The sequence below is a fragment of the Streptomyces longwoodensis genome, assembly GCF_001514125.1.
GTDB classification, from domain to species: Bacteria; Actinomycetota; Actinomycetes; order Streptomycetales; family Streptomycetaceae; genus Streptomyces; species Streptomyces longwoodensis.
This window is the reverse complement of record NZ_KQ948565.1, coordinates 137,785-193,877: the sequence shown is the minus strand read 5'-3', so window position 1 is coordinate 193,877 and position 56,093 is coordinate 137,785. Positions and strand designations below refer to the sequence as shown.

General features: G+C 72.9%; 51 protein-coding genes and 1 pseudogene (1 of these 52 running past the window's edge). 31 read left to right on the top strand and 21 right to left on the bottom strand.

Going from position 1 to position 56,093, the window contains the following annotated elements:
* Both AQJ30_RS33905 and AQJ30_RS33900 read left to right on the top strand, forming a co-directional pair.
* Window positions 1–1,482 carry the 3' portion of a molybdopterin oxidoreductase family protein gene (locus AQJ30_RS33905; protein WP_067241504.1) on the top strand. It extends 1,077 nt beyond the left edge of the window, so 1,482 of the gene's 2,559 nt are visible here — the last part of the coding sequence; its start codon lies off the left edge, out of view; the stop codon is at window positions 1,480–1,482.
* A 5-nt stretch (window positions 1,483–1,487) separates the two neighbouring features.
* On the top strand, window positions 1,488–1,949 hold the full coding sequence (locus tag AQJ30_RS33900) for a hypothetical protein (protein WP_067241502.1): 462 nt from the start codon (window positions 1,488–1,490) through the stop codon (window positions 1,947–1,949).
* A 100-nt stretch (window positions 1,950–2,049) separates the two neighbouring features.
* Here the strand turns inward: AQJ30_RS33900 and AQJ30_RS33895 are convergent, their stop codons facing one another.
* Window positions 2,050–2,508 (bottom strand): SPW repeat protein, encoded by a 459-nt coding sequence (locus AQJ30_RS33895; RefSeq protein ID WP_067241501.1) that lies wholly within the window; start codon window positions 2,506–2,508, stop codon window positions 2,050–2,052.
* A gap of 208 nt (window positions 2,509–2,716) precedes the next feature.
* Window positions 2,717–3,007, bottom strand: a complete 291-nt coding sequence (locus tag AQJ30_RS33890; protein ID WP_067241500.1) for a hypothetical protein — start codon at window positions 3,005–3,007, stop codon at window positions 2,717–2,719.
* A gap of 284 nt (window positions 3,008–3,291) precedes the next feature.
* Between AQJ30_RS33890 and AQJ30_RS33885 the strand changes: the two genes are divergently transcribed.
* From AQJ30_RS33885 to AQJ30_RS33845, 9 genes are all read left to right on the top strand, one after another.
* Window positions 3,292–4,047 (top strand): GntR family transcriptional regulator, encoded by a 756-nt coding sequence (locus tag AQJ30_RS33885; RefSeq protein ID WP_067241499.1) that lies wholly within the window; start codon window positions 3,292–3,294, stop codon window positions 4,045–4,047.
* Between the two features lie 140 nt (window positions 4,048–4,187).
* On the top strand, window positions 4,188–5,312 hold the full coding sequence (locus AQJ30_RS33880; RefSeq protein WP_067241557.1) for a TIGR03364 family FAD-dependent oxidoreductase: 1,125 nt from the start codon (window positions 4,188–4,190) through the stop codon (window positions 5,310–5,312).
* Window positions 5,313–5,317: 5 nt separating this feature from the next.
* A complete protein-coding gene (locus tag AQJ30_RS33875) occupies window positions 5,318–6,040 on the top strand; it encodes a phosphonatase-like hydrolase (RefSeq protein WP_067241555.1) in 723 nt (240 codons plus the stop codon).
* On the top strand, window positions 6,040–7,086 hold the full coding sequence (locus AQJ30_RS33870; RefSeq protein ID WP_067241498.1) for an ABC transporter ATP-binding protein: 1,047 nt from the start codon (window positions 6,040–6,042) through the stop codon (window positions 7,084–7,086). The genes AQJ30_RS33875 and AQJ30_RS33870 overlap by 1 nt, the downstream gene beginning before the upstream one ends.
* Complete coding sequence (locus AQJ30_RS33865) at window positions 7,079–7,957, top strand: 2-aminoethylphosphonate ABC transporter permease subunit (RefSeq protein ID WP_067241497.1); 879 nt, start codon at window positions 7,079–7,081, stop codon at window positions 7,955–7,957. Before AQJ30_RS33870 ends, AQJ30_RS33865 begins: the two co-directional genes overlap by 8 nt.
* Window positions 7,944–8,741, top strand: coding sequence for an ABC transporter permease (locus AQJ30_RS33860; RefSeq protein WP_211279154.1), 798 nt, complete (start codon window positions 7,944–7,946; stop codon window positions 8,739–8,741). Before AQJ30_RS33865 ends, AQJ30_RS33860 begins: the two co-directional genes overlap by 14 nt.
* A 56-nt stretch (window positions 8,742–8,797) precedes the next feature.
* Window positions 8,798–9,850 (top strand): 2-aminoethylphosphonate ABC transporter substrate-binding protein, encoded by a 1,053-nt coding sequence (locus AQJ30_RS33855; RefSeq protein ID WP_067241493.1) that lies wholly within the window; start codon window positions 8,798–8,800, stop codon window positions 9,848–9,850.
* Window positions 9,851–9,902: 52 nt separating this feature from the next.
* Window positions 9,903–11,435: an alkaline phosphatase family protein gene (locus tag AQJ30_RS37540; protein ID WP_245727251.1), complete on the top strand. Its 1,533-nt coding sequence runs from the start codon at window positions 9,903–9,905 to the stop codon at window positions 11,433–11,435.
* A 190-nt stretch (window positions 11,436–11,625) separates the two neighbouring features.
* A complete protein-coding gene (locus AQJ30_RS33845) occupies window positions 11,626–12,162 on the top strand; it encodes a DUF3291 domain-containing protein (RefSeq protein WP_067241490.1) in 537 nt (178 codons plus the stop codon).
* Between the two features lie 63 nt (window positions 12,163–12,225).
* On the opposite strand, the gene AQJ30_RS33840 is transcribed toward AQJ30_RS33845, so the two are convergent.
* Window positions 12,226–13,071 (bottom strand): RNA polymerase sigma factor SigF, encoded by an 846-nt coding sequence (locus AQJ30_RS33840; RefSeq protein WP_067241489.1) that lies wholly within the window; start codon window positions 13,069–13,071, stop codon window positions 12,226–12,228.
* A gap of 104 nt (window positions 13,072–13,175) precedes the next feature.
* Window positions 13,176–14,081: a LysR family transcriptional regulator gene (locus AQJ30_RS33835; RefSeq protein ID WP_067241487.1), complete on the bottom strand. Its 906-nt coding sequence runs from the start codon at window positions 14,079–14,081 to the stop codon at window positions 13,176–13,178.
* Between the two features lie 137 nt (window positions 14,082–14,218).
* On the opposite strand from AQJ30_RS33835, the gene AQJ30_RS33830 reads away from it, so the two are divergent.
* The 5 genes from AQJ30_RS33830 to AQJ30_RS33810 all read left to right on the top strand — a co-directional run bounded on the left by AQJ30_RS33830 (window position 14,219) and on the right by AQJ30_RS33810 (window position 20,166).
* Window positions 14,219–15,037 (top strand): inositol monophosphatase family protein, encoded by an 819-nt coding sequence (locus AQJ30_RS33830; RefSeq protein ID WP_067241485.1) that lies wholly within the window; start codon window positions 14,219–14,221, stop codon window positions 15,035–15,037.
* A 40-nt stretch (window positions 15,038–15,077) separates the two neighbouring features.
* Window positions 15,078–15,674, top strand: a complete 597-nt coding sequence (locus tag AQJ30_RS33825) for an NADPH-dependent F420 reductase (protein ID WP_067241484.1) — start codon at window positions 15,078–15,080, stop codon at window positions 15,672–15,674.
* A 153-nt stretch (window positions 15,675–15,827) separates the two neighbouring features.
* A complete protein-coding gene (locus tag AQJ30_RS33820) occupies window positions 15,828–17,474 on the top strand; it encodes a glycoside hydrolase family 27 protein (RefSeq protein ID WP_067241483.1) in 1,647 nt (548 codons plus the stop codon).
* Entirely contained in the window at window positions 17,471–18,856 is a 1,386-nt protein-coding gene (locus AQJ30_RS33815) for a glycoside hydrolase family 43 protein (protein ID WP_067241550.1), read from the top strand. The genes AQJ30_RS33820 and AQJ30_RS33815 overlap by 4 nt, the downstream gene beginning before the upstream one ends.
* Window positions 18,857–18,882: 26 nt before the next feature.
* A complete protein-coding gene (locus AQJ30_RS33810; RefSeq protein ID WP_067241481.1) occupies window positions 18,883–20,166 on the top strand; it encodes a CE1 family esterase in 1,284 nt (427 codons plus the stop codon).
* 73 nt (window positions 20,167–20,239) lie between these two features.
* Here AQJ30_RS33810 and AQJ30_RS33805 read toward each other — a convergent pair whose 3' ends face one another.
* Window positions 20,240–20,722: a nuclear transport factor 2 family protein gene (locus AQJ30_RS33805; protein ID WP_067241479.1), complete on the bottom strand. Its 483-nt coding sequence runs from the start codon at window positions 20,720–20,722 to the stop codon at window positions 20,240–20,242.
* A 243-nt stretch (window positions 20,723–20,965) separates the two neighbouring features.
* On the opposite strand from AQJ30_RS33805, the gene AQJ30_RS33800 reads away from it, so the two are divergent.
* A complete protein-coding gene (locus AQJ30_RS33800) occupies window positions 20,966–21,475 on the top strand; it encodes a hypothetical protein (protein ID WP_067241474.1) in 510 nt (169 codons plus the stop codon).
* A 205-nt stretch (window positions 21,476–21,680) separates the two neighbouring features.
* On the top strand, window positions 21,681–22,757 hold the full coding sequence (locus AQJ30_RS33795) for a carboxylate-amine ligase (RefSeq protein WP_067241549.1): 1,077 nt from the start codon (window positions 21,681–21,683) through the stop codon (window positions 22,755–22,757).
* Window positions 22,758–22,808: 51 nt separating this feature from the next.
* Here AQJ30_RS33795 and AQJ30_RS33790 read toward each other — a convergent pair whose 3' ends face one another.
* Entirely contained in the window at window positions 22,809–23,714 is a 906-nt protein-coding gene (locus AQJ30_RS33790) for a helix-turn-helix transcriptional regulator (RefSeq protein ID WP_067241473.1), read from the bottom strand.
* A 158-nt stretch (window positions 23,715–23,872) separates the two neighbouring features.
* Between AQJ30_RS33790 and AQJ30_RS33785 the strand changes: the two genes are divergently transcribed.
* The 4 genes from AQJ30_RS33785 to AQJ30_RS33770 all read left to right on the top strand — a co-directional run bounded on the left by AQJ30_RS33785 (window position 23,873) and on the right by AQJ30_RS33770 (window position 26,963).
* Window positions 23,873–24,655 carry an SDR family oxidoreductase gene (locus AQJ30_RS33785; RefSeq protein WP_067241471.1) on the top strand — a complete coding sequence of 261 codons (783 nt, stop codon included), beginning with the start codon at window positions 23,873–23,875 and terminating at the stop codon, window positions 24,653–24,655.
* Between the two features lie 89 nt (window positions 24,656–24,744).
* The gene (locus AQJ30_RS33780; RefSeq protein WP_067241470.1) at window positions 24,745–24,990 is read left to right on the top strand and encodes a tautomerase family protein; all 246 of its coding nucleotides are present in this window, start codon (window positions 24,745–24,747) and stop codon (window positions 24,988–24,990) included.
* Window positions 24,991–25,158: 168 nt separating this feature from the next.
* Window positions 25,159–25,368: a hypothetical protein gene (locus AQJ30_RS33775; protein WP_067241469.1), complete on the top strand. Its 210-nt coding sequence runs from the start codon at window positions 25,159–25,161 to the stop codon at window positions 25,366–25,368.
* 407 nt (window positions 25,369–25,775) lie between these two features.
* A complete protein-coding gene (locus AQJ30_RS33770) occupies window positions 25,776–26,963 on the top strand; it encodes a beta-ketoacyl-[acyl-carrier-protein] synthase family protein (protein ID WP_067241468.1) in 1,188 nt (395 codons plus the stop codon).
* Window positions 26,964–26,979: 16 nt separating this feature from the next.
* On the opposite strand, the gene AQJ30_RS33765 is transcribed toward AQJ30_RS33770, so the two are convergent.
* Together AQJ30_RS33765 and AQJ30_RS33760 are read right to left on the bottom strand one after the other, a co-directional pair.
* Window positions 26,980–29,151: an ATP-binding SpoIIE family protein phosphatase gene (locus AQJ30_RS33765; RefSeq protein ID WP_067241466.1), complete on the bottom strand. Its 2,172-nt coding sequence runs from the start codon at window positions 29,149–29,151 to the stop codon at window positions 26,980–26,982.
* A 265-nt stretch (window positions 29,152–29,416) separates the two neighbouring features.
* Window positions 29,417–32,260, bottom strand: coding sequence for a lectin (locus AQJ30_RS33760; RefSeq protein ID WP_079084480.1), 2,844 nt, complete (start codon window positions 32,258–32,260; stop codon window positions 29,417–29,419).
* Window positions 32,261–32,600: 340 nt separating this feature from the next.
* Here AQJ30_RS33760 and aac(3) point away from each other — a divergent pair, with 340 nt between their 5' ends.
* Entirely contained in the window at window positions 32,601–33,449 is an 849-nt protein-coding gene (gene aac(3), locus AQJ30_RS33755) for an aminoglycoside 3-N-acetyltransferase (protein ID WP_067241544.1), read from the top strand.
* The gene (locus AQJ30_RS33750) at window positions 33,422–34,165 is read left to right on the top strand and encodes an MBL fold metallo-hydrolase (RefSeq protein WP_067241546.1); all 744 of its coding nucleotides are present in this window, start codon (window positions 33,422–33,424) and stop codon (window positions 34,163–34,165) included. The genes aac(3) and AQJ30_RS33750 overlap by 28 nt, the downstream gene beginning before the upstream one ends.
* A gap of 8 nt (window positions 34,166–34,173) precedes the next feature.
* Here the strand turns inward: AQJ30_RS33750 and AQJ30_RS33745 are convergent, their stop codons facing one another.
* Window positions 34,174–36,711, bottom strand: a complete 2,538-nt coding sequence (locus tag AQJ30_RS33745; protein ID WP_067241464.1) for a YncE family protein — start codon at window positions 36,709–36,711, stop codon at window positions 34,174–34,176.
* Between the two features lie 98 nt (window positions 36,712–36,809).
* The gene (locus tag AQJ30_RS33740; RefSeq protein WP_067241461.1) at window positions 36,810–38,456 is read right to left on the bottom strand and encodes a glycoside hydrolase family 43 protein; all 1,647 of its coding nucleotides are present in this window, start codon (window positions 38,454–38,456) and stop codon (window positions 36,810–36,812) included.
* A 206-nt stretch (window positions 38,457–38,662) separates the two neighbouring features.
* Between AQJ30_RS33740 and AQJ30_RS33735 the strand changes: the two genes are divergently transcribed.
* Entirely contained in the window at window positions 38,663–39,709 is a 1,047-nt protein-coding gene (locus AQJ30_RS33735; RefSeq protein WP_079084479.1) for a YihY/virulence factor BrkB family protein, read from the top strand.
* 63 nt (window positions 39,710–39,772) lie between these two features.
* On the opposite strand, the gene AQJ30_RS33730 is transcribed toward AQJ30_RS33735, so the two are convergent.
* On the bottom strand, window positions 39,773–40,783 hold the full coding sequence (locus AQJ30_RS33730) for a LacI family DNA-binding transcriptional regulator (protein ID WP_067241542.1): 1,011 nt from the start codon (window positions 40,781–40,783) through the stop codon (window positions 39,773–39,775).
* Between the two features lie 180 nt (window positions 40,784–40,963).
* Between AQJ30_RS33730 and AQJ30_RS33725 the strand changes: the two genes are divergently transcribed.
* Together AQJ30_RS33725 and AQJ30_RS33720 are read left to right on the top strand one after the other, a co-directional pair.
* On the top strand, window positions 40,964–41,761 hold the full coding sequence (locus AQJ30_RS33725) for a phytanoyl-CoA dioxygenase family protein (RefSeq protein WP_067241540.1): 798 nt from the start codon (window positions 40,964–40,966) through the stop codon (window positions 41,759–41,761).
* 208 nt (window positions 41,762–41,969) lie between these two features.
* Window positions 41,970–42,173, top strand: coding sequence for a cold-shock protein (locus AQJ30_RS33720; RefSeq protein WP_067241459.1), 204 nt, complete (start codon window positions 41,970–41,972; stop codon window positions 42,171–42,173).
* A 289-nt stretch (window positions 42,174–42,462) separates the two neighbouring features.
* Here AQJ30_RS33720 and AQJ30_RS33715 read toward each other — a convergent pair.
* Window positions 42,463–43,104, bottom strand: a pseudogene (locus AQJ30_RS33715) (TetR/AcrR family transcriptional regulator); the annotation flags it as partial.
* Between the two features lie 84 nt (window positions 43,105–43,188).
* Between AQJ30_RS33715 and AQJ30_RS33710 the strand changes: the two are divergent.
* On the top strand, window positions 43,189–44,115 hold the full coding sequence (locus AQJ30_RS33710; RefSeq protein ID WP_067241458.1) for an aldo/keto reductase: 927 nt from the start codon (window positions 43,189–43,191) through the stop codon (window positions 44,113–44,115).
* A gap of 85 nt (window positions 44,116–44,200) precedes the next feature.
* Here AQJ30_RS33710 and AQJ30_RS33705 read toward each other — a convergent pair whose 3' ends face one another.
* Window positions 44,201–45,238 (bottom strand): CU044_5270 family protein, encoded by a 1,038-nt coding sequence (locus AQJ30_RS33705; RefSeq protein ID WP_067241457.1) that lies wholly within the window; start codon window positions 45,236–45,238, stop codon window positions 44,201–44,203.
* Entirely contained in the window at window positions 45,235–45,840 is a 606-nt protein-coding gene (locus tag AQJ30_RS33700; RefSeq protein ID WP_067241455.1) for an RNA polymerase sigma factor, read from the bottom strand. Before AQJ30_RS33700 ends, AQJ30_RS33705 begins: the two co-directional genes overlap by 4 nt.
* A gap of 169 nt (window positions 45,841–46,009) precedes the next feature.
* Here AQJ30_RS33700 and AQJ30_RS33695 point away from each other — a divergent pair, with 169 nt between their 5' ends.
* Window positions 46,010–46,486, top strand: coding sequence for a hypothetical protein (locus AQJ30_RS33695; protein WP_245727246.1), 477 nt, complete (start codon window positions 46,010–46,012; stop codon window positions 46,484–46,486).
* A gap of 13 nt (window positions 46,487–46,499) precedes the next feature.
* On the opposite strand, the gene AQJ30_RS33690 is transcribed toward AQJ30_RS33695, so the two are convergent.
* The 4 genes from AQJ30_RS33690 to AQJ30_RS33675 form a co-directional block, all read right to left on the bottom strand.
* Window positions 46,500–46,886, bottom strand: a complete 387-nt coding sequence (locus AQJ30_RS33690) for an SRPBCC family protein (protein WP_067241451.1) — start codon at window positions 46,884–46,886, stop codon at window positions 46,500–46,502.
* 46 nt (window positions 46,887–46,932) lie between these two features.
* Window positions 46,933–47,196, bottom strand: a complete 264-nt coding sequence (locus AQJ30_RS33685; protein WP_067241538.1) for an HU family DNA-binding protein — start codon at window positions 47,194–47,196, stop codon at window positions 46,933–46,935.
* Between the two features lie 97 nt (window positions 47,197–47,293).
* A complete protein-coding gene (locus AQJ30_RS33680; RefSeq protein ID WP_079084477.1) occupies window positions 47,294–48,118 on the bottom strand; it encodes an SDR family oxidoreductase in 825 nt (274 codons plus the stop codon).
* Between the two features lie 214 nt (window positions 48,119–48,332).
* Window positions 48,333–49,538: a cysteine desulfurase-like protein gene (locus tag AQJ30_RS33675; protein ID WP_067241449.1), complete on the bottom strand. Its 1,206-nt coding sequence runs from the start codon at window positions 49,536–49,538 to the stop codon at window positions 48,333–48,335.
* A gap of 285 nt (window positions 49,539–49,823) precedes the next feature.
* Here AQJ30_RS33675 and wrbA point away from each other — a divergent pair, with 285 nt between their 5' ends.
* Window positions 49,824–50,429, top strand: coding sequence for an NAD(P)H:quinone oxidoreductase (gene wrbA / locus AQJ30_RS33670; RefSeq protein WP_067241447.1), 606 nt, complete (start codon window positions 49,824–49,826; stop codon window positions 50,427–50,429).
* Between the two features lie 60 nt (window positions 50,430–50,489).
* On the opposite strand, the gene AQJ30_RS33665 is transcribed toward wrbA, so the two are convergent.
* On the bottom strand, window positions 50,490–51,374 hold the full coding sequence (locus tag AQJ30_RS33665) for a YihY/virulence factor BrkB family protein (RefSeq protein WP_079084476.1): 885 nt from the start codon (window positions 51,372–51,374) through the stop codon (window positions 50,490–50,492).
* Window positions 51,375–51,469: 95 nt separating this feature from the next.
* On the opposite strand from AQJ30_RS33665, the gene AQJ30_RS40160 reads away from it, so the two are divergent.
* Window positions 51,470–52,267: a DUF427 domain-containing protein gene (locus AQJ30_RS40160; RefSeq protein WP_159052417.1), complete on the top strand. Its 798-nt coding sequence runs from the start codon at window positions 51,470–51,472 to the stop codon at window positions 52,265–52,267.
* Window positions 52,268–52,315: 48 nt separating this feature from the next.
* On the opposite strand, the gene AQJ30_RS33655 is transcribed toward AQJ30_RS40160, so the two are convergent.
* Both AQJ30_RS33655 and AQJ30_RS33650 read right to left on the bottom strand, forming a co-directional pair.
* Window positions 52,316–53,110: a YqjF family protein gene (locus AQJ30_RS33655; protein WP_079084475.1), complete on the bottom strand. Its 795-nt coding sequence runs from the start codon at window positions 53,108–53,110 to the stop codon at window positions 52,316–52,318.
* A 213-nt stretch (window positions 53,111–53,323) separates the two neighbouring features.
* The coding region (locus AQJ30_RS33650; RefSeq protein WP_159052416.1) for a hypothetical protein at window positions 53,324–56,093 on the bottom strand (2,770 nt) is incomplete at its 5' end.

Genomic DNA, 56,093 nt, shown 5'->3' with positions numbered 1-56,093 from the left:
GGGCTGCTGGGCCGCCCCGGCTGCGGCATCCTCCAGATGAACGGCCAGCCCACCGCCCAGAACAACCGCGAGTGCGGCGCCGACGGAGACCTCCCGGCCTTCCGCAACTGGGACAACCCCGACCACGTACGGGAACTGGCCGAGCTGTGGAACGTCGACCCGCTGACCATCCCGCACTGGTCCCCGCCCACCCACGCCCTGCAGATCTGGCGCTACTGCGAACAGGGATCGATCGGACTGCTGTGGATCGCCGGCACCAACCCCGCGGTGTCCATGCCGGACCTGCCCCGCATCCGCAGGATCCTCCAGCAGGACTCCCTCTTCACCGTCGTCCAGGACGGCTTCCTCACCGAGACCGCCCGCTACGCCGACGTCGTCCTGCCGGCCGCCCTGTGGGGCGAGAAGCAGGGCACGTTCACCAACGTCGACCGCACCGTGCACCTCTCGGACCAGGCGATCGAACCGCCCGGCGAGGCCCGCAGCGACCTGGACATCTGGCTGGACTACGCCCGCCGCATGGACTTCCGCGACCGGGACGGCGCCCCGCTGGTCAAGTGGTCCGACCCGGAGGGGGCGTTCGAGGCGTGGAAGGAGTGCACCCGCGGCCGTCTTGTGGACTACACCGGCCTGTCGTACGACAAGCTCCGCGGCGGCACCGGCATCCCCTGGCCCGTGAACGAGGAGGCCCCCGAGGGCACCGAACGCCTCTACTCCGACGCGCAGTTCGCCACCCACCCGGACGTGTGCGAGACCTACGGCCACGACCTGCTCACCGGCGGCGCGCTCAGCGAGCAGGAGTACCGCGCCCTGCGCCCCGACGGGCGGGCGTTCCTCAAGGCGGCCGCCTACGTCCCGCCGCCGGAAGGACCGGGGGAGGAGTACCCGTTCGTCCTCTCCACCGGCCGTACCGTCTACCACTTCCACACCCGCACCAAGACCGGCCGCTCCCGCTCGCTGCGCCGCGCGGCCCCCGGCGTGTGGGTGGAGCTGTCGGCCGGCGACGCGGCACGGCTGGCCGTGGGGGAGGGTGACGTCGTACGGGTGGAGTCGCGGCGGGGCGCCATGCAGGGGCCCGTGCGGATCGGCCGCGGCCGGGACGGCGTGGTGTTCGTGCCGTTCCACTACGGCTACTGGGACCAGCCCGGCACCGACGGGGCGGCACCCGGCGACGCCCCCCGCGCCGCCAACGAACTGACGCTCACCGAATGGGACCCGGTCTCCAAGCAGCCGATGTTCAAGACCGCCGCGGTCAAGGTCACCAAGATCGCCGACGCCACCGGTCCCTCACCCGCGCCCACCACCGCGGCGTCCGCCCCCGCCGACCCGACGGGCGTCCCGCCCACCGTCGGCGGCCCGGAGGCCGACGTACGGGAACAGCCGTACGCCGCCGAACCCCCGCAACCCGCGCGGCAGCCGGAGGACTCGGGCGAGCAGCCCGGCTCCGGAGGGGCCACGACGTCCGCCACCGGCCCGAAGGACTGACCCCCATGCACCTCGCCACCTACGTCGGTCTGCAGCACACCGCGTCCCGCACGCTCGCCGGCTCCTTCCGCCAGGTCGCCGACGGCCACGCCGACGAACCGGACGTGCACAGCCTCTGCCACACCCTGGCCCGGATGTGCGACGCCCACGTCGAACGGCTCGCGCCCGTGGCCGAGCGGTACGGCGAACAGCACGAGGAGGAGCCCGAGCGCCTGCACGCCGACGGGCTGTCCGACACCCGCTCCGGCGGCGTCGGCCTGCTGCGCGACCTGCAGGACCTGTACACGCTGGCCTCCTTCGTCGACATCACCTGGACCGTCCTCGGCCAGGCCGCGCAGGGAACGCGTGACCACGGGCTGCTGGACGTCGTGGAGAGCTGCAAGACCGACACCCAGCGCCAGCTGAAGTGGCTCGACACCCGGATCAAGCAGGCCGCCCCCCAGGCGCTGATCGCGTCGGCGCGCTGACAGCGGCCCCGGAGGCGGGCGGGCCTCGGAGCCGGGCCACAGGGCACACGTGTGAGGGCCGGCCGGACAGTGTCCGGCCGGCCCTCACACGTGATGACGGTCAGTGCTGCGGGAAGCCCGCCCCCATGCCGGCGGGTGCCTTGCCGGACTCCGCTGCGCGGGTCGCGGCACTGGCGGCCATGGCCAGCAGGGCGGCGATCGCCCCGGTGATGACGTTGTTGACGACGGTCCTGGTGGTGCTGACGTCGCCCGCCACCACCCACGGCGCGACGATCGTCCACAGGCCCAGGGCGCAGGCGCCCCACGCCATGCTGTGGGTGCGCTCGTAGGCCCGGCCGAACCCTCCGCTCATGAGCAGCGCGTAGGCCAGCCCCACGAGCAGGTTGGTGACGGCGAGCCGTGACAGACCGTTGAACCCGGCGATCCACGGAGAAGCCGCCAGGTAGATGCCGGTGAGGAAGGCCAGTGTCCCGACGGCCTGTCCCTGCGGCGTGCTGGTCGCGCGCTCGGCCACCTCGTGGCGCTGACGCATGTCGATGATGTCCGGATGGGTCTCCATGGAAGGCCGTGAAGCGGAAGTGGACATGGCTGTTGCTTCTTTCTCTCCGGCCCGCGGTGGCGGTGAGCTGCTCACCCCTCGCCGCGGCCCCAAGCCGTTTGGTGTCCTCGCTGGCCCGGGTAACTCCTTATGCGGCCTTTACACATCGATGCGTGGACTGCAACGGGTTTTTTACCGGGGGCGGGAAGGCGTCCGGCGCCGGGGCGGATCAACCGCGGTCCGCCGACCCGCCGTCGTCCTCGCCGTCCGGCGCCTCGGCGGCTGCGCCGGCGGTGCCCTCCGGCACCTCGACGCCCTCGAGCGGGCGGCCCGCCGTCGTGCCGTGGTCCGGCTGGTACCCCTCCTTGCTGCTCGCCGTGCCCGGTACGGTCCGGTCCTGGGCCTGGCTCTCCGCGCCCGAGTGCGCGCCGGGCTCCTCGGGGTCCCGGGCCCGGGCGTAGTCCGCTCCGTGGTCGTCGCGCTGCTCTTCCTGGTCGGCCGTGTCGGTGCCCTCGGACATGAAGACCGCCCTGGTGTCGTGGGGCTGATGCGCTCACGGTCGCCGCGAGGGGTGCCGCGCGCACGCCGCCGCCTCGGACGTCACCCCGAGTCCCGCGCCGGGGGCCGCCCAAACGGGCCGACGGCGCCCGCCCGCCTCCTGCTCCGACCCTCCGCGGACCGCTCAAACCGTCCGCGGACCGCTCCGACTTCCACAGACCGCCCCGAGCCGCCCCCGAGCCGCCCGCGACCCGCGCACGGGACGCGGTACCGAGGGCGCCCGCCGGGTCTGCGACCATCCCGGGTGTGGACTACCCGAACGACCAGGCCCCCGGAGCGCCCGTCCGCTCCGGCATCCCGGAGCACGGCCGCGTGCCCAAGTACTACGCGGTGAAGGCGCGCATCGACCGACTCGTGGACGAGCTGGGCGAAGGAACACCGATCCCGACCGAGCGCGACCTGTCCGAGCGCTACGAGGTGGCCCGCGAGACCGTGCGCCAGGCCCTGCGCGAGCTGGTCCTCGAGGGCAAGCTGCGCCGACGGGGCCGGGGCACGGTGGTCGCCGGCCCCAAGCTGGAGCAGCCGCTGTCCCTGGCCAGCTACACCGAGGGGGTGCGCCGCCAGGGCCGTACCCCCGGCCGTACCCTCGTCACCCTCGACCGCTTCCCCTGCCCCGAGGCGCTGGCCGCCGAGACGGGCCTCGGGCGCGGCGAGCCCGTCTGGCACCTGGAGCGCGTGCTGCTCGCCGACGACGAGCGGGTCGGCCTGGAGAGCACGTACGTCGCGGTGGACCGAGTGCCGCGCCTGGACGCGGAGTTCGACCCGGACTCGTCGTTCTACGCCTACCTGGCCCGGCAGGGGATCGGCTTCGGCTCCGCCGACGAACGCATCGAGACCGTGCTCGCCACCCCGCGCGAGGCCCTGCTCGTCGGGACCCCGCCGGCCCTGCCGATGCTGCTCATCCACCGCGTCTCGCGGGACACGGGGGGCCGCCCGCTGGAGCGGGTGCGGACGCTGTACCGGGGTGACCGCTTCTCGTTCACCGTGCGCCTCGACGGCTGATAAGTACCGATTCGGCACCTTCCGCGAGACCCGTATGATCACGAAAAGATAACGGGTCTAGCCCAAAAGTGATGGCCAGTTCACGCTCTCGTTGAAGACCGGATTCCTCCGGTTCCCCGAGGACGAAGAGTGTGACGGACGTGAGAGTGATAGTCGTCGGAGCCGGCGTGGTGGGCACCATGCACGCCTGGCACGCAATGAACCGCGGCCACGAGGTCGTACAGATCGAGCGCGAGACGGAGGCTCGCGGCGCCTCGCTGCGCAACTTCGGCCAGATCTGGGTGAGCGGCCGCGCGGGCGGCGAGGAACTGGACACCGCGCTGCGCGCGCGGGAGCTGTGGGAGGAGATCGGCGCCCGGCTCCCCGCCCTGGGCTTCCGCCCCAACGGCTCGCTGACCCCTGTCCGCGGCGACCTGGAAGTGGCCGTCGCCGAGGCCGCGGTCGCCCGCCCGGACGCCGCCGCCCGGGGGTACAAGCTGCTCACCCCCGCCGAGGCCCGGGCCGTGAACCCGGCGCTGCGGGGGGAGTTCGACGCCGCCCTGTACTGCGAGCGGGACGCGGCCGTCGAGCCGCGCACCGCGCAACTCGCCCTGCGGGCCGAGCTGTCGAAGTCCCCGCGCTACACCTTCCTGCCCGGCCGCGAGGTGCGGGACGTGGTCGGTGAGCACGCCGTGCGCGACGACCACGGCGACACGCACACCGGCGACGCCGTGGTCCTGTGCACCGGCGCCTGGCTCGGCGGCCTGGTCCGCGAACTCGCCGGCCCCGACCTGCCGGTGCGCAGGGTGCGCCTGCAGATGATGCAGACCGCCCCGCTCGGCGAGGCGCTGACCACCTCGGTGGCCGACGCCGACAGCTTCCGCTACTACCCGGCGTACGCTTCGGCCGCCCTGGACGAGCTGAACGCCCGCCGGCCGCAGCCCGCCACGGCCGCGGACCACCGCATGCAGCTGCTGATGGTGCAGCGCGCCGACGGCGGCCTGACCATCGGCGACACCCACGAGTACGAGCACCCCTTCGCCTTCGACACCGTCGAGGAGCCCTACGAGCACCTCACCGGCGTCGTCGAGTCCCTCCTGGGCCGCCCGCTGCCCGCGATCCGCCGCCGCTGGGCGGGCGTGTACGCGCAGTGCACCGACACCACCCGCGTGGTGCACCGGCAGCGGGTGCGCGAGGGCGTCTGGCTCGTCACCGGGCCCGGCGGGCGCGGCATGACCTGCTCACCCGCCATAGCCGAGACCACCGCGAACGAACTGGGTTGGTGACCACCATGACGACCCCCGCCCCCGGCATCCGCCCCGCCCCCGCCCCCGACATCCGCCTCGTCGTGCTCGACATGGCCGGTACCACCGTCGCCGACGGCGGCCTGGTCGAGCGCGCCTTCGACAGCGCCGCCCGCGCACTGGGTGTCGAGCCCGGCAGCCCCGACCACGCCGAGAAGCTCGCCCACGTCCGCGCCACCATGGGCGAGTCCAAGATCTCCGTCTTCCGGCACCTGTTCGGCGACGAGGAGCGCGCCCACCGCGCCAACACCGCCTTCGAGGAGGCGTACGGCGCCCTCGTCGCCGACGGCCTGGTCGCCCCCGTCCCGGGCGCCCGCGAGGCCGTCGAGGAACTCGTTGCCGACGGCCGGACCGTCGTCCTGACCACCGGCTTCGCCCGCGTGACGCAGGACGCCCTCCTGGACGCCCTCGGCTGGCGCGACCTGGTGCCCGTCACCCTGTGCCCCGCGGACGCGGGCGGACGCGGGAGGCCGTACCCGGACATGGTGCTGGAGGCGTTCCTGCGCACCAAGGCCGCGGACGCCACGGCCCAGGTGGCCGTCGTCGGCGACACCTCCTACGACGTGCTCAGCGGCCTGCGGGCCGGCGCCGGCCTGGTGGCCGGCGTCCGCACCGGGGCGCACGACGCGCGGACGCTGCGCGCGGCCGGCGCCGATCACGTCCTGGACTCGGTCGCCGACCTGCCGGCCCTGCTGCGGGGAGCGGACTGATGGGCATCCGCTTCGACGGCGTCACCGTCGCCTACGACGGGACCGTCGTCCTGGACGCCCTCGACCTCACCGTCGCCCCGGGCGAGGTCATGGCGCTGCTCGGGCCGTCCGGATCCGGCAAGACCACCGCGCTGCGGGCGGTCGCCGGGTTCGTGCGGCCCGCCTCCGGGCGGGTCTTCCTCGGCGACCGCGACGTCACCGACCTGCCCCCGCACCGGCGCGGGATCGGCATGGTCGTGCAGAGCTACGCCCTCTTCCCGCACCTGCGGGTCGAGGACAACGTCGCCTTCGGCCTGAAGGCCCGCAGGGTCCCCCGGGCGGAGATCCGCACCCGGGTCGCCGAGGCCCTGGACCTGACCGGCATGGCCGCCCACGCCCGCCGCCACCCGCGCGAGCTGTCCGGCGGCCAGCAGCAGCGCGTCGCCATCGCCCGCGCACTGGCCGTCCGCCCGGACGTCCTCCTCCTCGACGAACCGCTCTCCGCGCTGGACGCCCGGCTGCGCTCCGGGATGCTCACCGAACTCGCCCGGCTGCACCGCGAACTGCCCGACGTCACCATGCTGTACGTCACCCACGACCAGGTGGAGGCCCTCACCCTCGCCGACCGCATCGCGGTGATGGACCGGGCCCGCCTCCAGGCGTGCGGGACACCGCGGGAGCTGTACCGGGCGCCGGCCGACGCGTTCACCGCGTCGTTCGTGGGCGGGGCCAACCTGCTGCCGGTCACGGTCGACGGCAAGGGCGCCCGGTTCGCCGGGACCCACGTCGAGCTGGACACCACCGCCGCGGCCGCCGGCGCGCGGGCCACCCTGTGCGTCCGGCCGCACCTGGTCGGCGTCGGCGACGGCCCCAACCGGCTCACCGGCACCCTCGCGGAGATCCAGTGGCGCGGCGCCACCCACCGGCTGTACGTCGACGTGGGCGGCCACCAGGTGATGGCCGACGTGCGCGAACTGCGCGAACCACCGGGTCTCGGGGACGCCGTGACCCTGCACTTCGCGCCGGAGGACGCCGTACTGCTGCCCGCGGGGGTGGGGGATGAGTGAGGCGGTCGCCGCGGTACGGCCCCGCCGCGGGAGACCGCGCGGCCTCCCGCGCCCCAGCACAGCACTGCTCTGGGCGCTGCCGCCCACGGCCCTGCTCGCGGTCGTCTTCCTCTACCCCCTCGCCCTCGTCGTCCGGCAGTCGGTCCATCCCGACACCGGGGGCACCTCCCTCCAGCCGTACGCCGACGTCCTCGCGTCGGGAGCGTTCCGCGAGGCGCTGTGGACGACGGTGTGGCTGGCGCTGGCGTCGACCGCCGGGTGTCTGGTCCTCGGGTTCGCGCTCGCGCTGGTGATCGCGTTCGTGCCGTTCCCCGGCGCCCGCGCCGTCTCCCGGTTCGTCGACGTCTTCCTCTCCTTCCCGTCCTTCCTGATCACGCTGGCCCTGGTGTTCGTCTACGGCACGGCCGGCCTGGCCAACGGACTGTGGACGGACCTGACGGGCGCCGCCGAGGGGCCCTTCCGGTTCCTCACCACGCCCTGGGGCGTCCTGCTCGCGGAGATCACCTACTTCACGCCGTTCGTGATGCGCCCGCTGCTCGCCGCCTTCTCGCAACTCGACACCGCCCAGGTCGAGGTGGCCGGTTCGCTGGGCGCCCGCGCCCCGATGATCGTGCGGCGGGTCATCCTGCCCGAGGCGCTGCCCGCCCTCGCGGCCGGCGGCAGCCTGGTCCTGGTCCTCTGCCTGAACGAGTTCGGCATCGTCCTGTTCACCGGTGCCAAGGACGTCACCACGCTGCCGATGCTCGTCTACGGCAAGGCCATCCTGGAGTCCGACTACCCCGGAGCCTGCGTGGTCGCCGTCGTCAACGTCCTGATCAGCGTGGGCCTGTACGGCCTGTACCGGGTGGTGAGCCGCCGTGCTGGTGCATAGCCGCCGGGCCAGACGGGCCGTGTGGGCCGTCTTCCTCGTCCTCTTCCTGCCCCTGTTCGCCCTGCCCCTCCTCGTCGTCCTCGCCGCCTCCTTCGCCACCCACTGGTCCGGCGTCCTGCCGTCCGGCCCCACCGGCGCCCACTACCGTGCCGCGACCCACGGCGAGGCCCTCCAGGCCCTCACCACCAGCCTAGTCACGGCGTCGACCGCCAGCGTGCTCGCGCTGGCCGCCGGCACCTGGGCCGCGCTCGCGGCCGCGGCCCTGAAGCGCCGGTACCGCAGGGTGCTGGACGCGCTGTTCGTCCTGCCCGTCGCGGTGCCCTCGGTGGTCGTCGGCCTCGCCACCCTGGTCGCCTTCTCCCAGCCGCCGTTCCTCCTCAACGGCACCCGCTGGATCGTCATCGCCGCCCACACCGTCCTGGTCACCGCCTTCGCCCACCAGTCCGTCGCCGCCGCGGCCGCCCGCCTGGACCCGGCGTACGCACAGGCCGCCGCCTCCCTCGGCGCGCGTCCCGCCCGCGTGCTGTGGACGGTGCAACTCCCGCTGCTGCTGCCGTCCCTGACCGCCGCCGCCGGCCTCTGCTTCGCCCTGTCCATGGGCGAGTTGAGCGCCACGATGATGCTCTACCCGCCCGACTGGACCCCGCTGCCGGTCCTCGTGTACGCCGCCACCGACCGGGGCGCCCTGTTCACCGGCTCGGCGGTCGCCGTGGTCCTGATGACGGCCACCCTGCTCGTCCTGCTCGCCGTGTCGCGCATCCGCACCAAGGCCTCGTATCGCTGAGCACACCTGCCCGGCCCACCCCACCACCCCGTTCCCCGCAAGGAGTTCACCTCGCCATGCCCAGAAAGCCCCTCCTCCCGGTCACCGCCCTCTGCCTGCTCGCCCTGCCGCTCACCGCCTGCGGCGGCAACTCCGCCGCCGCCGACGAGAAGGTCGTCACCGTCTACAGCGCCGACGGCCTCAAGGGCGAGAACGGCGACGGCTGGTACGACCAGGTCTTCGCGGACTTCCGCAAGGAGACCGGGATCAAGGTCGAGTACGTCGAGGGAGGTTCCGGCGAGATGGTGCAGCGCGCGGTCCGCGAGAAGAACAACCCGCAGGCCGACGTCCTCGTCACCCTCCCGCCGTTCATCCAGCAGGCCGACGCCAAGGGCCTGCTGCAGAAGTACACCCCCGAGGGCTCCGACCAGGTCGGCGCCGCCGACAAGGCGGCGGACGGCACCTGGACCGCCGTCGTGAACAACTACTTCGGGTTCGTCTACAACAAGAAGGAGCTGAAGCAGGCGCCCACCACCTGGCAGGAACTCCTCGACGACCGGTACGACGACAAGCTCCAGTACTCCACCCCGGGCGTCGCCGGCGACGGCACCGCCGTCGTCGTCAAGGCCGTGCACGACTTCGGCGGCGAGCAGCCCGCCATGGAGTACCTGAAGAAGCTCCAGTCCAACAACGTGGGCCCGTCCGCCTCCACCGGCAAGCTCGCCCCCAAGGTGGACAAGGGCGAACTCCTCGTCGCCAACGGCGACGTCCAGATGAACTTCGCCCAGTCCAAGACGATGCCGAACCTCGGCATCTGGTTCCCGGCACCCGAGGGCGGCAGGCCCACCACCTTCGCCCTGCCGTACGCCGCCGGTCTGGTCACCAGGGCCCCGCACAGCGCGAACGGCCGCAGACTCCTCGACTTCCTGCTGGACCGCAGGGCCCAGGAACAGGTCAGCGCGATCGGCGGCGGCTTCACGGCCCGCCAGGACGTCCGGGCCACCGACGACAACGCCCGCGCCCTGGCCCGCCTGATGGACGGCGTCGAGGTCTTCACACCCGACTGGACCGACGTCGAGAAGAACCTGACCTCGTACGTCGACGCCTGGAAGGAAGCCACCGGCAGCTGACCGCGCTTCACCCCCCCCGCACCGCCCCCCAGCACCATCAGGGAGCGGTGCCATGCCCGCACGCCCTCACCCGTCCCTCCCGGAGGACCACGTGTCGCACCGCATGTCCCGCCGCTCCCTCCTGTTGTCCGCCGCCGCCCTCACGGCCACCGCCGGCCCCCTCGCCGGCCTCGCCCGGGCCGCCGCCAGGACCCCGAAGGTCCTGGTCATCGGCCTCGACGGCGCCCTGCTCACCCGCATCAAGGACGCCGACGCGCCCCACCTCGACGCGCTGATGGCAGCCGGCCTCACCGCACCGAGCAGCATCTACGCCGACCCGCTCGCGCCGACCATGTCCGGCCCCGGCTGGTCCACCCTCATCACCGGCGTCTGGCCCGACAAGCACAACGTGAAGGACAACGCCTTCACCGGCCACCGGTTCGCCCGGTACCCCGACTTCCTCACCCGCGTCGGGAGCGCGAAGCCGGCCCTCACCACCTGCGCGATCTCCTCCTGGGCCCCCCTCACCGACACCGTCTTCTCCCCGAAGGTCGACACCCGGATCTCCACCCCGAGCGCCGAGTACGACACCGGCACCACCTCCCGGGCCGTCGCCCGGCTCACCGACGGCGACCCGGCCGCGGTCTTCGTCCAGCTCGACAACATCGACCACGCCGGGCACACCTACGGCGCCGCCAGTACCCAGTACACCGACGCCATCCACACCGCCGACGCCCAGGTCGGCCGCATGGTCGCCGCGGTGCAGGCCCGTCCCACCTACGCCGCCGAGGACTGGCTGATCATGGTCACCGCCGACCACGGCCACACCGACGCCGGCGGCCACGGCGGCTCCACCCTCGCCGAACGCTCCACCTTCCTCATCGCCACCGGCCCCACGCTCACCCCCGGTTCCGTCCGGTACGACGTGAAGATGCCGGACGTCGCCGCCTCCGCCCTCGCCCACCTCGGCATCCCCCTCGACCCGGCCTGGGACCTGGACGGCCGCCCCGTCCAGCAGCCCTCACCCGACGACTTCGACGCCCTGCGCCCGAAGCTCACCGCCCGCACCGACGAGACCGGCATCCCGGCCGCCGTCCTCGGCTACACCCACACCCCGCCCACCGGGTGGACCGTCGACAACTCCGCGATGGGCACCGGCGGCGTCACCGAGTGGCGCGGCTGGACCTTCACCACCGACGAGTTCTGGACCCAGGCCCAGCGCGACCAGTCCCGCGAGTCCAACGTCCGCGCCCGGGGCGTCTTCGCCGTGGCCGACGGCGACGAGTGGCAGGACAAGGCCTTCACCGGCACCTTCGACTCCACCCTCGTCAGCCCCGCCTGGACGGTCACCGGCGGCAGCGCCGCCACCCTCACCTACACCACCTACTACCGCCACGAGGCCCCGCAGAAGGGCGAGGTCCTGGTCGCCTACGACGACGGCACGCCCCTGACCGTGCGGACCTACACCGCCGACGTCCCCTCCCGCACCGAGACCCTCACCCTCCAGGTCCCGGCCGGCGCCCGCACCGCCCGGATCCGCTTCCGCTACACCGGCGGCAACAACTGGTACTGGGTGGTCGACCAGGTCCGCCTCACCCAGACCTGACCGGCCGCGCCCCCCCAGCCAGCTCCCGCTGGCTTCCCGGAAGCCACATGAGCAGGGAAAACGCAACGTCGACAGGGTCGGCGCGGACGGCTATCGTCCCCTGACGTCCGGCGGCGCCCCACCCTGTGGGGGGCGTCCGCCGGGCCGAGCCGGGAGCGCCGGCTCCCCGCCGCCCCGACCCGGGAGACGCATGGCCCACCTCGCCCTGTACACCTTCGGTGTCCTGAAGGCCCCCCTCACCGACCCCGCTCCGCTGGTGCGCGCGTTCCACGCCAGCGGGGCGGACGTCTACCCGCAGATCGCCCGGCACCCGGGGTACCTCGCCCGCGCCGAACCGGCGGACCCCGGGCGGGCCGGCACCACCCTCTTCGACCTCGACTGGGGCCCGTGGGGGGAGTTCGTGGTACCGGCCTGGTACGACCGGGGCCGCACCCCGGAGACCGCCGCGCTGGCCGCGACCCTGTCGCTCTGGACCGACCCGGGGTCCGCCGTCGACGGGGTCTACACCGGCCACCACCGCGTGGCGCTCGCCCGGCGCCGCGACTGGTTCGAGCGGACCGGACACCCGACGCACGCGTGCTGGTGGGTCACCGACGGCACGGTACCCACCTGGGAGGACGGGGTCCGCCGGCTGGAGCACCTGCACACCCACGGCACCGCGCCCCACGCCTTCACCCTCCAGCGGCCCTTCACCCCCGAGGGGGCACCGAGCAGCGCGGCGACATGAGAAACGGGCGCCTGCCGGAGCGGGCGCCCGTCGTGCTCGTGGGCCAGGGGGACGACGCGGCCGTCAGTCGTTGGTGAGCAGACCGGCCCGCAGACGGGTCAGGGTGCGGGACAGCAGGCGGGAGACGTGCATCTGCGAGACGCCGAGGCGCTCGCCGATCTGGGCCTGGGTCAGCTCCTCCACGAACCGCATGTGGATGATCTGGCGGTCGCGCTCGTCCAGGTCGGCGATCAGCGGGGCCAGCGAGTGGAAGTCCTCCACGAGCTGCAGCGCCGCGTCCTCGGTGCCGATGAAGTCCTGGAGCGCGGCCTCGCCGTCCTCGCTGTTGTTGATCGTGGCGTCCAGGGACGAGGAGTTGTAGCCGTTGGCGGCCAGGCGCGCCTCGCGCACTTCGTCCTCGGGCAGGCTCATCAGCTCCGACAGTTCCTTGACCGTCGGGGTGCGGCCGAGGCGGCTGCGGAGTTCCTCGGTGGCGCGGGCCAGCTGGACGCGGGCCTCCTGGAGGCGCCGGGGCACGTGCACGGCCCAGGTGGTGTCACGGAAGAACCGCTTGATCTCACCGACGATGTAGGGGATGGCGAAGGAGGTGAACTCGACCTCGCGGGTCAGCTCGAACCGGTCGATCGCCTTGATCAGGCCGATCATGCCGACCTGGACGATGTCCTCCATCTCCTCCGGGCCACGGCTGCGGAAGCGGCCGGCCGCGTAGCGGACGAGGGACATGTTCATCTCGATCAGCGTGTTGCGGGCGTACGCAAACTCGGGCGTACCCTCCTCCAGCACCGCGAGCTGGTCGAAGAACAGGCGCGACAGCTCCCGCGCGTCCTTCGGCGCGAGACGGGACGGGTCCGTGACCTCCGGCAGTGCGGATATCTCCGTGTCGGTCTTGGCTGCCGTCAGTGCCACCATGATGCGTCCCTCCCTGTGTCGCGGTGCCGACCCTCACGGGCCGACGAAGCGCGCTTACCCCGTCCTACGCATCCCATTCCCCTGAACTCGAATTCCGATTCCGGCTAGGAGCTCCCGCCCAGGGCCAGCGCCTTCCGCGCCAGTCCCCGCAGCCACCGGTGCGCCTGGTCGGTGTCGTAGCGCTGGTGCCACGACAAGTACACCGGGGCCAGGGGGAGGTCCAGCGGCAGGGGGAGCACCGCCAGCCCCAGGTCCGCGGCCGCGGAGCGCGCCGTCGCCTCGGGGACGCTGATCAGGAGGTCGGAGCCGCGCACGAAGTCCAGCGCGGCGGCCTGCGTGGGCACGGTCGCCACCACGCGCCGGGTCAGGCCGAGGCGGGCCAGGGCCTCGTCGAGGGCGTTGCCGACGCTGCCCCGTCGCGAGACGGTGACGTGCTCCGCGGCGGCGTACTCCTCCGCGGTGACGGTCGAGCCACGGGTGAGGGGGTGCCCCTGCCGCACGACGACGACCAGGGGGGACGCCCCGATCTTCTCGGCGCGCACGTCCCGGGCCCCCGGCTGGTTGGCGTTCGCCTCCAGGTCCACCTCGCCGCGCCGCAACTCCGGGGAGTCGACGCTCGACTCCGCGACGAAGCGCAGGCGTACGCCCGGCGCCCGTTCCCGGACCGCCGCGAGCAGGGCGGGGCCGCTCAGGGCGACCAGGGAGTCGTGCCAGCGCAGCGTGAAGGTGCGCTCCAGCGTCGCCAGGTCCAGCTCGCGGCTCGGCGCCAGCACGCCCTGGACCTGTTGCAGCAGCTCGTGCACCTGCTCGCGGACGGCGAGCGCGTACGGCGTCGGCGTCATCGTGCGGCCGGTGCGCACCAGGATCTGGTCCCCGGTGGTGCGCCGGATGCGGCCCAGGCTGCGGCTCATGGCCGGCGCGGTGACGTGCAGCCGTGCGGCCGCTCCCGCCACGCTGCCCTCCTCCAGGAGTGCGTCGAGCGCGGCCAGCAGGTTCAGGTCCAGTTGCACGGGAGTCATCCTAGGCGTGCCTGACATGCATTTGAAGTCAATCACCGGGCTCGGTAGCGTCGTTCACGAGGCGCCGGACGGAGCGCCCGGAACGGCCGGAACGGCCACACCACCCCCTACACGAGCGGGAGTTCACCATGCCCGGAACACTGCAGACCCCTGATGTCGCCGCCGGGGACACCGCCCTGCTCGACGGGACGGTGACCGCCGTACAGGAGGCCGGCACGGCACTGCGCGAGCGCTTCGGCGAGGTCGTCCGCTACGGGACCCGCGAGGAGCTGATGCGCGCGCTCGCCGTCAACGACGACACGGCCCTGGACATCCTGCGCCCCCGCCTCACCCGGCTGCGCCCGGACGCCCGCTGGGTGGAGGACGAGCTGGACGGCGGGGCGCTCCCGCCCGGCGAGTGGTGGGTCGTGGACCCGGCCGAGGGCAACGTCAACCACCTGCACGGCCTGCCGGAATGGGCGGTGACCGCCACCCTCGTGCGGGACAACCAGCCGGTCCTCACCGCGGTCCACCTGCCGCTGACCGGCGAGACCTACACGGCGGTGAGCGGCGCCGGCGCCCACCTCGACGGCCGCCCACTGCGCGTCGCCCCGACCGCGGACCTGGGCCTGGCCATCGTGGCCACCAGCCAGGCCCGCCCGGACGAGGACGAGGACGTCGTACGGCGCGTCGGCTCCTCGATCACCGCGATGCTCCACGACGCACTCGTCGTCCGCACCGCCGTGCCCGCGACCCTGCACCTGGTGAACGTCGCCGCCGGACGGATCGACGCCTTCTGGCAGTTCGCCGGCGCCCGCGCCGACCTGCTGCCCGGGGCGCTGCTCGTCACGGAGGCCGGCGGACGGGTCTCCGACGCCGAGGGCCGCCCCTGGACCCCGCAGAGCGAGGGCTTCCTGGCCGCCGCGCCCCGCGTCCACACCCAGGCCGTCGCCACCCTCTCCCGCTGACCCCGCACCACGACCCGCACCCTCGGAAGGACCCATCACCATGACCGACATCGCCGTACTCGGAAACGGCCGCGTCGGCGGCACCCTCGCCGCCGCCCTCACCCGGGCGGGCCACGAGGTGCGGGTGGCCGACCGCACCCCGGGCGCCGCCGCGGAGGCGGCCCGCACCGCGCGGATCGTCATCAACGCCACCCCGGGCGCCGACTCGCTGGACCGGCTCACCACGCTGCGCGAGGAGCTGCGCGGCAAGATCCTCGTCGACGTCTCCAACGCGACCGTGGACGGACCGGACGGCCTGCCCGCCGACCTCGTCTACCCGGGCTCGAGCCTGGCGGAGCACCTGCAGGAGGCGCTGCCCGACACGGCCGTGGTGAAGACGCTCAACACCATGCTGTTCCCGGTGATGACCGCGCCGGCCACGCTCACCGACGCGCCCGACGCCTTCCTGTCCGGCGACGACCCGCAGGCCAAGGAGACCGTCCGTGGCCTGCTCGTCGACCTGGGCTGGCGGACCGAGTGGATCACCGACCTGGGCGGCATCCGGACCGCGCGCGCCACGGAGGCCGCGATCCTGTTCGTGCCGCACGTGATCCGGGCGAGCGGCTTCACGCCGTTCGCTATCTCGATCGCCCGCTGAGCGGCAGAGGCGAGTCCCCGCCACGCGTTCTCGAACGTGCCCGGATCTCAGTGTTGACATGTTCATCCTCCTCCCCAATCATCCGTGGGGCCCGGCAACGCGAACAGTGTTCGGTATCACGAACGAAACTTTCGAGCAGCCCTAGGAGCCCCGGTGCACCGACGAACAGGCAGACGACTCCTCCACCTCCTGGCGACCGCCGCGCTGACGGTCACCGCGTCCCTCACGGCCGCCGTCCACTCCACCGCCTCCGCTGCCCCCGGCAGCCCGGCCCTCACCCCGCCGCTCGGCTGGAACAGCTGGAACAGCTTCGGCTGCGGGGTCACCGAGGCGCAGGTGCGGGCGGCCGCCGACGCGATGGTGTCCTCGGGGATGCGGGACGCCGGCTACCGGTACGTGGTGGTCGACGACTGCTGGTTCGACCCGCAGCGCGACGCGTCCGGCGCCCTGCGGGCCAACACGACCAAGTTCCCGAGCGGCATGAAGGCGCTCGGCGACTACATCCACGGCAAGGGCCTGAAGTTCGGCATCTACCAGGTGCCCGGCGACCGCACCTGCGCGCAGACCAGCGGCGCCTACCCCGGCTCGACGGGCAGCAGGGGCCACGAGGCGCAGGACGCGGCCACGTTCGCCTCCTGGGGCGTCGACTACCTGAAGTACGACTGGTGTTCCTCCAGCGGCACCCGTGACGAACAGGTCGCGCGGTTCACGCTGATGCGCGACGCCCTGCGCGCCACCGGCCGGCCCATCGTCTACAGCATCAACCCCAACAGCTTCCACGCCATCACCGGCGCCGACTACAACTGGGGCGAGGTCGCCGACCTGTGGCGGACGACCGAGGACCTGCTCGACATCTGGCAGAACGGCAACACCAACAGCTACCCCATGGGCGTCGGCAACGTCCTGGACGTCACCGCCCCCCTGGCCGCCCAGTCGGGCCCCGGACACTGGAACGACCCGGACATGCTGGTCGTCGGCCGCCCCGGCCTGTCGCTCACCGAGTCCCGCTCCCACTTCGCCCTGTGGGCGCTGCTGGGCGCCCCGCTCATGGCCGGCAACGACATCCGCACCATGTCCGCCGACGTCAGCGCGGTCCTGCGCAACCCGCGCCTGCTGGCGGTGGACCAGGACTCCCTCGGGGCGGGCGGGCGCAGGGTGCGCGACGACGGCAACACCGAGGTGTTCGCCAAGCCGCTGTCCGACGGCTCGGTAGCGGTCGGCCTGTTCAACCGCGGGGGGAGTGCCGCCACGGTCACCGCCACGGCCGCCCAGGTCGGCCTGTCCGGCGGGCCCTTCACCCTCACCGACCTGTGGTCCGGCGCCACGTCGAGCACGTCCGGGCAGGTCTCGGCGAGCGTGCCCGCCCACGGCGTGGCCGCGTTCCGGATGAGCGGCGGCAGTCCGCTGGCCGCCACCACGGCACGGCTGCGCGGCACCGCGTCCGGCCGCTGCGCGGACGTGGACAAGGCCTCCACCGCGGCCGGGGCCACCGTCCTGCTCTGGGACTGCCACACGGCCGCCAACCAGCTGTGGACCACCTGGGCCGGTGGCGAGATCCGCGTCTTCGGCGACAAGTGCCTGGACGCCTACGACCAGGGGACCACCAACGGCACCCGCGTCATCACCTGGCCCTGCAACGGCCAGGACAACCAGAAGTGGACCCTCGGCTCCGACGGATCGGTGCGCAACGTCCACGCCGGCCTGTGCCTCGACGCCGACGGCGCCGGCACCGCGAACGGCACCCGGCTGGTCCTGTGGTCCTGCACCGGCCAGGCGAGCCAGAAGTGGACCCGGCCGTGAGGCGCGCGCGCCGCGCGGTCGCCTCGGCCGCCGGCCTGCTGCTGGCGTTCGCCGTCGTGCCCGCCGCACTGCATCCCACCGCCGCGCGGGCGGACAACCCGGTCGTGCAGCACGTCTACACCGCCGACCCCGCCCCGCTGGTCCACGACGGACGGGTCTACCTCTACACAGGGCACGACGAGGACGGCTCCACCTACTTCACCATGAAGGACTGGCGGGTGTGGTCGTCCGCCGACATGGTCAACTGGACCGACCACGGCTCCCCGTTGAGCCTGGCCACCTTCAGCTGGGCGTCCGCCGACGCCTGGGCCGGACAGGCCGTGCAGCGCGGCGGCCGGTTCTACTGGTACGTGCCGGTGAAGAACCGCGCCACCGGCCGGATGGCCATCGGCGTGGCCGTCTCGGACAGCCCCACCGGCCCGTTCCGTGACGCCCTCGGCCACCCGCTCGTGGAGAACGGCGAGATCGACCCGACGGTCTTCGTCGACGACGACGGGCAGGCCTACCTGTACTGGGGCAACCCGAACCTGTCGTACGTCCGCCTGAACACCGACATGACCTCCTACTCCGGCGGCGTCAACCGGATCCCGCTCACCACCGCGGGGTTCGGCACCCGCACCGGCGACACCGCCCGCCCCACGCTGTACGAGGAAGGCCCCTGGGTCTACAAGCGCAACGGCCTCTACTACCTGGTGTTCGCGGCCAAGTGCTGCTCGGAGTTCATCGCCTACTCCACGGCACCCGGACCGACCGGCCCCTGGACCTACCGCGGCACCGTCATGCCCACCCAGGGCAGCAGCTTCACCAACCACCCCGGAGTCGTCGACTTCAAGGGCGGTTCGTACTTCTTCTACCACAACGGCGCCCTGCCGGGCGGCGGCGGCTTCACCCGCTCGGTGGCGGTGGAGAGGTTCTCCTACAACGCCGACGGCACGCTCCCGCTCATCACCATGACGAACAGCGGCGCCCCCCAGGTCGGCACGCTCGACCCGTACGTCCGCCAGGAGGCCGAGACGATCGCCTGGGAGTCCGGGATCGAGACCGAACCGGCGAGCGAGGGCGGCCGGGACGTCGGCTGGATCGACAACGGTGACCACCTCAAGGTCAAGGGCGTCGCCTTCGGCGCGGGCGCCTCCTCCTTCACCGCGCGCGTGGCCTCGGGCAGCGCCGGCGGCACCGTGGAACTGCGCCTGGGCTCCCCGACCGGGACGCTCGTGGGCCGCTGCACCGTGCCGGGCACCGGCGGCTGGCAGAACTGGACGACCGTGACCTGCCCGGTCAGCGGGGCGACCGGGACCCAGGACCTGTACCTGCGGTTCACCGGCGGCAGCGGCTACCTGCTCAACATCGACTGGTGGCGGTTCACCCGCGCCGTCACCTGACCCCCCACCCCCCGAAGGGAAGCGCGATGAGAAGGCCCCAACGCCTCTTGTGGCCCGCCCTGGTCGCGGTGCTGGTCGTCCTGGGCATGGGCGGCACGGCACTCGGCCAAGGCCGGCCCGACGCCCCGCCCACGGCCGCCGCCCGCACCGCGGCGGCGCCCGCCTCCGCAGCGGCCGCCAGTTCCGGGTGCGGCAAGGCCCCCACGCTCACGAGCGGCACGCAGACCATCCAGAGCGGCGGCAAGAACCGCACCTTCATCCTGCGGATCCCGGACGGTTACGACCGCGACCACGCCCACCGGCTGGTCCTCGGGTTCCACTGGTGGGGCGGCACCTCCACCGACGTCGCCACCGGCCGCACCGTGGAGACCGGCACCTGGGCCTACTACGGCCTCCAGCGGCTGGCCGGCAACAGCACGATCTTCGTGGCCCCCCAGGGCCTCGACAACGGCTGGGCCAACACCGGCGGCGAGGACGTCACCTTCGTCGACGACCTGCTCCGGCGCATCGAGGCCGACCTGTGCGTCGACACCACCCAGCGCTTCGCCCTGGGCTTCAGCTACGGCGCCGCCATGTCGTACGCGCTCGCCTGTTCCCGGGCGACCGTGTTCCGCGCGGTCGCCGTCCAGAGCGGCGGCGAGCTCAGCGGCTGCAGCGGCGGCACCCAGCCCATCGCCTACCTCGGGGTGCACGGCCTGCGGGACAACGTCCTCGCGATCTCCGGCGGACGGGCGATGCGCGACAGGTTCGTCAGGAACAACGGCTGCACCCCCCAGAACCCGCCGGAACCGGCGCAGGGCAGCCTGACCCACCGGGTCACCTCCTACGCGGGCTGCTCCGCGGGGCACCCGGTCGCCTGGGCCGCGTTCGACGAGGGGCACATCGCCGCCCCGCAGGACGGGGCCCCGGGCGACAGCGGCAGGACCTGGGTGCCGCAGGTGGTGTGGACGTTCTTCACGCAGTTCCAGACCTCCGACCCGCCGCCGCAGACGTCGACCTGCCGGGTCTCCGACACCGTCAGCGCCTGGAACACCGGCCTGACCTCGAACATCACCGTCACCAACACCGGCACCACCCCCGTCGACGGCTGGTCCCTGGTCTTCGACCTCCCCGGCGGCCAGACCATCACCTCCGGCTGGAACGCCACCTACACACCCGCCTCCGGCCGGGTCACGGCCCGCAACGCCCCCCACAACGCGCTCCTGGCCCCCGGCGCGTCCGTCGGCATCGGCTTCCAGGCGACGCACACGGGCAACACCTCGGCCCCCACGTCGTTCACCCTGAACGGCACGGTGTGCACGGTCACTTGACCATCGGTACCGGACGGGGCGGGGAGTACACGGCACGCAACGCCGCGCTCCCCGCCCCTCCCACGGGCGGGCGTCAGCGCTGCGGCACCATCGACTCGTCCTGGCCCCGGGTCCAGCTCACCCCGAGCCGCTGTTCGGTGAGGCGCCAGCCGTCGGCGCCGCGCCGGTAACCCCAGAGGTACGGGCCGCCCATGGCGAAGTGGTCGTCGGGCCGTTCGGCGTGCTGGACGGCGAGGAACCACATGTAGCCGTACCCGCGGGCCCGGTCGCCCGTCACCTCGAAGTACATGTTGAGGATGTGGTGCTGCATCGCGGGATAGCCGGTCTCGGCCTCCCGCACGCGCTCCAGGACGGCCTCCCGGCCACGCAGGGTGCCCCACGGCTCGAACTCGAACACCGCGTCCTCGGACCAGCAACTGATCCAGGCGTCCCAGTCCTTGAGGTCGAGCGCCCGCCACGCCCGGAGCATCAGGGTGCGCAGCGCCTGCTGGTCCTCCAGCTCGCCGAGACGGGCGAGGAGGCGGTCGTGGGCATCGGCGGGAATGCCGTCGGTCATGTCGGGCGGGTCCCTTCTCGGTTGCCGGGCACTTGCCCCCTGGCCGGGTCACGGTTCCGCGCCCCGGCGGGGGCACTGTGCCGCCAGCTTGTCGCGCCACCAACGCCCCGCTCCAGGACGGCTCTTGCCTGGTCGCCCCGCACCCCCTCTACGTCGGTGGCCGGCCTGTCCCGGCGGCTGTGCTCAGGTAGCCTGCTGTCCCGCGCCCGCGGGTCATGGACCAGGACGGTGAGGTGGTGGGGCATGGGCTCGTCGTCCTGGGCTGCCGAGCTGCTGAGCGGGCTCAGGCCGTGGTCCCGGGTGGTGCTGTTGGTTTGCCTGTGTGGTCTGGCAGTGCCGTTGTGGTTCGCAGCGCAGAACACGTACCGGTTCGTCGGTGGCCACCACACCAAGACCGAGGGGTACGTGCACTGCGAGTCGGGCGGTCCGTGCCGCGGCGCGTGGCGCCTGCCCGACGGGAAGCGCGGGGAGGGTGAGATCCGCGGTCTCCCCTTCGCGGCCGACGAGGAACTCCTGACGGACATACCGTTGTACGCGGGCCGGGACTGGGCCGTCGCCGACCGCTCCACTCTGCTGTCGGACGCGGCCTGGGAGTATGCCGGCACGGGCGTCGGAGCGGCCCTCACCTTGTGGATCGCCTGGAACCGGTCGTACAGCAGCGGTTCGCGCGACGACGAGAGTCGCCGGCGTCGTCACCGCGGCCACGCCTCCGCCGCCGCAGACGGTCACGCGCGCGGCAGGCGGAGTACATGACGTGGGCTGCGTGGGCGAGCCAGGGCAGGACGGGTCGGCGGTGCCTCAAGCGTCTCGAAGACCGTTACCGCACACCGACCCCGCCACTGTCTGAGACAGTGTCATCACTATGAGCAGTGAATCCCGCAGTGAGCTCGCCCCGACAGACGTCCCCGCGCCAACCGGCACCGGAACAGACCATGCCCCTGCCCCTCTCACCGTCGGGATCGAAGAAGAGTTCCTCCTGATCGAACCGGACAGCCGGACCCTCAGCCCACGCGGTCTTGAGCTGGTGGGCGAGGCAGCAGGTGATCTCGGTGACCGGGTAGGCCCGGAACTGACCCGATACCAGGTAGAACTGCGCACGGACCCGCACACCTGCCTGAAGGAAGCCGACGACCAGATCCGCGCCACCAGGACAGCGGCCGCCCGCGCCGCCGCCCGCCTGGGCCTGCGCATCGCCTCCACCGGCACCCCCGTCCTCGGCCGGACAGACCCCGTCCCGATCACACCCGGCACCCGCTACGCACGAAGCGCCGCCCACTTCCGCGCCCTGGACGATGAGCAGACCGTGTGCGCCTGCCACATCCACGTCGGCCTGCCTGACCCCCGCGACGCCGTCCATGTCAGCAACCGTCTGCGCCCCTGGCTGCCGGCCCTTACCGCCTTGAGTGCGAACTCCCCTTTCGAAGGCGGCCGGGACACCGGATACGCCAGCTGGCGCACCATGACCTGGGGACGCTGGCCGGTCTCCGGCCCGCCCCCCTACTTCGAATCACCCGCCCACTTCGACGACCTTGTCGGCACCCTCCTCGAAGCAGAAGCGCTCATCGACCGCGGCGGCCTGTACTGGGACATCCGCCCCTCCCACCACCTGCCCACCATCGAGGTCCGCGTCGCCGACGCCGCTCTCACCCCTCACGACACCCTTCTGCTTGCCGCCGTTGTCCGCGCCCTGACCGCCACCGCCCTCACCGCTCTCCGCGCCGCAGAGCCGGCCCCGCGCCCGGCACCCGAACTCCTCCGTGCGGCCTGTTGGCGCGCGGCACGCGACGGACTGGCCGGCCACGGCATCGACCCGCTGACCGGCCGCCTGGAACCCCAGACCGCACTCGTCGAGCGGCTGCTGCACACCATCACCCCGGCACTGCGCCGGCACGAGGACCTCGACCTGGTACGCGAGCAGTGGCAGCGCCTGCGCACCGAAGGAAGCGGCGCCGACCGCCAGCGCGCTGCCTTCCGTGGCCGCACCGACACCCATGACGTCGTCGACTTCGTCATCTCCGCCACTTGCGCGTTGTGAGCCGACAGCCTGACTCTCGCCCGTTCACGCGTCGGCTTCTTGCACCGCGAGTCAGTGCTGCGATCCGGATTCCGCCGCAGGCGACCCCTCCGGCGCCATGCCCCCGGTGACACCCAGCTCCTGGGTGCCTATCACGGACAGCAGCTCCAGTTGCTCGGCTCCGCGGGTTCCGGGTGGGGCGGTGAACCACAGCAGGCGCTGGCGGCCGTCCTCGCTGAGGAGGTTGTGGCAGTCGAGTTCGATGACGCCGAGCGTGGGATGGACGATCTTCTTGTGGTCCATGCGGCGCACCCCGACGTCGTGGGTGTCCCAGAGGGCCGCGAACTCCTCGCTGCGGCGGCGCAGCACGGCGATCATCCTCGTGACCTCCGGGTCCCGGCCGCGGCGGGCAGCCGCCGCCTGCAGGTCGGCCACGAACACCCGGGAGTGGCGCGGGTGGTCCTCGGACGGATACCTGTCGCGCGCCTGCGGGTCGGTGAACCAGCGGTACACGAAGCTCGCCGCCGGGCCGCGGCGTGCCGGGGACGGGCCGAGCAGGGCCAGGGCCAGGTCGTTCTCCGCCAGGGTTTCGTGCAGGTCGGTGATGACGCGCGCGGGGGTGTTGGACAGCCGGTCCAGCAGTCCGAGGAGCGCCGGCTGCACGTGGGTCGACGATCCGTGTGCCGATGGCGGGACCGGCCGTTCGGCCAGGTGGAACAGGTGGTCGCGCTCGTCGCCGTTCAGGCGCAGGGCCCGGGCGAGGGCGGCCAGGGTCTGGGCCGAGGGCTGTACGCCGTTCTTCGCGCTGCCGCGTTCCAGCTCGGTGTAGTAGTCGGCCGACAGTCCCGCCAGCTGGGCCACCTCCTCGCGGCGCAGCCCGGGGACGCGCCGGCGCGGGCCCTGGGGGAGACCGACCTCGGCCGGGCGGATGCGGTCGCGGCGCGTCCTGAGGAAGGCGCCGAGTTCTGGGAGGTTCACCCCTCCATGGTCACTCGCACGCCAGGCCGTAGCCAGGGGGTGGCATCCCCTGGGTGGACGCAGCCCTGGCTGGGGGGTGGAGGACCGGCCGATCGTGGAGCACGCAGCAGGGCGACGGCGAGACCGCGTCCCGATCACTTCCACCACAGGAGTCAGTCATGCCCGTCCCCACTTCCCCCGGCGGGAGCGCCACGCCGGCCCGCCCCTCCGCCCCACCCCGTGTCGCCGTCGTCACCGGCGGCTCGCGTGGCATCGGCCGCCGGACCGTCGGCCGGCTGGCCGCCGACGGCTACGCCGTCGTGGTCGGCTACGGCGGCAACCAGGACGAGGCCGAAGCAGCCGTGGAGGAGGCCGCCGACGGCGGCGGCCGGGCGATCGCGATGCGCGCCGACGTCGCCGACGAACACGCCGTCGCCGCCCTGTTCGACAGGGCCGAAGCGGAGTTCGGCGGCGTCGACGTCGTCGTGCACGCGGCCGGACGGATGCACCTGGCGCCGATCGCCGAGCTGGACCTGGCCGTCCTGGACGACCTGCACCGCACCAACGTACGCGGCACGTTCGTCGTCGCCCAGCAGGCCGCGCGCCGGGTGCGCCCCGGCGGCTCGATCGTGACCTTCTCCACGTCCGTGGTGGGGCTGGCCTTCCCGGGCTACGGCGCGTACGCCGCCGGCAAGGGCGCCGTCGAGGCAATGACGCTGATCCTGGCCCGGGAACTGCGCGGCCGGGACGTCACCGCCAACACCGTCGCGCCCGGCCCCACGGCCACCGACCTGTTCCTGGAAGGCAAGGACGAGGAGACCATCGCCCGCCTGGCCGCCCAGCCGCCCCTGGAGCGCCTCGGTACCCCGGCCGACATCGCCGAGGTCGTCGCGTTCCTGGCCTCCCCGGCCGGCCACTGGATCAACGGACAGGTCGTCCGCGCCAACGGCGGCATCATCTGAGCCGCCCGCGCCACCCGTAGCGATCGACGCCCGGCCCTCAGCCACGCCGCCCCGCCCGTGACACCCACTGAGAAAAGGAACAACCAGCCATGCCCTTCGCGAACTTCAAGGTCCCCGAGAAGACCCTCACCCCGCAGCAGAAGGAGGAGATCGTCACCCGCACCACCGAGCTGTACGTCGAGATCTACGGCGAGCGCGCCCGCGACAACACCATGGTGCTGGTCGAAGAGGTCGCCGACGGCGGCTGGGGCATCTCCGGCAACGTGCTGACCCTCGCCATGCTCGGCGAGGCGGCGGCAACTGCAGCGGCACCGACCGACACCGACGACGCCTGACCTCACGGGCCGTCGTCCGGCCGGGACACCACCACGAAGTCGAGGGCCGCCGCGGATCACACCCGGCGGCCCTCGACTGCGATGCCCCTCCGGACGGGGCACGGCCCCGAGCGTCCCCGGCGGACGAGTCGAGCGTGTCCGGCCGTCTCGGCTGTCGTTAGGTCGAGCATGATCAAGAAAATCGCCGGTCTGTCCGTCGTGGCCGCCGCCCTCCTCGCCGCTCCCGCCGCTCAGGCGGCCCCGCTGCCGCACCCGTCCGCCGGAGCTCCGGGAGCCCCGGGAGCGCCCTTCCTCAACAACCTGCTGGGAGCGCTGGAGATCGGCCACCCGGCCACCTCGCCGCAGTCGTTGCTCCCCGCGGGGCTCCTCGGCAGGTGAACGGATGACATGACGGATCGTGGGCCCGGGCGAGCAGCGCGAGCACAACAGCCTCGCCCGCGCCCACGCGAGGAGTGCCTCGGTGGGGGGCAGTAAGAGAAGGCGAAGTGGTCGCCACGGCTGACGGTGTGTCAGCCACGTACCGCAGTACCCGCGCCCCGGAGGGCCGGGACCGCGACGGGGTGTGTGCCGTGTCACGCACATCAATGTGCACCGGAGTTGTGTGCATCACAGCGCGAATGTCCCTTTATGGGTCATTCTCAATGCAGTTGCCCGCTCCCGAAGTGGAGCCTGCGGGCCCATTCTTGGGCACCCGGTTCGAGGGTGACCCATGGCACAGCACGCGTGACGTGCCCCGTCCTCCGTCCCTCCAGTTCGCCCCGATCCCTCCGGGAAGGTGCCGCACAATGGCCGCTTACCTCTGCCCTCCTGCCGTGATACACGGCGAGCACACCGTGAAGACCAGTCAGATCGTGGAAGAGGTGCGCGACCGCCACCCGAACGCGACGTGGGCGCCCCGGGTCGACGGCATCGCCGCCAGCACCGGCATAGACAGCCGTGGCTGGATGCTGCCCCTGGAGACGGCCGTCGCCCCCGGCAGCGGCAACGGGCTGCGCGCCGTCGGCGTCGAGCCGGCCCAAGAGGCGCTGGCCCGCGAGGGGTTCAGCGGCCAGGACGTGGACCGCGTGATCGCCGCCCTCGAGTCCGTACCCGGCCCGCAGACCGTGCAGGAGCGCACCGCCCCGGCCTGGGAGGCCGTGCAGGCGTACGGGGAGCGCGCCGCCCGTGGGGCCCTGCAGATCGCGGGCCTCGACGCCTCGGACGTCGACTGTCTGATAACCAGTCACTCCACCACCCCGGCGCTGCCCGGTCTGGACGTGGCCCTGGCCAATCGGCTCCCGCTCCGTGAAGACGTGATGCTGCTGCCGGCCACGCAGTGGGCCTGCATAGCGGGCACCCGCTCCCTGGCGCTTGCGGCGGACCTGGTGGCCGCGGACCCCGACCGGGTGGTCCTGGTCGTCATCTCCGAGGCGCTGAGCACGACCTACCAGCCCGCCGACGACACCCTCGAGTCCCTGATCGTCCGGCTGCTCTTTGCGGACACCGCGGTGGCCGCGGTGGTCACCGGCCGCCGGCGGCGCGAGTCGGTGCTGCGGCTGGACGCCGCCTGGCACCACACCCTGCCCGGCACCCAGGACCTGCACCGCCTGGAGACGCGGGCGGACGGCACCCACTTCGTGATGGACCGGCGGGGGCCGCGTGCCGTGCAGGAGACGGTCACCGCGATGTGGGAGTGGCTGCGCGTCCGCTACGAGGACCACCCCGGTTCGTGGCACCCCGACGTGCTGCTCGCGCACCCCGGCGGGACGCGGGTCCTGGAGTACATGGAGCAGACGATGCCCGAGGAGTGGCCGTCCGGCCTGCTGGACTACAGCCGGGACAGCTACACCAGCGGCAACCGCGGCGGTGCCGCCGTGTTCGACATCCTGCGGCGGGCGCACGACGCCGGGCTGCAGAAAGCCGGGAACCGGGCCGTCCTGTACGCGGCGGCGCCGGGCCTCACCGCCACCGCCCTCGACGGGGAGTGGTTGTAGGACACCGCGGCGCCGGTCATCGGGCGACCTCCGCCCAGACCACCTTCCCGGTGTCCGTCCACCGCACCCCCCACCGCGTGGTGAGCTTGTGCAGGATGCGCAGGCCACGTCCGCCGTCGTCGAACAGGTGGCCGCGTCGCAGCCGCGGTCTGCCGTTGCCGGTGTCACCGACCTCGCACAGCAGGCCGCGCCCGGTCCTGATCAGCCGCACCGTGATGGGCCCGGCCGCGAAGCGCACGGCGTTCGTGACCAGCTCGCTGACCAGCAGCAGCACGTTGTCCCGGGTGTCGTCCCTGACCTGCCACCGCCGCAGCAGCGCCGACACCTGGACCCGCGCCCGGGCCGGGGCGTCGTAGCGGGCGGGCAGCCGCCAGGTCGCGGTGTCCCCCTTCCGGTAGCCGATCATGCGGGCCAGCAGCAGGGTCACGTCGTCGCGCTGGGGCACGGGGGCCACGGCGGACACGACGTGCCGGGCGGCCTGCTGCAGGGCGTCCCAGGGGTGCACCGTGGCCGCGGCGGCCGCCAGACCGGCGATGCCCTCGTCGATCGGCACGGCCGGGTCCTCCACCAGGCCGTCGGTGTACAGGGCGAGCACGGAGCCCGGGGGCGCGGCGAAGGTGTGCACGTCGTACGGTTCGCGCAGCGCGAACTCGGCGCCCAGGCCGGGGTGCGGGCGGACGGAGAGCGGGCCCGCGTGCCCGTCCGGCGTGACCAGGACCGGCGGCAGGTGGCCGGCGCTGGACAGGGTCACCTGGTGGCTGACCGGGTCGTACAGGGCGATGCAGCAGGTCGACCCCAGGGCGCTGTAGCCGGCCGTCAGCCCGGACTCGGTGTCGTCCAGCAGTGACACGGTCTCGTCCAGGTGCTCCAGCACCTCGTCGGGCGCCAGCCCCGCGGACAGCAGGGCCCGGGCCTCCATGCTGAGCTGGCCCATGGTCGCTGCGGCGCCCAGGCCGTGCCCGACGACGTCACCGACGACCAGTGCGGTGCGGCCGTCCGGCAGCGGGAAGCTGTTCACCCAGTCGCCGCCGACGCCCGCGCTGTCGGGTGTCGCTGGCTGGTAGACGCTGGCGATCTCGATGGTGTCGCCGCCGGCCCGGGGCAGCAGCCGGCGCTGGAGGGCCAGCACCTGGGTGTGCTCGCGCTGGTGCTGCCGGGCCAGGTCGACGTCGTGGGCGGTCCGCGCCACCAGTTCCTGCAGGTCGAACAGCTCGCTGTCGCGGAAGGGGTGGTCCGAGCGCCGCCAGACCTCCGCCACGCCCAGGACCACGGGCGGCGTGCCGTCCAGGACCAACGGGATGCAGGCGACGCAGGCCGAGCGGTCCCCGGGCACCAGGGCGCGCACGGTCCGTGGACTGCCGAGGACCCGCTCGACCGCCTCCCGGTCGGGGAGGACGACGGTCTGCGGGGTGTCGTCCCGCAGCACCGCCTGCGCCAGCAGGCGACTGGCGTCGCCGGGCAGGTCGTCGCCCGGGGTCACGTACCCCTCGGGCCACACCCGGTCGGGCACCAGGGCCGCCCGCCGCAGCCGGATGCGCCCCTGCGGCTGCCCGGCGACCCCCTCGCCCGTCCAGACCGCGAAGTCGAGGTCGACGGCGGCCACGTCTCCCCAGGCCAGCAGGGAGTGCGCCAGCGACTGCGCGGTCTCGCCGATGTCCAGCGAGGTGCCGATCGCCGTCTCGGCGGCGTACAGGTGCAGCCTCCTGGCCATGGCGATCACGGAGACGGTCAGGCCCTCCTCGGTCGCCGCCGCGGGCAGGATGCTCATCGAGACCACCAGCTCCGACCCGTCGGTGCGCCGCAGCCGCTGGATGCGGGCGACGTGCGCCTCACCGCTGTCCACCACCTGCCGCAGCCGCCGGGTGACCGTCGGTACGTCCCTCTCCGGCAGGAGGTCGACGAAGGGCCTGCCCACCCTGGCGTCCAGGCCGTCGAACACCGGCGCGTCCAGGTTGCAGCGGGTGATGACCAGGTCCCGGTTCAGGTTGACCGCGCCGAGGATCTGCTCCTGGTGGCCGGCCGCCAGGTCGTCCGGGGCGGGCCGGCGCGGGCCGTGCTCCCCTGGCGCGTCGCCGCCGGCCCCGCCACCGCCGGCCGCAGCCGTCCCGCCGCGCGGGAGGTAGCGGCCCAGGGCGCTGCTGACCAGGCCGAACGCGGAAGACGACGAAGAGGAGGGTGTGGAGTCCATACGGCTCTCTCGGCAGTCCCCGGCCCAGCGCCGGGGCCGTGATCGGTCCCGTGCGACGGGGCCCCGAGATCCCTGACCGCACATCTCATTCAATAACACCGGCGCTCACTTCGCCCACACCTGCGCTCCTCACCCGCCGGAAGCCCGCCGGAAGCCTGCCGGAAGCCTGCCGGAAGCCCGCCGGAAACCGCTGAAGCCCGCCCAAGGTGGCCGCGCATACGCGTGTCCGCCCGGTGGGTGCTGCACCGGACGGACACGCGGGTGATCAGCGGCGCACCGCGGGAGCGGCCGGTGCGGCCCTGCCGCCGGCCGCGGTCGGGGTGGCTGGGAGCGTCCAGTTCTGCGCACCCGTGCCGTTGCAGGTGTAGATCTGCAACTGGGTGCCGTCGGACGTGGCGGAGTTCGGGACGTCCAGGCACTTCCCGGACTGCGGGTTCACGAGGGAGCCGGCGGTCCCCGGCTTCCACTGCTGGGCGCCGGTGCCGTTGCAGCGGTAGAGCTGGACCATGGTGCCGTTCGCGGTACCGCTGTTGCTGACGTCCACACACTTGCCCAGCACGCGCAGGGTGCCGTCGGGGGCGATCGTCACGTCCTGGGCGTAGGTCTGGTTGCAGCCCCAGGTCTGGAGGTGCGTGCCGTCGCCGGTGCCCGAGTCGGCGACGTCGACACAGAGTTTCCCGCTGCCACCCGTCACACCGGAGGTGATCGGCCCGACACGCGGCGTCGCCGGGGCCGCGACGCCCCCGGAGTAGGAGGGCGGGGCGGCGGAGGCGGAGGAGGCCCACCCGGTGTTCGGTGCGGTGCCCAGCGTGTAGGTGAGGGTGCCGCCGGAGGTCAGGGCCGTGGCCGGCGCGTAGGCGTTGTTCCAGGCGTCCGCGTTCCAGGTCGCCGACTGGACATAGGGGGCGTCGTCGGCGGCCCCGGTGCCGTTGACGGTCAGCGTCCTGCCCGAGGGCAGGGTGACGACCGCCTGCGGGAAGACCGGCGACCCGAGGGCGAGGTCGGCCGTGCCCGGGGTCTGCGGGAACATGCCGAGCGCGGACCACACGTACCAGGCGCTCATCGCGCCGAGGTCGTCGTTGCCGTCGGCGAGCCCGCCCGGGGTGTCGGACCAGATCCGGTTCTGGATGGCCCGGACCGTGCCCTGCGTCTTGTACGGCGCCCCGGTGTAGTCGTACTCCCACGGCAGTTCGATGCTGGGCTCGTTGCCCACCCAGGCGTAGCCCCGGTCACCGGTGAAGCTGCGCAGCACGGTGTCGAGGTAGTGGTTCATGACGGTGTTGCCGCCCTTGGCCCGGGCGAGCCCGGCGATGTTGAACGGGATCATGCCCGTGTAGATCCACGAGTCGCCCTCCACCATGTCCGTGCCGCTGGTGGGGTCGAACCCGCCGGTCCACGACCCGTTGGCGTTGCGGGGCTCCACGAACCCGGAGGCGGGGTTGAGCACGTTGCGCCAGTCCTGCGCCCGGGCGGCGTACGTCTTCTGGTCGGCGCTGTCCCCGAGGGAGCCGGCCAGCGCGGACAGGGCGAAGTCGGCGGTGTTGTACTCCAGCGTGGTCGCCACCGGCCCGTAGAAGTTGCAGCAGCCGTAGCTGCCGTCGTGCGGCATCCAGCCGGGGGAGTTCAGGTAGGCCAGGCCCGGCCGGTCGTTGTTGGTCCTCGACGCCTGGGCGACCAGGGCCTGGAGCGTCTCGGCGGTGTCGAACCCGCGGGCGCCGAAGGCGTAGTAGTCGGCGATGATGGCGGCGGCGGGGTCACCGACCATGACGTACGACTCGCCGTTGTACTCCGACCACTTGGGGAAGAGGCCGGTCTGGCGGTAGTCGTCGAGCATCGACTGCGCCGTGTCGGAGGCCACCTGCGGGTCGACCAGCGCCTCCAGCTGCGCCTGGGAGCGGTAGATGTCCCACCCGGAGTAGTTGCCGTACACGGCTTGGTGACCGGGGTCGACGGTGTGCGTGCGGCCGTCGAACCCCGCGTACTGCCCGTTGGTGTCGCTGACGATGTTCGGGTGCAGCAGCGAGTGGTAGAGCGCGGTGTAGAACATCCGCTGGTGGGCCACTGTGCCGCCGCCGATCTGGATCTTGCCCAGTTCCGCGTTCCACGCGTTCTGGGCGGCAGCACGGGTGGCGTCGAAGTCCCAGCCCGCGTTCTCCGCGGCCCGGTTGGCGGCAGCGTTGGCGACGGAGACGTAGCTGATGCCGACCTTCGCCTGCACGGTCGGGTGGGCGGTCGCGTCGAACGTGACGTACCCGTTCTGAACGGCGGCTTGGGGTGTTCCTGCGGCGGCAGGGGAGGGGGCCCTGCCGGGAGCGGATGCCTGACTTCCGTGCAGTACTGGCCTGTTGGGCCTCTCCACGGCTGTCGGGCGCGCGCCGTGGACGGTCGGCCGGCGGAGGGTGGACGTGGCCGCGGGGGTGCCGCTGCTCTTGAACGGCTGGTCGAAGACCATGTCGAAGTAGACGGTGTAGGTGTTGCCCGCGCCGCAGAAGTGCCCGCTGGTGACCTGCCCGCTGACCTCGGTGGGCGAGACCACGGTGAACTGGGTGTTGGTGGCCCCGTTCTGGCTGCCCGTCAACTTGAAGACGAGGTTGGCCTGGGTGGTGGACGGGAACGTGAAGCGCGCCATGCCGCTGCGCTTCGTGGCGGTCAGCTCGGTGGTGACCTTGTTGTCCAGCGCCACCTTGTACGTACCGGCGGAGGCGGTCTCATCGGCGTGCGAGAAGCTGTCGGTCGCCGAGGTGCTGACGGCGCCGACGGTCGGGAGCACCGGGACGTCGGCGGCGGCGCCGCAACCGGGGCCCGCGATGTGGGTCAGGCTGAAGCCGGTGATCGACGTGTCGTTGTACTCGTACCCGCCGCCCGGGGGCCGCGAGGGGGTGTCGGGGCTCCACTGCACCATGCCGAACGGCACGTCGGCGCCGGGGAAGTCGTTGGCCTCGTTCGACGTCCCGATGAACGGGTCGACGAGCGCGGCGGGCGCGGTCACCAGGGACGCGGAGGCGGGTGCCGCCGCCGCGGCGGGCGCGACGAGGAAGGTCGCGGCGACAGCGGTCGCCGCCAGCAGCCCGATGCCCAGGGCCGCGGGTGGACGGGGGGAGGGTCTCATGTCCGTCGTGCTCCTTGTGCTCGTGTCCGGCTGGTCCGGGACCGGCGGGCAGCGTGTGGGACAGGACTGTGCGGGGGGTGCGGGGGCGGCTCTGACAACGTTGTCTACCGACCGCGTGAACCGGATGCCGAGAGGGGCGGATCCTGGTGTGTTCGGCGCACGGCGGGGCGGTCGGATATACCGGGGCGGGGCGCGTGCTCCCCGGGACCGTAGAGCGGTTTACAGGTTCACGTCAAGGATGTGGGCGGGCCATGAAACAACAGCCCGTCTCCGCCGATCAAGCTCTCGGCGCGTCAATGGAGTTGCTCAGGGGCCGTGGCTCAGGGATAGGTTCGTGACCATGGACGAGATGGACCTGCTCAAGCGTTCCGGTGGTCCCGTGACGCGAAGCCGCATCAGCCGTGACCTGGCTGCCCTCGGCCTCGGGGACGGCGACGTCGTCATGTTCCACACTCGTATGTCCGCCCTCGGCTACGTGGCGGGCGGACCGCAGACCGTCATCGGCGCCCTCCAGGACGTCGTGGGAACGCGGGGCACCCTGATGGTGACCTGCGGCTGGAACGACGCGCCCCCCTACGACTTCGTCACCTGGCCACAGGACTGGCAGGACGCCCTGCGCGCGGAACATCCCGCCTACGACCCGGACCTCAGCGAGGCCGACCACAACAACGGCCGCCTCCCGGAAGCGCTGCGCCGCCGGCCCGGAGCCGTCCGCAGCCGACACCCGGACGTCAGCTTCGCGGCCCTGGGAGCAGCGGCGGCCGAGTTGATGGCCGACCACCCCTGGGACGACCCCCACGGCCCCGACAGTCCCCTCGCCCGGCTGACCGCCCACGGCGGCCGGGTCCTGCTGCTCGGCGCTCCGCTGGACACCATGACGCTGTTGCACCACGCCGAGGCGCTGGCCGAGGCCCCCGGCAAGCGGTTCGTGGAGTACGAACAGCCCCTCCTCGTGCGAGGCGAGCGGGTGTGGCGCCGTTTCCACGACATCGATTCCGAGGACGGGGCCTTCGACTACTCGGCCGTGGTGCCCGAGGGCGCGGAGCCGTTCGACGTCATCGCCCGGGACATGCTTGCCGCGGGAATCGGCCGCCGGGGCAGCGTCGGCGCTGCCGACAGCCATCTGTTCGAGGCCGCGGACGTCGTCGACTTCGCGACCGCCTGGATCGAGGACAGGCTGAGCAGGTAGCGGCCCACCTGGACCAACTGCGCGCGCACCTGGCCGGCTCCGGCCGCTCCTTGACCGACATCCGGGCCGTGCTCCTGACCCACGGGCATCCCGACCACACCGGGCTGGCCCACACCCTCCAGCAGGCCGGCGCCGACGTCTGGGTCCACGAGAGCGACGCCGCGATCCTGCGCGACGGCCCGCGCAGCGCCCTGCGCCACGCCAAGCCGGAACGCTCGATGCTGCCCTACCTCCTGCGCCGGCCCGCAGCGATCGCCACCCCGCTGCGCCTGGCCCGTGCGGGGGCCTTCACCGCCCCCGCCACCCCCGGCGTGCGGGCCTTCGGCGACGACCAGCGGCTCGACGAGGTCCCCGGCGCGCCGCGGGCCGTCGCGCTGCCCGCCCACACCCCGGGCAGCACCGGCTACCTCTTCCCCGCACGCGGGCTGCTCTTCACCGGCGACGCCCTGGTCACCCATGACGGCCTGACCGGACACACCGGACCCACCCTGGTCTGCGGCGGCTTCACCCACGACAGCCGCTCCGCCCTGACCCCCCTCGACCGGCTCGACCGGCTCGACCACCTCACCGACGCGACCCTGCTCCTGCCCGGCCACGGCGGACCCGTCACCGGCGATCCCCGCACCGTCTCCCACCGGGCCCGCCAGGCCGGTTCGCGCCGAGTTCGCACGGACGCCGTCGGCCGACGCCCCGTCGGTCCCGGGTCACCCCGCTGACGCGGCCCTCAGGTGCGCACCACGAAGTACAGCCAGCCGCCCCACGTGCTCACGTTGCCCAGGTCCTTCGTGGAGCGCTCGTACTCGGAGCGGACCCGGAACTTCTGGTTGAGGGCGTTGGTGAGGCTGAGCTGGGCCTTCGCGCTGCTGGTGGACGACAGGGCGTAGCAGCCCGACGTGGTGAGCGTGTGCCAGGCGCCGCTGTAGTACTGCTGGACCTGGAAGCGCTCGCACTGGCCGGCCTTGTTCGGCGTGACGGTCGCGGTCACCGTGGGCTTCACCGTCTTGTGGAAGACGCGGTAGCTGACGCCGCTGTACGTGGCGCCGGCGTAGGAGCCGCTGAGCGCCGTCGCGATCTTCACATAGCCGTTGACGGCGCGGGTGGCCGTCGCGGGCGCGTAGCGGTGGTCGCCCGCGAAGGACGCGGTGAAGGTGGTGTTGCGGGTGACCTTGTAGGTCGCACGCAGGTTGCCGTTCGCGTCCACGGTGCCCGTCGTGACGAGGGTCTTCGTGCCCCCGTAGGGCGTGGCGTGGATCGACACCGTGCGGCCGTTGTACGTCGTGCCGAGGTGCGCGGTGACGGTGGCCGTCGCGCCGTAGGCGTAGGAGGGGGCGCTGCTGGTGACGGTCAGTGCGGTCGCCGCGCGGGACACCTGGACGGTGGCGACCGCGGTGGCCGACTTGTGGCCGGCGTCGCCGGGGAAGGTCACCGTGTAGGTGTTGGCACCGCCGGTGTCCGGGGTGTCCTTCACCGTGATCGTGCCGTCGGCGGCCACCGGTGCCGTCCAGGTCACCGGGGTGGTGTGGGCGGCGTCCTTGCGGGAGACGGTGACGGTCCGCCCGGCGGCGTACGGGCCGTCACCGAGCTTGCCGCCGAAGGACAGGGCGGCACCTCGGGTGGCGTTCGTCGGCGCGTTCAGCGTCAGCGCCGGCGCGTACGGGGCGACCACGAAGCTCATGCCGCTCTCGGACGGCTGGTGGGTGGTGTCACCGGCGTAGGTGAAAATGTACGTGAAGGTGCCGGCGGCGCCCGGGGCGTCGGTGACGGTGAAGCGGAGGGTGGCCGGGTCCACGGGCACGGACCCGAGCGGCACGGTCTGCTGGGTGGCCTCGTCGCGCCGGGCCACCCGCACGGTGGTGCCCTGCGGGAAGGTGCCGAGGCCCAGCTGGGACGAGAGCCGGCCGGTGAACACGACCGAGCCGGGGCTCGCCGAGGCGATGTCGGTGCCCACGACATCGGTCGGGAGCTTCGCCACGTGCACGGTCAGCGACGCCGTCGCGGGGCGGTGGGTGGCGTCACCGGGGTACGCGACCTGGTAGGTGTACGCGCCTTCGTCCTGCCGGACGTCGGTGAAGGCGAACGTGCCGTCGGCGCCGAGCGTGACGTCGGGCAGGGCGGTGCCGTCGCGGGTGACCTTCAACGCGGCCCCCGCCGGCAGGAGGCCGCGGGTGCTCATCGAGCCACCGACCGAGAAGCGCTCGGTCGGCACCGCGTACTGCGGCAGTCCGAGGGCCAGTTCGGTGTCCGTCAGTTTGGGGGCGTCCAGCACGTTCAGGCGGTAGACACCCGAGGCGTCCTTGGTGACGGCGTAGAGGGTCGTGCCGTCGGCGCCCCACTCCAGGCCGTCCGGGGCGACCTCGCCCGACGGCAGGGTCAGGTGGTTCTCGGCGAGGTTGTTCGTGCCGGCGTACAGGTAGACGCCGGAGGCGCCGGCCACGGCGACCGTGCCGTCGGTGTCCACGGCCACGGAGCCGGGTGCGGAACCGGACCCGCCCGTGAAGTACGCGGCGGGGTCCGCGGCCGCGAGGTCCGTGCTGCGGTAGGCGCGCAGGGCGAGCTGTTGCGGGGCGGCCAGCAGCAGCCGCTTCCCGTCGCCGGTGACGGCGAGCCCGGTCGCCGTGCCGCCGTAGACCAGGGTGTCGGCCTCGGGGGACGCGGTGCCCGAGGTGATGCCGAAGGTCGCGACGTGACTGAGGCTGCCCTGCGGTTCCTCGGCCGCGAGCACGTCGCCGCCCGTGGCGAGCAGCGGCGCGGCCGTCCACTGCGACAGGGCCGGCTGCGGGGTCGCCGCGGGGGCGGGCGCGGACGGGTCGATCGAGCCGATGCCGCCCTTGCCGGCGGCCGAATAGCCGTACCAGACGCGGCCACCGGCCACCGCCACGGAGACGGGGGAGCTGCCCGCGCCCGTGGACCAGCGGGCGGTCTCCGCCAGGGTCGCGGTGTCGATCGCGACGATCGCGCCGCCGTCCGGGAGCGCCGCGTAGAGCGTGCCGCCGTCGGGCGACAGCGCCAGACCGCTGGCGCCCTGTTCACCCGCGAGGGTGGTGACCGGCGTGCCGGACAGGTCCGTCACGAGGATGCCGGTCGAACCGGCGCCCTGGCTGATGAAGACGTGCTGGTGGGCGCGGTCGACCACCAGGTGGGCGTACCCGGACAGCGGCAGCGTGGCCACGTCGTCGGCGTGGGCGACGGTGCCGACGGTGGCGGTGGTCAGGCCGGCCACGACCGAGAGGGCCGCGACCAGGGAGACCTGCTTGAGGCGCATGAGGCTCCTGTGCAAAAACGGAACGAGCAGCCGGACGATAACCCGACCGTCCGGCCCGCTCCGCAGCGGGGCCCTTGCGGGTGGCACCGGAGCCCAGGTCAGGGCGTCGACAGGTCGAACCGCGTGACGCGGACCGCGCCACCGAGCGCCTGGGTGGCGTAGTTGAACAGGGCGAAGCGGTAGCCCATGAAGAACCGCCAGTCGTTGCCCAGCGGGAACGCCGGCCCCAGGCGGGTGAAGGTGGTGCCGTCGAGGCTGTAGGAGAAGGTCGCGGACCGCACCGCGCCGGGCCGGATGTCCGCGGTCGCCCGCAGCCAGACGCTGCTGCCCGTCACGCTCGCGCTCGCGACCTCGCTACCGGTCCCGGTCGTGTTCCAACTGCTGTCCATCGTGAGGCCGTTGGTCATCACCAGACGGGTCGCGTCGCCGTCGCGCCGGACACCGATCCACGCGGAGGAGTCGCGCAGCAGCGCCAGTCCGGCCCGGTCCCCGTTGCGCATCGCCGAGTGGTCGAGCTGGACGGTGGCCGTCGAGGTGGGGCCCTGGATGCGGTGGGTGAGTGTGTTGCGGGCCCAGTACAGGTCGTTGGTGACGGTAGCGGTCCGCAGGGTCAGGCCGTTGCCGACGGACCACCTGGTGTTGTCCGGGTTGTGGTTCCACTCCCACCGGGGTTTCAGGGCCGTGCCGTCGAAGGTGTCGGTCCCGATCATGGGAGTGACCTGGCGGGGCGGAGCGGGCACGGCCGGGCTCGGGTAGGACGTCCCCCAGGCGCCGTTCACGAGCTGCACCACGGGCCAGCCGTCCGCGGTCCAGGTGACCGGTGCCAGGACGGGCACCCGGCCACCTGGGTACGCGTCCACGAACGCCAGGTAGTACCAGGCGCCGCCCTGGGTCTGCACCAGCCCTCCCTGGTGCGGGACGCCCCCGCCGGGGACCGGCCCGCGCAGGTCGAGCAGGACCTGGCGCAGGGTGTACGGGCCGAAGGGGCCGCCGGACGACTTCAGGACGTACTGCCCGTTCGCGGGGCGGGTGAGGAAGATGTAGTACTGCCCGTTGATCCGGTAGAAGCGCGAGCCCTCCAGGGTGCCGACGCTCGACGGCGTGGTGAACACCTGCTGCGTGCGGACCTGGCTGCGTCCGTCGGGCGAGAGCTGGGCCACGCTGATGGTGGTGTTGCCGTACGCCACGTACAGGGTGTCGTCGGTGTCGACGAGCAGCCCGGCGTCGTAGTAGGGGGTGCCGATCGTCGTCAGCCTGCTCCACGGCCCCTCGGCCGCGGTGGCGGTGTAGACGTACGTCCTGGCGAAGTCGATCTGCCCGAGCCAGTAGAAGGTCCGGTTGCTGGGGCGGTACGCCAGCGACGACGCCCACACGCCCCGGACGTAACCCCGGGCGCCGTTCAGGTCGTACTTGGCCCCGAAGTCCAGGACGGGCACCGAGTGACCCGCGATCTCCCAGTTGACCAGGTCGTACGAGCGCAGGACGGGGGCGCCCGGCGAGTAGTGCATCGTCGAGGCCGAGGCGTAGTAGGTGGCGCCGACGCGGATCACGTCGATGTCCGCGAAGTCCTGCCAGATCACCGGGTTGGTGTACTGCGCGGCCAACGCCGCTTCCTCCAGGCCGGCGGGCGAGGCGGCGGCGCGGCCGGCTCCGCCCAGCGGGAGCAGGGCGCCGGTGACCAGGCCCGACGCTGCGGCGAGTGCCTGGCGGCGATTCGGTTGCTGATGAGGCCATGACATGCCCATGGGCGTCGTCTCCTTGGAAGGCCGACCCGGTCGCGGGGAGGGTGAGGATTCGATATGTCGAACGGCGGTCGATGAGTCGAGCAAGTGGGATCGTAGGCGAGTCGCCGAGTCCGTCAATGACCCGCGCAGGATTCGTCGTTCACATCGAAAAATTCGAGCGGACGCGGGGTGGGTGAGAGCAGCGAACCTCGGGGCACTCGGAAGCCATGGCAAAGCTGCACATAGGTGGACGAAAAGACCAAGCGGCGGACGAGGGGCCCCGGCCGGACGACGTGGGCCCGGGCCCCGAGGTGGAACGGCGTGCGCCGGACGCTCCGACGAAGCTGCCGAAGGGCGCGTGGCGCGGGGTGCTCAAGGGCAGTCTGCGCGAGTTCAAGGACGACGAGCTGACCGACCGCGCTGCGGCGCTGACGTACTACGGGATCCTGGCGCTGTTCCCGGCACTGCTCGCCCTGGTGTCGATCTTGGGCCTGACCGGCAGGTCGACCACGGACAAACTGCTGGACAACATCAAGGACCTCGCCCCCGGCTCCGCCCGCGACATCCTCACCGACGCGGTCAAGCAGCTCCAGGGCAGCGCCGGCGTCGGCTCGCTCATGGCGATCGTCGGCCTGGCGCTGGCGATCTGGTCGGCGTCCGGCTACGTGGCGGCGTTCATCCGGGCGGCGAACGCGGTCTACGACATGCCCGAGGGCCGCCCTGTGTGGAAGATCCTGCCCGTGCGCCTCGGCGTGACCATCACCCTGCTGGTCCTGGCCGTGGTCAGCGCGGTGATCGTGGTCTTCTCCGGGGACCTGGCCCGCCGGGCGGGTGACGCGCTCGGCCTGGGGGACACGGCCCTGACGGTGTGGTCGATCGCCAAGTGGCCGGTGCTGGTCGTCCTGGTCATCATCATGATCGCGATCCTGTACTGGGCCACGCCGAACGCGAAGGTGAAGGGCTTCAAGTGGATCACCCCGGGCAGCTTCCTGGCCCTGGTGATCTGGCTGATCGCTTCCGCCGGGTTCGCCTTCTACGTCGCCAACTTCGCCTCGTACAACAAGACCTACGGCACGATGGCCGGCGTCATCGTCTTCCTGGTGTGGCTGTGGATCAGCAATCTGGCGATCCTGCTGGGCCTGGAGTTCGACGCGGAGGCCACCCGGCAACGGGCGATCGCCGGGGGCCACCCCCCGGAGGCCGAGCCGTACACCCAGCCGCGCGACACCCGGAAGTGGAGCGAGGAGGACCGCCGCCGCATGGGGGAGGGCTGACGGCACCTCCGGCCGACGGCAGGGGGACCGCGTCGCAGGTCGCGCCGATGAGGCCGGCGGTGCTCAACCCACCGTGCTCGCGCGGATCTCCAGCTGGTGCGGGACGACCACGTCCTGCGGCGGTACCGCCGTGGCGGGGCTGTAGATGCGGTCGGCGAGGCACTGCAGGGCGCGTTCCGTGATCTGCCGCTTGTCCGGGACGACCGTCGTCAGGGCCGGGTGGGCCCAGCGGGCGTCCTCGATGCCGTCGAAGCCCACGACCGCCAGGTCCCCGGGGACGCGCAGACCCCGCTGATGGGCGCAGTGCAGCGCGCCCAGGGCGAGTTCGTCGCTGAAGGCGAACACGGCGTCGACCTCGACGCCCTCCTCGAGCAGGGCCGACATCGCCGCGTACCCGTCCGCACGGTGCAGGGTCCGGACAGTCCGTTCCAGCGCGGGGTCGGGTGCGAGGCCGGCCCGGCGGAGCGCCGTCGTGTAGCCCTCGTGGCGCTGGCGGGCGGTGCCGTTGTGCAGGTGCGGCTGGAGTCCGAGGGCGGCGATGCGCCGGCGCCCCAGGCCGATCAGGTGCGTGGTCGCCTCGTCGGCCGCCAGCACGTTGTCCACGGCCACCCGGTCGGCGAGGCCGCCGGGACTGCGCTCGCCCAGGAAGACCAGCGGGACCCGCTGGGCGTGCGCCGCGAGTTCCTCGGGGCCGAGGGCCCAGGGGCTGATGATCAGCCCGTCGACCAGCCGCCCGCCGGTACCCTCCAGCAGGCGCCGCTCGGCGTCGGCGTCACCGAAGGTCTGGTCGATCACGACCGTCCAGGAGCGCTGCTGCGCCGCCTGCACGATGAGCCCGGCGAGCTCGCCGAAGTAGGGCGAGTGCAGCTCGGGGATGGTCAGGCCGATCAGGCCCGTCCGGCCGGCACGCAGGGTGCGGGCGGCGACGTTGGGGCGGTAACCGAGCTCGTCCAGCGCCGCCTGCACCTTGACACGGGTGTGCTCGGCGACGGCGCCGGAGCCGCTGACGACGTTCGAGACGGTCCTGATCGACACCCCGGCGAGGGCGGCGACGTCCTTGAGGCGGCTGGTCACGCCGGACATCTTCGCACGGCCCCACGGGTGCCGGGGCGGCGGGCGGACCGCCCCCGCCTCCACTCTTGCTACGTGGAATGCAACGTTGCATCATGGCAGGGAACCCACCCGAGGAGCCGCCCTGTGAGTGCTGCACACCTGCATCCCGACACCACGCCCTCCGCCCTCGACGCAGACGTCATGGCCGACGTGGAGGCGCTCTACTCGGACGGCATCACCGCCCGCAAGGGCGCCTTCGGCGTGGACTGGGCCGACAGGCTGCGCGAGGACGTCGACGCCGCGTTCGAGGAGGCGCTGTCCCGGCCGGGCGGTGCGGTGGGCCGCGGCCCCCACCGCTACTACGTCGAGATCCACCCCGAGCAGATCAGGGGCTTCGTGGAACTCGTGGACCACCCGTGGGTGCGCTCCGTGTGCGCCGCGGTGCTCGGCCCCGACTATCGCATCGTGGAGATCGGCTTCGACGTACCGCTGGAGGGAGCCGTGAACCAGCCCTGGCACCGGGACTTCCCGATGCCGGAGGAGACCCGCGCGGAACGGCGCCTGACCTCGCTCGCGTTCAACGTCACGACGGTGGACACCACCGAGGACATGGGCCCCTTCGAGATCGCACCGGGCACGCAGTGGGACGACGGCCCCGAGTTCGAGCACGGCATGTTCCCGCCCAAGGCGCACTACGGCCGCTACGCGGAGCGTGCCGTGCGCACGTACCCGCAGCGCGGTGACATCTCCGCCCGGACCGCCCTGACGATCCACCGCGGCACCATCAACCGCTCCCGGCTGTCCCGGCCCGTCCTCGTCCTCGGCGTCGACGGACCCGAGGCGGACAGCGGGGAGCGGCACGACCTCGCCGTCACCCGCGGCTTCTGGGAGCGGCTGCCCGAGCGGGTCCGCCGCCACCTCGACTGCCCGGTCGTGGACGAGCTGGTCCCCGTCACGCAGAAGCACACCATCGAGGGCCTGGTCATGGGCGACGCCTGACCGCCGCGCCCCCGCCGACGGGGCGTTGCGGCCGGCGTCCCGCACGGGGACGACACCCTGTCGGACCAGAACTGCTCCGACTCGTGGCCGAATGATCGTATGACGGGGGCCCGGTCGGGGTAGAACGGACGCCGGGACCCCTCCCGCAGGGCGGGATCCCCGGTTACTCACCCCTGCCGGCACCCCCGGCAAGATCGAAGGACGCAGTATGGCCAGCGGCACCGTGAAGTGGTTCAACTCCGAAAAGGGCTTCGGCTTCATCGCCCAGGACGGCGGTGGACCGGACGTCTTCGCCCACTACTCGAACATCTCCGGCACCGGGTACCGCGAGCTGGTCGAGGGTGAGGCGGTGACGTTCGACGTCACCCAGGGGCAGAAGGGCCCCCAGGCGGAGAACATCGTCCGCGGCTGACGTCCCGACGATTTCCCGGCGGCCCCTTCGACGACTCGTCGAAGGGGCCGCCGGCGTTCCGGCGGGCCGGGCGGGACCGTGGTGCCGCCGACGGGACCGCTTTCGGCCATTGGTCCGTCCGCGCTCAGGCCCTAGGGGGTGTCTCGTCGATCAGGCCGGGCTCGCGGCGCCTGGCACCGCACCTCGCCGCGTTGTCGTCGGTTGCCGATGCTCCGCATCGCCGCCCTCCTCCGCCTTGCGATGCACGGCACCAGACGCCGCTCCCTGATCCGGCCTGATCGACGAGACACCCCCTAGGGCGTAGCGCGTCGACGAGGAGGTCGAGCAGGCGGTCGGTGCGCTCCCGGGGAGCACCGTCCATGATCGCGGCGAACACACCGATGAGCAGCGTGGCCACGTCGTCCGGGTCGACGTCGGCGCGCAACGTGCCCGTCGCCGCGCCCCGTTCGAGGATCGTGCCGATCGTGGTGGTGACGCGCTCCCGTGACGGGGCCGCGATGCGCCCGGAGGCGAACGCGGTGCGCAGGGTGTCCATCATCCCGCGCTTGGTGGCGACGAACGCGGCGTAGCGGCCCGTCCAGGCGCGCAGGGCGACGTCGGCGGGGTGCTGGTCGAGCAGGCCGGGCGCGCTCGCGGTGACGGCGTCCAACTCCGAGGCGTAGACGGCGTCGACGAGGTCCTCGCGGGTGGGGAAGTGCCGGTACAGGGTGCCGATGCCGACGCCTGCCTCGCGGGCGATGGCCTCCAGGGGGACCGGGCCCTCCGCCGCGGCGAACGCGGCTTGCGCGACGGCGATCAGCTTCTCCCGGTTGCGGCGCGCGTCCCGGCGGACCGGCCGGCCCGGGGGATCGGCCGGGCTCGGCCCGGAGGGACCGGCGGAATCGGCGTGTCCACCTGGACCGGCCGGGTCCGGGGAGTGTGACGCGAACAAAACGGAGGCACCTCCGGTACTGCTACGGTTGACGTAACGGAGGCTCCTCCGTATCTCTCCAGTCTGTCACGAGAGCAGGTGGCCATGACCCCCGAAGCCACGTCCGACTCCGTCCCGCGCCCCGGAGGGACCGGGCCGCTGGCCGGCCGCACGGTGTCCCGCATCGGATACGGCGCGATGCAGCTCGAACGCCTCCACGACCGCCGCGACGACGCCGTCGCGCTGCTGCGCCACGCGGTCGAGCGGGGCGTCGACCACGTGGACACCGCCGAGTTCTACGGCTCCGGCTTCGTCAACGAGGTGATCCGCGAGGCACTGCGTCCCGAGGACGACGTCCTGGTCGTCACGAAGGTGGGGGCCGACTCCAACCCCGGCGGCCGGGTCCGCCTGCGTCTCGCCCAGCGCCCCGAGGAGCTGCGCGCCAGTGTCGAGGACAACCTGCGCAGCCTCGGCGTCGAGCGGCTGGACGTCGTCAACCTGCGGCGCCTGGACACCGGCCCCGGGCTGCGGCCCGAGGGGGACCAGGTCGTCGACCTCGACGACCAGCTCGCGACGATGACCGCCCTGCGTGACGAGGGCAAGATCGGCGCGATCGGCCTGAGCAGCGTCACCCTCGACACCCTGCGCCGCGCCCTGCCCGCCGGCATCGTCTGCGTGCAGAACGCCTACAGCCTCGTCGCCCGCGACGACGAGCTCCTGCTGGAGCTGTGCGCAGCCGAGGGCGTCGCCTGGGTCCCGTTCTTCCCCCTCGGCGGGGCCTTCCCCGGGCTGCCCAAGGTGACCGACGACCCGACCGTGCAGGACGTGGCCGCCGCCCTGGGCGCCACCCCGTCCCAGGTCGGCCTCGCCTGGCTGCTCCACCACGCCCCGAACGTGCTGCTCATCCCCGGCACCGCCGACGCCGCCCACCTGGAGGAGAACATCGCGGTCGGGGACATCGCGCTCGACGCGACGACCCTAGGAGCCCTGGACGCTGTGACGTCCCGCTCGTACGACGTCCCGATCGGCTGACGACCACCCTCCCCGCGGTCGCCCGCCGCACCTCCCAAGCGGCGGGCGACCGCTGCCGGGTCGGGCAACGGGTCCCGTCCGGGTCTCACGTCCCGACGGCGGGCGGTCGGCCGGCCTCGTCGACGACGGCGAGTTCCAGCTCGGCCTCGCTGGACAGGAGGGTCCCGGCCTTCCCGTACGGGGCGTCCGCGGTCAGGTAACTGCGGGAACCGAGGAACGAGTAGTCCTCGGTGCCGAAGACCCACTCGGTGCGCACGCCGTGGCGGACGTCGTCGCGGGCGATGCCGAGGCCGTGGCGGCCGATCGCGTCCTGCGCCTGCGGGGCGGGGACGACGCCGGGGATCTTCGCGGCGGCCCGGTAGAGGGCGGCGGCCGTGCGGGGCGGCATCATCCGGCCGAGCAGGGACCCGATCTGCTCGAACACCGCCTGGTCCCGTTCGCGGGCCTCGACCCGGGGGGTCTTGGCGTACAGGTAGGCCAGCAGCTCGTCCGGGTCGGTGGGGAGCGAGCTGAGCCAGCGGTAGGTCGGCCTGCCCATGCCGGCCGGGGTGCCGCCGGTGTCGCCGAACTCGGCGTTGATCGTCGAGGTCTGGCCGTTCTCCTTGATCAGGCCGAGCTTGCGCAGGGGGCCCGGTTCCTGCGCGAGCCACGTCTCCCGGTCGGTCAGGGGGCCGAGGACGGCCTTCCCGCTGGTCAGGTCGGCCCCGCGGGTCTTCTCCCGGGTGTAGACGAACTGGTCGTCGCGCACCGGGGGAGTGGCGCGGTCCGCGGCGGCGTCGGAGATCCGGCCCAGCAGGGCCGCGGCGGGCCGCATGTCCGTGGCCGCGCGGTGCGAGGCGGTGCCGGCGGGCCGGCGGCCGTCGTCGTGCAGGGCGATGCCCGCGGCCAGCACGCCGGCCAGGGTCAGCGCGGTCGCCGGCGCCAGGAGCGCGGGCCGCAGCAGTCGGCGGGCCGGGCGCGAACGCGGCGGCTGCTCTTGGTCGATGTGGTTCATCAGCAGGTCCTTGTGACGGAGGTGCTGCTCGCGCGGGAGGTCCCAGTCGGCCGGGGCCGGCAGCAGGCGGGCGATCTCTTCGCGGTCGCCGTTCGGCTGCGGGGAAGCGCCGGTGGTCTCGTCGTTCATGTGAGCTCCTCCCGTACGGGCAGGGCCGCGATCGCGGCCGCACTTGTCATCTCTCCGCGGGCGGCGGGTGGTTCCCGGTCCTCCTCGGCGAACCGGGCGAGCTTCTTGCGCGCCCGCGACAGGCGGGACCGCACGGTGCCGACGGCAATGCCCAGCGCTTCAGCCGTCTGCCGGTAGTCCAGGCCCGACCACACGCACAGGGCCAGGACCTCCTGTTCCTGGCGCCGCAGCCGGCCCAGCGCGGCGTGCACGGCCAGCAGGCGCCGCGCGTCGTCGATCCGCCCGATGGTCCGGGGCGCGAAGTCCTCCTGCTCCGGTGGCTGCGGCTGGCGCGCCAGGAACAGCCGGCGTCTGCGCTGGGCCCGGCGGGCGTTGTCCGCCTTGTGGGTGGCGATCCCCAGCAGCCAGGGCAGCAGGGAGCCGCCGTCCTCGTGCACCCGGGTCCGCGTGCGCCACGCCGCCAGGAAGGTGTCGGACATGATCTCTTCGGCCGTCGACCAGTCGCCGGTCAGCCGCAACGCGTGGTTGTACACGGCACGGGCGTACTCCTCGTACAGCTGGGCGAACGCCTCGCGGTCCCCCTCGCGCACACGGCGGCGCACATCGTTCTCTGAGTCCCTCACGACCACTTCTCTCCGCGACGCCCGGGGAGTTCCTGTGGCCTGGGTCACGCATCGGTGCCATTATCGTGCATTCACCTGGGGCGGACGGGGGAGGGCGATGACCGAGGAGCCGCCACTTTTCGATCCGTGTTCGTGGACGCTCGACCAGATGCACAGCTTCATCACTTCGAGCTCCGGCGAGGTGCTCGAGACGGCGCGGGTCGCGGCGCAGGGGCACGCCTACGACCGCGACCGTCCTCGGGAGGACCGGCTCAGGTGGGCCAAGCTGTCGCTGCTCGCGAACCGGGGCCTGCGCGACGGCACCGAGACGAGCCGGATCCGGGTCGCCCACCAGGAGTTCATGCTGCGCATGTGGGTGATCGAACAGCTGGGACCCGACGACACGGACCCCGACTGGAGTCCGGAGGCGCTGGCCGCCGACACCCTCGACGCGCTCACGTTGACGCCCGCACGTGCCGTCGAACTCGCCGACGGCCGGCGCGACCTCCCCGTCGGGGACATCCTCGTGCTGCGGTGGCACAAGAACCTGACGGCGCACCTGAGATGGCTGATCGACCACCTGGCACCCGGACCCGTGCGGGAGGCACTGGTCACCTGGGCCGGGACGAGGCCGCTGCTGCCCTGACCGGCCGTGCGGGTCAGGACCGTACGAGGCGGCGCAGGGCGACGTGCGCGAGCGGGGCGTAGAGGGCCGCCGCCAGGGCCGGACCGTCCACGAGGAGGGTCGTCCGGCTGCCCCGGCCGTGCGCGTGCACCTCGTGGTGGAGCCGGAGCCGGACGGGGCCCAGCCGGACGCGCCACGTCCAGCAGTGCCGCCGGTGGTCGACGGCTTCCACGGTGAACGCGGCCCGCAGGCCGACGACCGACTCGACCGTTCCGCTCAGCCCGGGGACGAGGGTGCGGCCGTCCGCGTGAACCGCACGGATCTGCGGGGACCAGGACGCCCACCGGTCGAGGTCGGCGTAGCGCCGCCACACCGTCGTCGGCGGTGCCGGGCCCGTGGCCCGCAGGGTCAGGCGGCCCATGGCCGGTCCGTGAGCCATCGCACCCGGCGCGCGGTGCGGGCGCGGTTCATCCCGCCTGGCCGTGCAGGTACTCCGACAGCGCCTTGCCCGGCCGGAACGCGGCCGTGCCGTCGGCGCTGTGGAAGCTGCCGAAGCTCCCCAGGCTGACCGTCTCGTCGCTCTTGAGGGCCTCCGCGACGGTCCCGGGGTGCTCCACCGTCCCGAAGAGGGTCTCCAGGACCCGGCCGACGTCCCCCGGGGTGAGCTCCCTGCCCCCGGCGCTCTCGCTGGCGCGGCGCGCCGTGATGTCGATGAGGTGCGTCTTGTCCATGGTCACTTCCCGGTGGGCAGGCGAAGGGCATCGGTTCCTCCACCATCCCGCCGGCCCGTGCCGCCCGCATCTCCGTCCCGGCCGTCGGCGGAGTCGGTCAGAGGCCGACGCCTCCGCTGGCGTCGATGGTCTGGCCCGTGATCCAGCGGGAGGCGTCGGAGGCGAGGAAGGCCGCGATGTCGGCGATGTCGCCCGGGTCGGCGATGCGGTTGAAGGGCGACTGCGCGGCGTGCGCGGCTTCCTTCTCCGGGGTCTCCCAGCGGTGGTGGTTGAGGTCGGTCCTGGTGTAGCCGGGCGTGATGGCGTTGACCGTGATGTTCCGGGGCGCGAGCGTGGGCGCCAGGGTGTGGGTGAGGGCTTCGAGCGCCGCCTTGGCCATCGTGTAGGCGAGGGCCGTCGGCAGGGCGACCCGGGTGGCGGCGGAGCTGATGTTGATGATCCGCCCGTGCGGCCGGAGCCGGGGGAGGGCCTGCTGCACCAGGAACAGGGGCGCCTTGGCGAGGACGGCGATCAGGTGGTCGAAGTCCTGGGGCGTCGTGTCGGTGATGGTGCCGCGGATGTTGAGGCCGGCGTTGTTGACGAGGACGTCGAGCACGGCCGGCCGGCCCAGCTGGGTCAGGGCCTGGTCGTAGCGGCGGAACAGGGTCTCGGCGTCGTCCGGGACACCCAGGGGGGCGTGCAGGGTGAACGCCTGGCCGTTGTTCTTGGTGATGAGGTCGGCGGTCTCCTGGGCGGCGGCCTCGTTGCTGTTGTAGTGGACGGCGACGAGCGCGCCGTCGGCCGCGAGGCGCTGGGCGATGGCCCGGCCTATCCCGCGGCTCGCGCCGGTGACCAGCGCGGTCTTCCCCTCCAACGGCCGCGCCGGGTCGGCCTGCGCCGCGTCCGGTCTCGGTGAGGGCGCGGTGCTGTCGTGACGCTGCATGGTGGTCCCCCCTGTTGCTTGCCGGGCCGCCTCCCGCTGGGGGCGGTCGTGCGGCAAGGTAACCGGTCCCGTGCGGTGCGGGGGAGTATTTCGCGCAGGTGTGCGCCCCTTGTTCTCGATGTGTTGGCGGCGCGGCCGCGTTTCCTCAACTCCGCAGGAGTGCGGGGGGAGCAAGTCCCCCCGCGTCAGGCCCGGTTGAGGCGCCCGTTCGACCTCAGCCCTGCAGGAACTCGGCCAGCCCGGCCAGCAGCCGGTCGACGTCCTCGGCGTCGTTGTAGGGGGCGAGGCCGATGCGCAGACCGCCGGCGTCGCCCAGGCCCAGGTGGCGGGAGGCCTCCAGGGCGTAGAAGTGGCTGGACGGCGCGTGGATGTCGCGGGCGGCGAGGAAGCGGTAGGCGTCGGCGGTGTCGTGCTGCGCGAAGGTCAGCAGGAGGGTGGGGGTGCGGTCGGCGGCCCGCGAGTGGACGGTGACGCCCGGAAGCGCGGCCAGTCCCTTCTCCAACTGCGCCCGCAGGGTGGCCTCGTGCCCTTCGAGCGCGGCGAACGAGGCGGCGAGGCGCTCGCGTCGGGTGCCCGTGGCGCTCGTGTCCAGCCCGGCCAGGACGTCCACGGCGGCCCGGGTGCCGGCCAGCAACTCGTACGGGAGGGTGCCCAGTTCGAAGCGCTCCGGAACCGCATCGCTGGAGGGCAGCAGCTTGTCGGGGCGCAAGGTCTCCAGCAGCGCCGGCCGGGCGGCCAGGACGCCGTGGTGCGTCCCGAGGAACTTGTACGGCGAGCAGACGACGAAGTCGGCGCCCAGCGCCGGCAGGTCGACCAGGGTGTGCGCGGCGTAGTGGACGGCGTCGACGTGCGCGAGGGCTCCCGCGTCGTGGGCCACGCGGCAGATCTCGGCGACCGGCGGGCGGGTGCCGATCAGGTTGGACGCGGCGGTGACGGCGACCAGGCGGGTGCGGTCGGACACGACGGCGCGGATGTCGTCGGCCGTCAACTCGCCGGTGGCCGGGTCGAACGCGGCCCAGCGCACGGTGGCGCCCACCCGCTCCGCGGCCTGCAGCCAGGGGCGGATGTTGGCGTCGTGGTCGAGGCGGGTGACGACCACCTCGTCGCCGGGCCCCCAGGAGGAGGCGAGGGTGCGGGCCAGGTCGTAGGTCAGCTGCGTGGCGCTGCGCCCGAAGACGATGCCCGCCGGGTCGGCGGCCAGCAGGTCGGCCATGGCCCGGCGCGCTCCGGCGACGATGTCCTCGGCGTTGCGTTCCCCCAGCGAGTACTGCCCCCGGTTGGACAGGGGCCGCGCCAGCGCGTCGCCGATCGCGTCGATCACGGGCCGCGGCGTCTGCGTGCCCCCGGGCCCGTCGAAGTGCACGGTCCCGGCCTGGAGTGCGGGGAAGAGCGAACGCAGGGAGTCGATGTCGTACGGCAACTTCTCAGCTCCTGTCGAGGTCCGGACCAGTGGCACGAGTCAACCGCATGGGCCGGAGCGGGGCGAGACCGCCTCCCTGATCACCGGCAGCGGCACCGGACGGGGCACCTGACGGAGCCCTCGGGTGGCCTGCCGACGGTCCTCGCCGGGTGCCTGGATCCGTGGTCGGCCGACTCGTTCGTTCGGCGGACTGCGGCTCCCGCGGCGGCGTGTTGTCCGCGGATCGAGAGCGCCGGCGCGAGAGTGGGAATTCCGTTCCTCGCCCCCTTTGTCCAGGAGTGTGCCATGAGTGTGCGTGTCGCCGTGATCTATTACAGCGCCACCGGAAACGTCCACCAACTCGCCAAGGCGGTGGCGGAAGGCGCGGCGTCACGCGACGCCGAGGTGCGGCTGCGGCGCGTCCACGAACTCGCGCCCGACACCGCCGTCGACGCCAATCCCGCCTGGCGCGCCCACGTGGACTCCACGAAGAACGAGGTGCAGGAGGCGACGCTGGAGGACCTGGAGTGGGCGACCGCCTACGCCTTCGGCACCCCGACCAGGTTCGGCAACGTCACGTCCCAGCTGAAGCAGTTCATCGACCTCACCGGTGGCCTGTGGCAGGCCGGGGTCTTCCACAACAAGCCCGCCACCAGCTTCACCTCGGCCATGAACCGCCACGGCGGCCAGGAGTCCACCATCCTCTCGATGAACAACGTCCTCTACCACTGGGGCTGCGTCATCGTGCCGCCCGGCTACACCGACCCGCTGCTGTTCGCCGCCGGCGGCAACCCGTACGGCACCAGCTGGGCCAGCGGCGGCGGCGAGACCCCCGACGAGGCCACCCTCGAGGCCGCCCGCTACCAGGGCCGCCACCTCGCCGACATCGCCGAACGCCTGCGGATGTCGTAGGCGGACGCCCGCAACCGGCCGGCACCGCCCGCAACCGGCCGGGAGCAGACGGGAGCGGCCTCAGTCCGCCTCGGCCCGCACGAGTTCCGCCGTGAACTGGGCGCCGGCCAGCAGGGCCAGGTTGGTCAGCCACAGCCACACCAGGAACACCACGACCCCCGCGAGGGAGCCGTAGAGCCGGCTGTAGGTGCCGAACCCCGAGGCGTAGGCGGCGAAGCCGGCCGAGGCGGCCAGCCACAGGCCCGCCGCCAGCACGCCACCGGGGACGCTGTGCCGTCGGCGGCGGGACGGCGGCGGGCCGTGCCGGAACACGATGATCACCAAGCCCGCCACCAGGCACAGCAGCAGCGGCCAGCGCAGCAGGCTCCAGGCCCAGGCCACCTTCGCGCCCAGCCCGAACAGCCGGCCGACGCTCTCGGCGACGGGCCCGGTCAGCAGCAGCACCAGCGCGCTGACGGCGAGCAGCACCAGCAGGGCCAGCGCGGTCAGCAGGATGCGGTGCGCCCGGTGCCAGGACGAGCGCGGGTCCTCGGCCCGGTGCATACGGTGCAGGGCGCGCCGGAAGACCGCCAGGTAGCTGCACGCGGACCACAGCGCGCTGATCGTGCCGCCCGCGAGGAGCGGCCAGGCCGCTCCGTCGGCCCGCAGCGCGCGCACCAGCACCCGGTGCAGGTCCGCCCCCGATCCCCCGGGGGCGTAGGCGGTGACCTGCGCGACCAGCTTCTGCGCGGTCCCCGGGCTGATCAGCCCGAAGGACAGCACCGTCACCAGCAGGGCGGGCAGCACGGCCAGGATGGCGTAGTACGTCAGCGCGGCCGCGTAGTCCGAGATGTCGTCGTTCCACAGCGACACCGGCGTGCGGCGCAGCGCCGGCCACCAGCCGTCCAGCCCCGCCCCGTCCCGGTGCGTGGCCCTGCCCGTCTCCGCCTGCTTCTCGACCGCCATCCCTGCCGCATGCCCCGCCCGGGCCGTCCGAACGCCTGGCGTACGCGGGACGGCCGTCTGCATCCTCGGCGCGGTGTCGGGGCGAAGCAGAGGGTATGACGAGATGGACGCCCCGGCCCGACGGCGGACGGCCGTCCGGGACAGCCTGTTCCCACACCTGGACGGCCGACCCGGCGCCGCTGAGCGCGACGTGCCCGGCCTGCGCGGCGCGCGGACGCGCACCCGGTGACCTGCTGCTCTGCCTGACCTGCGGCCACGTCGGGTGCAGCGACAGCTCTCCCGGAGCCCACGCCACGGCCCACTTCGAGGCGGACGGGCACCCGGTGGTCCGCAGCCTGGCCCGCGACGGCGGCTGGGCCTGGTGCTACGAGGACGAGGTGTACCTGGACCAGCTCGGCGGACCCGCGCCGCCGGCCGCTCCGCGCGCTCCCGAGTCCGTCTGGGACTACCCCCGGCCGCCCGCCACGAGCCCGGACGACCGTGTCGTGGTCGTCGAGTGCGCCGGGCAGGTCGTGGCCGAGAGCCGCAGGACGATCCGGGTGCTGGAGACCAGCCACCCGCCCGTCTTCTACGTCCCCCCGCAGGACGTCCGCACGGAGCTCCTGCGCCCCGCCGCCGGGGGACGGACCTGGTGCGAGTGGAAGGGAGCCGCCCGGTACTACGACGTCGTCGTGGGCGAGGAGGTGCGCGCCCGCGCCGCCTGGACGTACTTCCACCCGGAGCCGGCCTACGCGGACCTCACCGCCTTCTTCGCGTTCTACCCGAGCCGCGTCGACCGCTGCACGGTCGCCGGGGAAGTGGTCACGGCGCAGGAGGGCGACTTCTACGGCGGCTGGATCACCTCTGAGGTGCGGGGGCCGTTCAAGGGGGCACCGGGCACCCGGCTGTGGTGAGGCGGGGACGGAACGGCCCGCCCCCGTGACGCAGCGCGCGGCGGCGGGTCAGCCGAGCCGCCTGCCGGGCGGGGGCAGGGCGACCGGCGGGCCGAACCGCACCGGGAGCCCGGGGGCGTACAGCACGCTCACCGGCTCGCCCCGCGGCCTGGACAGACCCGCGGCCGCGACCAGGTCGTCCTCCCAGCCCAGCAGGCTGCACCTGCGGAACGTCCAGGCGGGGTGCGTGGTGGGCAGGTAGTAGGTGCGTCCGAGGAACCGCTCGTGCAGCCCCCACCGCTGGGTGAGGAACTCCTCCAGCGGTCCGGCCGTCACCGGCTCGTCCTCCACGTCCAGCCAGACGCGCGCCCCGGCGCGCTCACCCCCGCGTCGGCTCGTGCGGTACACCAGCCGGCCGTCGAACCACGCGCTCCTGATCCGGGACCACCGGTAGGGCAGCCCGAAGGCGCCGCGTGCCGTCAGTACGGGCAGCAGCCGGTCGCAGTCCAGTGACCGGAACACCACCCCGCGCCGGCCCACGGCGTCGCGGCTGTACAGCCGGACGTTGACCTCGCCGAAGCTGCCCAGGTACGGCAGGGGAGGGGTCGGGCCGAAGGCGAGGTCGTCCATGCGGAAGAACACCAGGCCGACGTACGCCCGTCCCTGGTACAGGTCGGGCACGGTGCCGGGCGGCAGCAGCCGGGCGACCTCGAACGGGTCGGCGGGCCAGTGCAGGAACACGAGGTCCCGCCAGCGCTGCCGGAACAGCACGTGCCGCACGGCGTGCGGGGCGACCGGTGTGAGGGCCTGAACGGGGCGTACGCGGTGGGCCGGGGGCCCGTACGCCGGACGTCTCCTCGGCATGCCCGCCCTACCCACTGCGGCGCGTCGGGCGGCACCGGCGCCCGTGACCTGCTCGGTTCATGTCCCGCCTCCCGTTTCCGCCGACGACGTCATGGGACCTACGTGTCTGGTTCGCCGGTCGGCGGCCCACCGGATGCAGCGGCCGGCTCAGACGGTGGCGGGCTGCTGGACGCAGCGGCCTCAGACGGTGGCGGGCTGCTGGATGCAGCGGCCTCAGACGGTGGCGGGCTGCTGGATGCTGTCGCCGCGGTTGTTGAGCGCGATGTAGGTGCCGATGCGGCGGAAGTCGTTGATCACGCCGAACAGGCTCTTGTTCGACGGCAGCAGGGCGCGCAGGGCGGGCTTGTCGGCCAGGCGGGCGTGGAGCAGGTCCTTGTAGGCGTTGTAGACGCGCGCGGTGTAGTTGGGTTCCTTCGCCGCGTTCATCCGGTAGTCGTTGGTGATCGCGATGGACGCCAGGTCCATGAGGTAGCAGTCGAAGAGGTCGGTGACGTCGCCTGCCTTCGCGCCCGCTTCGCCCGAGCGCGCCTGCCGCTCGAGGCTCTCGGCCATCTCCACGACGATGTCCCGGTAGACGCCGTGCCGGGTGCTGCTGGGGAAGGCCGCCATGATGTGGTCGGCCTGTCCGGCGCCCTGGGTGCTCATGGTCCGCGGGGTGGCCAGGTCCCCGAGGCCCGGGACGGGCAGGGGGATGTCCTGGAACATCGCCTCCTCGTCGGGGATGCTCCCGTTGCGGGAGGCCAGGGGGTGCAGGCCGATCTCGTGGGCGAGCATGCCCATGATGTAGCCGGTGTCGTACTTCTCGAAGTAGTAGCTGGCCAGGTTGATCCGCACGCCCTCGTCGGCGAGGTCACGCACGTCGGCCGGCGTCTCCGTCGTGCGCACGTGCAGGGTGATGCGGACCGGGCGGGCGCCGACGTAGGCCTGGATCGTCGGGTGCTCCCGGAGCAGCTCGATGATCCGGACGGCCTTGTCGCGGTACCTGTCGTCGGTGTGCTTGAGGTTGGTGAACTCGTAGTTCCCCGACCTGAAGGGGGTGAGGACCGGCTCGGGGGCGGGGCCCTGTGGCATCTGGGCCGGTACTTCCGTACCCCCGGGGCCGTCGGTGGTGTCGTCCGTCGTGGGGAGGGAAACGGGGTCGACCCACACGGAGGCACGCGGGGTCGGCGCGCTGGCCCGTCGGGTCTCCTCCCAGGTCCGGTCCGGGTCCGCGTCGCCGTCGTGGGGCTCGGGTGGTACGTCTCCGACGTGCGCCTGCAGGAGGGCCAGGTGGCGGCCCCGCAGCCCGCCCCGGGCGAGGGAGGCGTCCTCGGGAGCCTCGTCCAGGGCACCGAGGAGGCTGCCGGGGACGTGGGGGCGGTGCGGGGTGTCGGCGTCGCGGTACTCGTCGCGCAGGCCGAGCTGGTGGGTGAGCTCGTGCACCAGCTGGACGGGGTCGGCGTCGGCCCACCAGGTGGTCTGGTCCATGGTCCGGTCGCGGGCGGCCAGGTCCACGGTCAGGTGCGGGGCCCCGCCCGAGGCGTCGGTGGCGGCCGGGTCGACGCGCTCGACCGTGACGTGGAGACGGTCGCCGCCGGGCAGCAGGTGGCCGGGGTCGTTGAGGAACTCGTGCACGCCCGCTTGGAGTTGCTCGAAGACGCGGGCCGTGTCCTCCTGCGTGCCGCGCAGGGCGACGCGGACGGTGAGGTCGGTGACGGGCTCGCCGTCGTAGGTGAACCGGCGTGCGTCGAAGGCCGAACGGACGACGAACCGGGGACGGTGGTCGCGTGGCCTCCGGGGCCGCGGGACGTCCGCTGCGGGCGCCGCCGGCGCCGGGGCGTCGTCCGTGGGCGGCGCGAGGCGGGGAGCGGTCCCACCGGTGTCGCCGCTCCACCGTGGTGCGACGGTCTGGATGCTGTCGCCCTGGTTGTTGAAGGCGAAGCTGGCGCCGAGACCGAGGAAGTTGTTGGTGACGTTGTACCAGCTCTTGTCGGCGGGGAGCAGCGCTCGTACGGGGCTGTCGTCCGGCAACTGCGCCGCGAACTGCGCCTTGTACGCGTTGTAGACCCTCGCCGTGTAACGGGGCTCCCACGCGGCGTCCTTGCGGCGGTCGTTGGTGACCGCGATGGTGGCGAGGTCCATCAGGTAGGTGTCGATCAGGTCGGTGACGTCCTTGGTCTTGGCGCCTTCTTCGCCTGTGCGTGCGTCTTCGGCCAGGACGTGGGCCATTTCCGTGACGATGTCGCGGTAGATGCCGTGGCGGATGGTGTGGGGGAAGGCGGCCATGATGTGGTCTTCCTGGCCGGCGTCTTCGGTGTTCATGAAGCGGGGGGTCTTGAGGGTTTCGAGGCCGGGGACCATCAGGGGCATGCCGCGGTAGAGGTCTTCTTCCTCGGGGATGCGGGTGTTGCGGCTGGCCAGGGGGTGCAGGCCGATTTCGTGGGCGAGCATGCCCATGATGTAGCCGGTGTCGTATTTCTCGAAGTAGTAGCTGGCGAGGTTGATGTCGACACCGTCGTCACCGCGGTCGATGACGTCCGCGGGGGTCTCCGTCGTGCGCACGTGCAGGGTGATGCGGACCTGGCGGTCGCCGACGTAGTCACGGATCGTGTCGTGCTTGCGGAGCAGCTCGATGATCCGGATCGCCTTGTCGCGGTACGCCTCGTTCGTGTGCTTGAGGTTGGTGAACTCGAAGTTCCCCGAAGTGAAGGGAACGAGGGTGGGCTCCGCGGCACCGGGCGCACTACCGGTGGACTGCGGTGCGCGGGGCGCGGCACTGGGCTCGGTCGTACTGTCGGCGCTGCCCTGGGGTAGTCGGGGGCGTGTTTCGCCGGTCGTGTGGGTGGTGGGGGGTGTGGTTGGGGTGGGTTGTTGGATGCTGTCGCCGCGGTTGTTGGTGGCGATGCTGGTGGCGAGTTGGGTGAAGTTGCGTGCGACGCCGAAGAGGGTCTTGTTGGAGGGCAGGAGGTTGAGGAGTGTCGTGTTGTCGCCGAGGGCGGTGCGG

What these genes read in the sequence shown, in the direction of transcription:
- AQJ30_RS33900 (WP_067241502.1), top strand. Translation starts at nt 1,488, where the DNA reads ATGCACCTCGCCACCTACGTCGGTCTGCAGCACACCGCGTCCCGCACG.
- AQJ30_RS33895 (WP_067241501.1), bottom strand. Translation starts at nt 2,508, where the DNA reads ATGGAGACCCATCCGGACATCATCGACATGCGTCAGCGCCACGAGGTG.
- AQJ30_RS33890 (WP_067241500.1), bottom strand. Translation starts at nt 3,007, where the DNA reads ATGTCCGAGGGCACCGACACGGCCGACCAGGAAGAGCAGCGCGACGAC.
- AQJ30_RS33875 (WP_067241555.1), top strand. Translation starts at nt 5,318, where the DNA reads ATGACGACCCCCGCCCCCGGCATCCGCCCCGCCCCCGCCCCCGACATC.
- AQJ30_RS33870 (WP_067241498.1), top strand. Translation starts at nt 6,040, where the DNA reads ATGGGCATCCGCTTCGACGGCGTCACCGTCGCCTACGACGGGACCGTC.
- AQJ30_RS33865 (WP_067241497.1), top strand. Translation starts at nt 7,079, where the DNA reads ATGAGTGAGGCGGTCGCCGCGGTACGGCCCCGCCGCGGGAGACCGCGC.
- AQJ30_RS33855 (WP_067241493.1), top strand. Translation starts at nt 8,798, where the DNA reads ATGCCCAGAAAGCCCCTCCTCCCGGTCACCGCCCTCTGCCTGCTCGCC.
- AQJ30_RS37540 (WP_245727251.1), top strand. Translation starts at nt 9,903, where the DNA reads ATGCCCGCACGCCCTCACCCGTCCCTCCCGGAGGACCACGTGTCGCAC.
- AQJ30_RS33845 (WP_067241490.1), top strand. Translation starts at nt 11,626, where the DNA reads ATGGCCCACCTCGCCCTGTACACCTTCGGTGTCCTGAAGGCCCCCCTC.
- AQJ30_RS33840 (WP_067241489.1), bottom strand. Translation starts at nt 13,071, where the DNA reads ATGGTGGCACTGACGGCAGCCAAGACCGACACGGAGATATCCGCACTG.
- AQJ30_RS33830 (WP_067241485.1), top strand. Translation starts at nt 14,219, where the DNA reads ATGCCCGGAACACTGCAGACCCCTGATGTCGCCGCCGGGGACACCGCC.
- AQJ30_RS33825 (WP_067241484.1), top strand. Translation starts at nt 15,078, where the DNA reads ATGACCGACATCGCCGTACTCGGAAACGGCCGCGTCGGCGGCACCCTC.
- AQJ30_RS33810 (WP_067241481.1), top strand. Translation starts at nt 18,883, where the DNA reads ATGAGAAGGCCCCAACGCCTCTTGTGGCCCGCCCTGGTCGCGGTGCTG.
- AQJ30_RS33805 (WP_067241479.1), bottom strand. Translation starts at nt 20,722, where the DNA reads ATGACCGACGGCATTCCCGCCGATGCCCACGACCGCCTCCTCGCCCGT.
- AQJ30_RS33800 (WP_067241474.1), top strand. Translation starts at nt 20,966, where the DNA reads ATGGGCTCGTCGTCCTGGGCTGCCGAGCTGCTGAGCGGGCTCAGGCCG.
- AQJ30_RS33785 (WP_067241471.1), top strand. Translation starts at nt 23,873, where the DNA reads ATGCCCGTCCCCACTTCCCCCGGCGGGAGCGCCACGCCGGCCCGCCCC.
- AQJ30_RS33780 (WP_067241470.1), top strand. Translation starts at nt 24,745, where the DNA reads ATGCCCTTCGCGAACTTCAAGGTCCCCGAGAAGACCCTCACCCCGCAG.
- AQJ30_RS33775 (WP_067241469.1), top strand. Translation starts at nt 25,159, where the DNA reads ATGATCAAGAAAATCGCCGGTCTGTCCGTCGTGGCCGCCGCCCTCCTC.
- AQJ30_RS33770 (WP_067241468.1), top strand. Translation starts at nt 25,776, where the DNA reads ATGGCCGCTTACCTCTGCCCTCCTGCCGTGATACACGGCGAGCACACC.
- AQJ30_RS33765 (WP_067241466.1), bottom strand. Translation starts at nt 29,151, where the DNA reads ATGGACTCCACACCCTCCTCTTCGTCGTCTTCCGCGTTCGGCCTGGTC.
- AQJ30_RS33760 (WP_079084480.1), bottom strand. Translation starts at nt 32,260, where the DNA reads ATGAGACCCTCCCCCCGTCCACCCGCGGCCCTGGGCATCGGGCTGCTG.
- AQJ30_RS33745 (WP_067241464.1), bottom strand. Translation starts at nt 36,711, where the DNA reads ATGCGCCTCAAGCAGGTCTCCCTGGTCGCGGCCCTCTCGGTCGTGGCC.
- AQJ30_RS33740 (WP_067241461.1), bottom strand. Translation starts at nt 38,456, where the DNA reads ATGGGCATGTCATGGCCTCATCAGCAACCGAATCGCCGCCAGGCACTC.
- AQJ30_RS33735 (WP_079084479.1), top strand. Translation starts at nt 38,663, where the DNA reads ATGGCAAAGCTGCACATAGGTGGACGAAAAGACCAAGCGGCGGACGAG.
- AQJ30_RS33725 (WP_067241540.1), top strand. Translation starts at nt 40,964, where the DNA reads ATGGCCGACGTGGAGGCGCTCTACTCGGACGGCATCACCGCCCGCAAG.
- AQJ30_RS33720 (WP_067241459.1), top strand. Translation starts at nt 41,970, where the DNA reads ATGGCCAGCGGCACCGTGAAGTGGTTCAACTCCGAAAAGGGCTTCGGC.
- AQJ30_RS33710 (WP_067241458.1), top strand. Translation starts at nt 43,189, where the DNA reads ATGACCCCCGAAGCCACGTCCGACTCCGTCCCGCGCCCCGGAGGGACC.
- AQJ30_RS33705 (WP_067241457.1), bottom strand. Translation starts at nt 45,238, where the DNA reads ATGAACGACGAGACCACCGGCGCTTCCCCGCAGCCGAACGGCGACCGC.
- AQJ30_RS33695 (WP_245727246.1), top strand. Translation starts at nt 46,010, where the DNA reads ATGCACAGCTTCATCACTTCGAGCTCCGGCGAGGTGCTCGAGACGGCG.
- AQJ30_RS33690 (WP_067241451.1), bottom strand. Translation starts at nt 46,886, where the DNA reads ATGGGCCGCCTGACCCTGCGGGCCACGGGCCCGGCACCGCCGACGACG.
- AQJ30_RS33685 (WP_067241538.1), bottom strand. Translation starts at nt 47,196, where the DNA reads ATGGACAAGACGCACCTCATCGACATCACGGCGCGCCGCGCCAGCGAG.
- AQJ30_RS33680 (WP_079084477.1), bottom strand. Translation starts at nt 48,118, where the DNA reads ATGCAGCGTCACGACAGCACCGCGCCCTCACCGAGACCGGACGCGGCG.
- wrbA (WP_067241447.1), top strand. Translation starts at nt 49,824, where the DNA reads ATGAGTGTGCGTGTCGCCGTGATCTATTACAGCGCCACCGGAAACGTC.
- AQJ30_RS33665 (WP_079084476.1), bottom strand. Translation starts at nt 51,374, where the DNA reads ATGGCGGTCGAGAAGCAGGCGGAGACGGGCAGGGCCACGCACCGGGAC.
- AQJ30_RS40160 (WP_159052417.1), top strand. Translation starts at nt 51,470, where the DNA reads ATGACGAGATGGACGCCCCGGCCCGACGGCGGACGGCCGTCCGGGACA.
- AQJ30_RS33655 (WP_079084475.1), bottom strand. Translation starts at nt 53,110, where the DNA reads ATGCCGAGGAGACGTCCGGCGTACGGGCCCCCGGCCCACCGCGTACGC.